Annotated in this window: 58 protein-coding genes and 1 pseudogene (2 of these 59 running past the window's edge); 47 read left to right on the plus strand and 12 right to left on the minus strand. The window is 73.8% G+C overall.

Annotated features, from left to right (window positions below; all coding sequences use genetic code 11):
• On the plus strand, positions 1–634 hold the 3' portion of the coding sequence (locus LBW97_RS13540) for a phosphoglyceromutase (RefSeq protein ID WP_224499894.1). It extends 134 nt beyond the left edge of the window; only the last 634 of its 768 coding nucleotides appear in the window; its start codon lies off the left edge, out of view; the stop codon is at positions 632–634.
• A 123-nt stretch (positions 635–757) separates the two neighbouring features.
• On the opposite strand, the gene phoU is transcribed toward LBW97_RS13540, so the two are convergent.
• Positions 758–1,420, minus strand: coding sequence for a phosphate signaling complex protein PhoU (gene phoU / locus LBW97_RS13545; protein WP_224499895.1), 663 nt, complete (start codon positions 1,418–1,420; stop codon positions 758–760).
• A 168-nt stretch (positions 1,421–1,588) separates the two neighbouring features.
• Between phoU and LBW97_RS13550 the strand changes: the two genes are divergently transcribed.
• Positions 1,589–2,809 carry a cell wall metabolism sensor histidine kinase WalK gene (locus LBW97_RS13550; protein WP_224499896.1) on the plus strand — a complete coding sequence of 407 codons (1,221 nt, stop codon included), beginning with the start codon at positions 1,589–1,591 and terminating at the stop codon, positions 2,807–2,809.
• Entirely contained in the window at positions 2,806–3,492 is a 687-nt protein-coding gene (locus LBW97_RS13555) for a response regulator transcription factor (protein ID WP_224499897.1), read from the plus strand. Before LBW97_RS13550 ends, LBW97_RS13555 begins: the two co-directional genes overlap by 4 nt.
• Positions 3,493–3,504: 12 nt before the next feature.
• Here LBW97_RS13555 and LBW97_RS13560 read toward each other — a convergent pair whose 3' ends face one another.
• Positions 3,505–3,705, minus strand: coding sequence for a DUF3072 domain-containing protein (locus tag LBW97_RS13560; RefSeq protein ID WP_224499898.1), 201 nt, complete (start codon positions 3,703–3,705; stop codon positions 3,505–3,507).
• Positions 3,706–3,715: 10 nt separating this feature from the next.
• Entirely contained in the window at positions 3,716–3,943 is a 228-nt protein-coding gene (locus LBW97_RS13565) for a hypothetical protein (RefSeq protein ID WP_224499899.1), read from the minus strand.
• Between the two features lie 81 nt (positions 3,944–4,024).
• Here LBW97_RS13565 and LBW97_RS13570 point away from each other — a divergent pair, with 81 nt between their 5' ends.
• Positions 4,025–5,092, plus strand: coding sequence for a helix-turn-helix domain-containing protein (locus LBW97_RS13570; protein ID WP_224499900.1), 1,068 nt, complete (start codon positions 4,025–4,027; stop codon positions 5,090–5,092).
• Here LBW97_RS13570 and LBW97_RS13575 read toward each other — a convergent pair.
• On the minus strand, positions 4,985–5,812 hold the full coding sequence (locus tag LBW97_RS13575) for a hypothetical protein (RefSeq protein WP_224499901.1): 828 nt from the start codon (positions 5,810–5,812) through the stop codon (positions 4,985–4,987). The two genes, LBW97_RS13570 and LBW97_RS13575, sit on opposite strands and share 108 nt — an antisense overlap.
• An 84-nt stretch (positions 5,813–5,896) precedes the next feature.
• On the opposite strand from LBW97_RS13575, the gene LBW97_RS13580 reads away from it, so the two are divergent.
• Positions 5,897–6,841, plus strand: coding sequence for a hypothetical protein (locus LBW97_RS13580; RefSeq protein ID WP_224499902.1), 945 nt, complete (start codon positions 5,897–5,899; stop codon positions 6,839–6,841).
• Entirely contained in the window at positions 6,841–7,644 is an 804-nt protein-coding gene (locus LBW97_RS13585) for a hypothetical protein (RefSeq protein ID WP_224499903.1), read from the plus strand. The genes LBW97_RS13580 and LBW97_RS13585 overlap by 1 nt, the downstream gene beginning before the upstream one ends.
• A gap of 9 nt (positions 7,645–7,653) precedes the next feature.
• Here LBW97_RS13585 and LBW97_RS13590 read toward each other — a convergent pair whose 3' ends face one another.
• Positions 7,654–8,220: a type 1 glutamine amidotransferase domain-containing protein gene (locus tag LBW97_RS13590; RefSeq protein WP_224499904.1), complete on the minus strand. Its 567-nt coding sequence runs from the start codon at positions 8,218–8,220 to the stop codon at positions 7,654–7,656.
• Between the two features lie 157 nt (positions 8,221–8,377).
• Here LBW97_RS13590 and proC point away from each other — a divergent pair, with 157 nt between their 5' ends.
• The 5 genes from proC to LBW97_RS13615 all read left to right on the plus strand — a co-directional run bounded on the left by proC (position 8,378) and on the right by LBW97_RS13615 (position 12,210).
• A complete protein-coding gene (proC, locus tag LBW97_RS13595; protein WP_224499905.1) occupies positions 8,378–9,196 on the plus strand; it encodes a pyrroline-5-carboxylate reductase in 819 nt (272 codons plus the stop codon).
• Between the two features lie 423 nt (positions 9,197–9,619).
• Positions 9,620–9,835 carry a helix-turn-helix domain-containing protein gene (locus LBW97_RS20630; protein ID WP_374490029.1) on the plus strand — a complete coding sequence of 72 codons (216 nt, stop codon included), beginning with the start codon at positions 9,620–9,622 and terminating at the stop codon, positions 9,833–9,835.
• A gap of 258 nt (positions 9,836–10,093) precedes the next feature.
• Positions 10,094–10,192, plus strand: coding sequence for a 30S ribosomal protein bS22 (locus LBW97_RS13605; protein WP_012854759.1), 99 nt, complete (start codon positions 10,094–10,096; stop codon positions 10,190–10,192).
• Positions 10,193–10,202: 10 nt separating this feature from the next.
• Complete coding sequence (locus LBW97_RS13610; RefSeq protein ID WP_224499907.1) at positions 10,203–11,309, plus strand: NAD-dependent epimerase/dehydratase family protein; 1,107 nt, start codon at positions 10,203–10,205, stop codon at positions 11,307–11,309.
• Entirely contained in the window at positions 11,302–12,210 is a 909-nt protein-coding gene (locus LBW97_RS13615; RefSeq protein WP_224499908.1) for a lysophospholipid acyltransferase family protein, read from the plus strand. Before LBW97_RS13610 ends, LBW97_RS13615 begins: the two co-directional genes overlap by 8 nt.
• Before the next feature lie 90 nt (positions 12,211–12,300).
• Here LBW97_RS13615 and LBW97_RS13620 read toward each other — a convergent pair whose 3' ends face one another.
• From LBW97_RS13620 to LBW97_RS13630, 3 genes are all read right to left on the minus strand, one after another.
• A complete protein-coding gene (locus LBW97_RS13620) occupies positions 12,301–13,215 on the minus strand; it encodes an HAD family phosphatase (RefSeq protein ID WP_224499909.1) in 915 nt (304 codons plus the stop codon).
• An 84-nt stretch (positions 13,216–13,299) separates the two neighbouring features.
• The gene (locus LBW97_RS20250) at positions 13,300–14,442 is read right to left on the minus strand and encodes a DUF5667 domain-containing protein (protein WP_308010472.1); all 1,143 of its coding nucleotides are present in this window, start codon (positions 14,440–14,442) and stop codon (positions 13,300–13,302) included.
• 106 nt (positions 14,443–14,548) lie between these two features.
• Entirely contained in the window at positions 14,549–15,388 is an 840-nt protein-coding gene (locus tag LBW97_RS13630; RefSeq protein WP_224499910.1) for a sigma-70 family RNA polymerase sigma factor, read from the minus strand.
• A 199-nt stretch (positions 15,389–15,587) separates the two neighbouring features.
• Between LBW97_RS13630 and LBW97_RS13635 the strand changes: the two genes are divergently transcribed.
• From LBW97_RS13635 to LBW97_RS13705, 15 genes are all read left to right on the plus strand, one after another.
• Entirely contained in the window at positions 15,588–17,159 is a 1,572-nt protein-coding gene (locus LBW97_RS13635) for an AMP-binding protein (RefSeq protein ID WP_224499911.1), read from the plus strand.
• Positions 17,152–17,394, plus strand: coding sequence for a glutaredoxin family protein (locus LBW97_RS13640; protein WP_224499912.1), 243 nt, complete (start codon positions 17,152–17,154; stop codon positions 17,392–17,394). Before LBW97_RS13635 ends, LBW97_RS13640 begins: the two co-directional genes overlap by 8 nt.
• A gap of 246 nt (positions 17,395–17,640) precedes the next feature.
• A complete protein-coding gene (locus tag LBW97_RS13645; protein ID WP_224499913.1) occupies positions 17,641–18,303 on the plus strand; it encodes a redox-sensing transcriptional repressor Rex in 663 nt (220 codons plus the stop codon).
• Positions 18,300–19,661, plus strand: a complete 1,362-nt coding sequence (locus LBW97_RS13650) for a glutamyl-tRNA reductase (RefSeq protein ID WP_224499914.1) — start codon at positions 18,300–18,302, stop codon at positions 19,659–19,661. The genes LBW97_RS13645 and LBW97_RS13650 overlap by 4 nt, the downstream gene beginning before the upstream one ends.
• Positions 19,658–20,644, plus strand: coding sequence for a hydroxymethylbilane synthase (hemC, locus tag LBW97_RS13655; protein ID WP_224499915.1), 987 nt, complete (start codon positions 19,658–19,660; stop codon positions 20,642–20,644). Before LBW97_RS13650 ends, hemC begins: the two co-directional genes overlap by 4 nt.
• 109 nt (positions 20,645–20,753) lie before the next feature.
• Positions 20,754–22,298 (plus strand): uroporphyrinogen-III synthase, encoded by a 1,545-nt coding sequence (locus LBW97_RS13660; protein ID WP_224499916.1) that lies wholly within the window; start codon positions 20,754–20,756, stop codon positions 22,296–22,298.
• Positions 22,295–23,308 carry a porphobilinogen synthase gene (gene hemB / locus LBW97_RS13665; protein ID WP_224499917.1) on the plus strand — a complete coding sequence of 338 codons (1,014 nt, stop codon included), beginning with the start codon at positions 22,295–22,297 and terminating at the stop codon, positions 23,306–23,308. The genes LBW97_RS13660 and hemB overlap by 4 nt, the downstream gene beginning before the upstream one ends.
• 4 nt (positions 23,309–23,312) lie before the next feature.
• A complete protein-coding gene (locus LBW97_RS13670; RefSeq protein ID WP_224499918.1) occupies positions 23,313–23,783 on the plus strand; it encodes a hypothetical protein in 471 nt (156 codons plus the stop codon).
• The gene (gene hemL, locus LBW97_RS13675) at positions 23,780–25,153 is read left to right on the plus strand and encodes a glutamate-1-semialdehyde 2,1-aminomutase (RefSeq protein ID WP_224499919.1); all 1,374 of its coding nucleotides are present in this window, start codon (positions 23,780–23,782) and stop codon (positions 25,151–25,153) included. Before LBW97_RS13670 ends, hemL begins: the two co-directional genes overlap by 4 nt.
• Complete coding sequence (locus LBW97_RS13680; protein ID WP_224499920.1) at positions 25,150–25,785, plus strand: histidine phosphatase family protein; 636 nt, start codon at positions 25,150–25,152, stop codon at positions 25,783–25,785. The genes hemL and LBW97_RS13680 overlap by 4 nt, the downstream gene beginning before the upstream one ends.
• Entirely contained in the window at positions 25,782–26,357 is a 576-nt protein-coding gene (locus LBW97_RS13685; protein ID WP_224499921.1) for a TlpA disulfide reductase family protein, read from the plus strand. Before LBW97_RS13680 ends, LBW97_RS13685 begins: the two co-directional genes overlap by 4 nt.
• Position 26,358: 1 nt before the next feature.
• Positions 26,359–27,183, plus strand: a complete 825-nt coding sequence (locus tag LBW97_RS13690; RefSeq protein WP_224499922.1) for a cytochrome c biogenesis CcdA family protein — start codon at positions 26,359–26,361, stop codon at positions 27,181–27,183.
• Entirely contained in the window at positions 27,180–28,805 is a 1,626-nt protein-coding gene (locus LBW97_RS13695; protein ID WP_224499923.1) for a cytochrome c biogenesis protein ResB, read from the plus strand. Before LBW97_RS13690 ends, LBW97_RS13695 begins: the two co-directional genes overlap by 4 nt.
• The gene (gene ccsB / locus LBW97_RS13700; RefSeq protein ID WP_224499924.1) at positions 28,798–29,760 is read left to right on the plus strand and encodes a c-type cytochrome biogenesis protein CcsB; all 963 of its coding nucleotides are present in this window, start codon (positions 28,798–28,800) and stop codon (positions 29,758–29,760) included. Before LBW97_RS13695 ends, ccsB begins: the two co-directional genes overlap by 8 nt.
• Before the next feature lie 190 nt (positions 29,761–29,950).
• Positions 29,951–30,244: a hypothetical protein gene (locus LBW97_RS13705; RefSeq protein ID WP_224499925.1), complete on the plus strand. Its 294-nt coding sequence runs from the start codon at positions 29,951–29,953 to the stop codon at positions 30,242–30,244.
• Positions 30,245–30,248: 4 nt separating this feature from the next.
• Here LBW97_RS13705 and LBW97_RS13710 read toward each other — a convergent pair whose 3' ends face one another.
• Entirely contained in the window at positions 30,249–30,467 is a 219-nt protein-coding gene (locus LBW97_RS13710; RefSeq protein ID WP_224499926.1) for a hypothetical protein, read from the minus strand.
• A 108-nt stretch (positions 30,468–30,575) separates the two neighbouring features.
• On the opposite strand from LBW97_RS13710, the gene LBW97_RS13715 reads away from it, so the two are divergent.
• Together LBW97_RS13715 and LBW97_RS13720 are read left to right on the plus strand one after the other, a co-directional pair.
• Positions 30,576–31,004 carry an Lrp/AsnC family transcriptional regulator gene (locus tag LBW97_RS13715; RefSeq protein ID WP_224499927.1) on the plus strand — a complete coding sequence of 143 codons (429 nt, stop codon included), beginning with the start codon at positions 30,576–30,578 and terminating at the stop codon, positions 31,002–31,004.
• Positions 30,997–31,302, plus strand: a complete 306-nt coding sequence (locus LBW97_RS13720; RefSeq protein WP_224499928.1) for a DUF4229 domain-containing protein — start codon at positions 30,997–30,999, stop codon at positions 31,300–31,302. Before LBW97_RS13715 ends, LBW97_RS13720 begins: the two co-directional genes overlap by 8 nt.
• A gap of 18 nt (positions 31,303–31,320) precedes the next feature.
• Here LBW97_RS13720 and LBW97_RS13725 read toward each other — a convergent pair whose 3' ends face one another.
• Positions 31,321–32,190, minus strand: a complete 870-nt coding sequence (locus LBW97_RS13725) for a 1,4-dihydroxy-2-naphthoate polyprenyltransferase (protein ID WP_224499929.1) — start codon at positions 32,188–32,190, stop codon at positions 31,321–31,323.
• Positions 32,190–33,323: an o-succinylbenzoate--CoA ligase gene (menE, locus tag LBW97_RS13730; protein WP_224499930.1), complete on the minus strand. Its 1,134-nt coding sequence runs from the start codon at positions 33,321–33,323 to the stop codon at positions 32,190–32,192. The genes LBW97_RS13725 and menE overlap by 1 nt, the downstream gene beginning before the upstream one ends.
• Before the next feature lie 41 nt (positions 33,324–33,364).
• Between menE and LBW97_RS13735 the strand changes: the two genes are divergently transcribed.
• The 3 genes from LBW97_RS13735 (at position 33,365) to LBW97_RS13745 (ending at position 36,265) form a co-directional block, all read left to right on the plus strand.
• Positions 33,365–34,333, plus strand: coding sequence for an o-succinylbenzoate synthase (locus LBW97_RS13735; RefSeq protein WP_224499931.1), 969 nt, complete (start codon positions 33,365–33,367; stop codon positions 34,331–34,333).
• Positions 34,330–36,003 carry a 2-succinyl-5-enolpyruvyl-6-hydroxy-3-cyclohexene-1-carboxylic-acid synthase gene (gene menD / locus LBW97_RS13740; RefSeq protein WP_224499932.1) on the plus strand — a complete coding sequence of 558 codons (1,674 nt, stop codon included), beginning with the start codon at positions 34,330–34,332 and terminating at the stop codon, positions 36,001–36,003. The genes LBW97_RS13735 and menD overlap by 4 nt, the downstream gene beginning before the upstream one ends.
• Positions 36,004–36,115: 112 nt before the next feature.
• On the plus strand, positions 36,116–36,265 hold the full coding sequence (locus tag LBW97_RS13745) for a hypothetical protein (RefSeq protein ID WP_224499933.1): 150 nt from the start codon (positions 36,116–36,118) through the stop codon (positions 36,263–36,265).
• A 13-nt stretch (positions 36,266–36,278) separates the two neighbouring features.
• Here the strand turns inward: LBW97_RS13745 and LBW97_RS13750 are convergent, their stop codons facing one another.
• On the minus strand, positions 36,279–37,538 hold the full coding sequence (locus tag LBW97_RS13750) for an isochorismate synthase MenF (protein ID WP_224499934.1): 1,260 nt from the start codon (positions 37,536–37,538) through the stop codon (positions 36,279–36,281).
• Between the two features lie 35 nt (positions 37,539–37,573).
• Between LBW97_RS13750 and LBW97_RS13755 the strand changes: the two genes are divergently transcribed.
• From LBW97_RS13755 to nuoN, 16 genes and pseudogenes are all read left to right on the plus strand, one after another.
• Positions 37,574–38,293 (plus strand): demethylmenaquinone methyltransferase, encoded by a 720-nt coding sequence (locus LBW97_RS13755; RefSeq protein ID WP_224499935.1) that lies wholly within the window; start codon positions 37,574–37,576, stop codon positions 38,291–38,293.
• Positions 38,294–38,447: 154 nt separating this feature from the next.
• Positions 38,448–39,734 (plus strand): geranylgeranyl reductase family protein, encoded by a 1,287-nt coding sequence (locus tag LBW97_RS13760; protein WP_224499936.1) that lies wholly within the window; start codon positions 38,448–38,450, stop codon positions 39,732–39,734.
• A 101-nt stretch (positions 39,735–39,835) separates the two neighbouring features.
• A complete protein-coding gene (locus tag LBW97_RS13765; RefSeq protein ID WP_224499937.1) occupies positions 39,836–40,198 on the plus strand; it encodes an NADH-quinone oxidoreductase subunit A in 363 nt (120 codons plus the stop codon).
• A gap of 13 nt (positions 40,199–40,211) precedes the next feature.
• Positions 40,212–40,763: pseudogene (locus LBW97_RS13770) on the plus strand (NADH-quinone oxidoreductase subunit B family protein); the annotation flags it as partial.
• Between the two features lie 113 nt (positions 40,764–40,876).
• Entirely contained in the window at positions 40,877–41,629 is a 753-nt protein-coding gene (locus tag LBW97_RS13775; protein WP_224499938.1) for an NADH-quinone oxidoreductase subunit C, read from the plus strand.
• Positions 41,626–42,948, plus strand: a complete 1,323-nt coding sequence (locus LBW97_RS13780; RefSeq protein ID WP_224499939.1) for an NADH-quinone oxidoreductase subunit D — start codon at positions 41,626–41,628, stop codon at positions 42,946–42,948. Before LBW97_RS13775 ends, LBW97_RS13780 begins: the two co-directional genes overlap by 4 nt.
• On the plus strand, positions 42,945–43,952 hold the full coding sequence (gene nuoE, locus LBW97_RS13785; protein WP_224499940.1) for an NADH-quinone oxidoreductase subunit NuoE: 1,008 nt from the start codon (positions 42,945–42,947) through the stop codon (positions 43,950–43,952). The genes LBW97_RS13780 and nuoE overlap by 4 nt, the downstream gene beginning before the upstream one ends.
• Position 43,953: 1 nt before the next feature.
• A complete protein-coding gene (gene nuoF, locus LBW97_RS13790; RefSeq protein ID WP_224499941.1) occupies positions 43,954–45,282 on the plus strand; it encodes an NADH-quinone oxidoreductase subunit NuoF in 1,329 nt (442 codons plus the stop codon).
• Entirely contained in the window at positions 45,279–47,813 is a 2,535-nt protein-coding gene (locus LBW97_RS13795; RefSeq protein ID WP_224499942.1) for an NADH-quinone oxidoreductase subunit G, read from the plus strand. Before nuoF ends, LBW97_RS13795 begins: the two co-directional genes overlap by 4 nt.
• Positions 47,810–49,291: an NADH-quinone oxidoreductase subunit NuoH gene (gene nuoH / locus LBW97_RS13800; RefSeq protein ID WP_224499943.1), complete on the plus strand. Its 1,482-nt coding sequence runs from the start codon at positions 47,810–47,812 to the stop codon at positions 49,289–49,291. Before LBW97_RS13795 ends, nuoH begins: the two co-directional genes overlap by 4 nt.
• Complete coding sequence (gene nuoI, locus LBW97_RS13805) at positions 49,284–49,847, plus strand: NADH-quinone oxidoreductase subunit NuoI (RefSeq protein WP_224499944.1); 564 nt, start codon at positions 49,284–49,286, stop codon at positions 49,845–49,847. Before nuoH ends, nuoI begins: the two co-directional genes overlap by 8 nt.
• Positions 49,844–50,653 carry an NADH-quinone oxidoreductase subunit J gene (locus LBW97_RS13810; protein ID WP_224499945.1) on the plus strand — a complete coding sequence of 270 codons (810 nt, stop codon included), beginning with the start codon at positions 49,844–49,846 and terminating at the stop codon, positions 50,651–50,653. Before nuoI ends, LBW97_RS13810 begins: the two co-directional genes overlap by 4 nt.
• Positions 50,650–50,949 carry an NADH-quinone oxidoreductase subunit NuoK gene (gene nuoK, locus LBW97_RS13815; protein ID WP_113811278.1) on the plus strand — a complete coding sequence of 100 codons (300 nt, stop codon included), beginning with the start codon at positions 50,650–50,652 and terminating at the stop codon, positions 50,947–50,949. The genes LBW97_RS13810 and nuoK overlap by 4 nt, the downstream gene beginning before the upstream one ends.
• A gap of 21 nt (positions 50,950–50,970) precedes the next feature.
• The gene (nuoL, locus tag LBW97_RS13820) at positions 50,971–52,875 is read left to right on the plus strand and encodes an NADH-quinone oxidoreductase subunit L (protein ID WP_224499946.1); all 1,905 of its coding nucleotides are present in this window, start codon (positions 50,971–50,973) and stop codon (positions 52,873–52,875) included.
• Positions 52,876–52,921: 46 nt separating this feature from the next.
• Positions 52,922–54,529, plus strand: a complete 1,608-nt coding sequence (locus tag LBW97_RS13825) for an NADH-quinone oxidoreductase subunit M (RefSeq protein WP_224499947.1) — start codon at positions 52,922–52,924, stop codon at positions 54,527–54,529.
• Positions 54,526–56,027, plus strand: the 5' portion of a protein-coding gene (nuoN, locus tag LBW97_RS13830; RefSeq protein WP_224499948.1) for an NADH-quinone oxidoreductase subunit NuoN. 43 nt of this gene lie beyond the right edge of the window; the window shows 1,502 of its 1,545 coding nt (coding positions 1–1,502); the start codon lies at positions 54,526–54,528; the stop codon falls past the right edge of the window. Before LBW97_RS13825 ends, nuoN begins: the two co-directional genes overlap by 4 nt.

The raw sequence follows: 56,027 nt of genomic DNA on the forward strand, positions 1-56,027 counted from the left end.
TGGGGGCGAGCTGCTGGTCGAGAACGACCTGCTGCCCGACGTGCTGCACACCTCGCTGATGAAGCGCGCGATCACCACCGCCGAGCTGGCGCTGGCCGCGGCCGACCGGCAGTGGATCCCGGTGAAGCGCTCGTGGCGGCTCAACGAGCGGCACTACGGCGCGCTGCAGGGCAAGGACAAGGCGGCCACCCTCGCCGAGTACGGCGAGGAACAGTTCATGACGTGGCGCCGGTCCTACGACACCCCGCCGCCGCCGATCGCCGCCGGCGACGAGTTCTCCCAGGACGCCGACGTGCGCTACGCGTTCCTCCCGCCGGAGGCGCGGCCGGCCACCGAGTGCCTCAAGGACGTCGTCGTCCGGATGCTGCCGTACTGGTACGACGCGATCGTGCCGGACCTCCGCGCGGGGAAGACCGTGCTCGTCGCGGCGCACGGCAACAGCTTGCGCGCCCTGGTGAAGCACCTCGACGGCATGGGCGACGACGAGGTCGTCGGGCTCAACATCCCGACGGGTGTGCCGCTGCGCTACGACCTCGACGCCGACCTGCGCCCGACGAACCCCGGCGGCCAGTACCTGGACCCCGCGGCCGCCGCAGCCGCCATCGAAGCCGTGAAGAACCAGGGCAAGAAGTAGGAGAAGGACCTCGTCGCCCCCCACGCCTCGCTGACGCTCGGCGCGGGCCCCTGCGACGAGGCCGAGCGGCTCAGCGCAGCAGGGGACGGCTCCTGGCCGCGGTGTCGTCCGGAGGACGACGGATCACTGGGTGGTGACCTCGGTGACGTACCGCTCGCCGGTGACCAGGTAGCGGACCCGGCGGGCGACGCTCACCGCGTGGTCGGCGAAGCGCTCGTAGTACCGGCCGAGCAGGGTGATGTCGATCGCCGACTCGATGCCGTGCGGCCACTCGTCGCTGAGCAGCTGCCGGAACAGGCCGCTGTGGATGCGGTCCATGGCGTCGTCGTCGGTCTCGAGCTCCTCCGCCGCCGCGACGTCGCTCTTGGCGATCACGGTGGCGGTCTTGGTGATCAGCAGCTCCGCCACGTTGCCGGCCTCGAGGAACGAGGGGCGCACCTCCTGCGGCACCGCGTGGTCGGGGAACCGCATGCGGGCCACCTTCGCGATGTGCGCAGCGAGGTCTCCCATGCGCTCCAGGTCGCTCACGATGCGCATCGCGGTCGTGATCGTGCGGAGGTCGCCGGCGACCGGTTGCTGGCGCGCGAGCAGGGTGAAGGTCCGCTGCTCGATGCTCTCGCGGGTCGCGTCGATCGCCTCGTCGCCGGCGATGACCCGGTCGGCGAGTTCGACGTCGGCGTCGAGGAGCGCGGTGGTTGCGGTGCTCATCTGCGAGCCGACCGCGTTCGCCATCCCCACCAGGCAGGCGTTGATGTCGTCGAGTTCCTCGTGGTAGCTGTCGCGCACGGTCGTCCCTCTCGTCGGTGTTCTCGGACGACGCTAGGCGGGGCCGGGAGCCGCTCGGTCGCCGTCAGGTGAACGACTGCCCACCCTCCGGTGAACTCTGACCCGTCCGGGCGGTGAACCCTGGCGGGAGGGCGCCCCCCGAGCCGTTCCGCACCTAGCATTCGGCTCGTGAGCCCGCTGGTCGCCCTGGTGGTCGGCCTCCTCCTCGGTGGGGTGGTGGCCGCCACCGTCATCATCCGCTCCCGACCCGACCTGGGCCGGGTCTCCGACGACGATCCGAGGACGTCGCTGCCCGAGGCGGCGCTCACCCGGCGGCTGGTCGACCTCATCGACCCCGCGATCGTCTTCGTGGACACCGACGACGCCGTCCTGCTGGCCAACCCGTCCGCGCGGGCGCTGGGCATCGTGCGCGGCGACCGGCTGCTCGTCCCGGAGCTGCTGACGCTCTCGCACGACGTGCGACGCACCGGCAGTCATCGGGCCGACGTCCGCCTGCCCGGTGACCTGGTCGGCGCCGGGCCGCGGCTGGTGGGCGTGCACGGCGTGCGCCTGGACAGCGGCACGGTGGCCCGGCCGGGCCCGGTCGCCCTGCTGCTCCAGGACGTGACCGAGGCGCGGCGGGTCGAGGCGGTGCGGCGGGACTTCGTCGCCAACGTCGGCCACGAGCTGAAGACGCCGGTGGGGGCGCTGGCGCTCCTCGCCGAGGCGATCGAGGGGGCGTCCGACGACCCGGAGGCGGTGCAGCGCTTCGCCGGGCGGATCGCCGTGGAGGCCGACCGTCTGGCCCGGGTGGTGCGCGAGCTGATCGACCTCTCGCGGCTCCAGGGCGGGGAGCCGCTGCCCGAGCTGCGACCGGTGGAGGTCGACCGGGTGCTCGCCGAAGCGGTGGACCGGACCCGGACCGCGGCCCGCGCCAAGAAGCTCGACATCGTGGTGGGCGGGCAGCCGGAGCTGGTGGTCCGCGGCGTGGAGAGCCAGCTGGCCACCGCCGTCACCAACCTGCTCGCCAACGCCGTGGCCTACAGCGCGGGGGAGAGCCGGATCGCCGTCGCCGCCCGGGCACGCTCGGGATTCGCGGAGATCACCGTGACCGACAGCGGCATCGGGATCCCACGGGCCGATCGGCACCGCGTCTTCGAACGCTTCTACCGTGTGGACCAGTCGCGGGCCAGCAGCACCGGCGGCACCGGTCTGGGCCTCGCCATCGTCAAGCACGTCGCCAGCAACCACGGCGGCTCGGTGAGCGTGTGGAGCGAGGAGGGGCTCGGCTCCACCTTCACGCTGCGCATCCCGCTCGCCGGCCCCGCCGACCACCCGGCCGTCGGCCCGGCCCCCCTCCCCATGCCGCAGACCCCCACTCCTCAGACACTGGAGAACGAGCGTTCATGACCCGAGTGCTGGTCGTCGAGGACGAGGAGTCCTTCTCCGACGCGCTGTCGTACATGCTGGGCCGCGAGGGCTTCGACCCGGTCGTGGCCTCCACCGGTCCCGATGCCCTGGCGGAGTACGACCGCGGCGGGGCCGACATCGTCCTGCTGGACCTCATGCTGCCGGGCCTCTCGGGCACCGAGGTGTGCCGGGCGCTGCGTTCCCGCGGGAACGTGCCGATCATCATGCTGACCGCCAAGGACAGCGAGATCGACAAGGTCGTGGGCCTGGAGCTCGGCGCCGACGACTACGTGACCAAGCCGTACTCCGCGCGCGAGCTGGTCGCGCGGATCCGGGCCGTGCTGCGCCGACGGGGGGAGACCGTCGAGCCCGCGCCGTCCGACGGCGTGCTGACCGCCGGCCCGGTGCGGATGGACGTGGAACGGCACGTCGTCGCCGTCGACGGCGAGCAGGTGGCGCTGCCGCTCAAGGAGTTCGACCTGCTCGAGTTCCTGATGCGCAACGCCGGGCGGGTGCTCACCCGGTCGCAGCTGATCGACCGGGTCTGGGGCTCGGACTACGTGGGCGACACCAAGACCCTCGACGTCCACGTCAAGCGGCTGCGGGCCAAGCTCGAGCCCGACCCCGCCAACCCGACCTACCTGCTGACGGTGCGGGGCCTGGGCTACAAGCTCGAGGCGTAAGCGCCCGGAGCGTCAGTTCTTCAGGTCGTCGATCTTCTGCGAGGCCTCGGCCTTGGTGAGGGAGTCGGGGTCGACGTCCTCGTCGGACTGGCGGGACAGCGTCTCCAGGTAGCTCTTCTGGGGGCCGGTGGCCGGCTCCTCCCCGGTCACCCAGTCGGCCGGGTCCTTCTCCGGCGAGGCGGCCGGCGCGGTGTTCTCGTTCGATTCGCTCATGTGTTCGAGCCTAGGCCGGGACGGACTGCTCCGCACGGCGAGCCACAGCGCCGACCGCAGCGGCCCGGGCGGCTTGCGTCGCGGTCCAGCGACGGCCGGTGCGGTAGACGTGCACGGTGCCGCAGGAGGGGCAGTCCACGTGCAGCGCGATGTGCGTCGGGTGGTTCGTGACCGCGGTGATGCGCCGGTCGGAGACCAGCTCGTCGGTGCGGGTGACGGGGCAGGTGATCAGCAACATGGGAGAAGCCTGGCGTGACCCCCGACACCGAACGAGTGGCAGAAGTGACCACTAGCGTCGTTTTCCTGCCATGATGCGGTCATGGCTCTCCCGGACCGGCCGCTGGTCGTCACCGTGCTCGTCGCCGACCGGCTCGTCGCCCCGTTCGGCCTCGGCGTCTGCAACGAGGTCTTCGGCTACGAGCGCACGCGGCTCGGGCTGCCGCGCTTCGACTTCGCGATCGCGGCGGAGCACCCCGGCGTCTGCCGGACCGACACGGGCATCGGGATCCTCGTCGAGCACGACCTCGAGCGCGTGGACCGGTCCGACATCCTGCTGATCACCGCCTGGGAGGACTTCGACGCGCAGCCCTCGCCCCAGCTGCTCGACGCCGTCCGCCGCGCGCACGCCCGCGGCGCGCTGCTCGTCAGCCACTGCACCGGCGTCTTCGTCCTGGCCGCGGCCGGCCTGCTGGACGGCCGGCGGGTGACCACCCACTGGAAGTGGACCGGCGAGCTGGCCGCCCGCTTCCCGCAGCTCGAGGTCGACCCCTCGGTCCTCTACGTGGACAACGGGCAGATCATCACCGGGGCCGGAACGGCGGCCGGCGTCGACGCGCTGCTGCACCTGGTGCGGCGTGAGTGGGGCGCGAACGCGGCGAACTCGCTGGCGCGGGAGATGGTGGTGCCGCCGCACCGCGACGGTGGCCAGGCGCAGTTCATCGACGCCCCCGTCGCCGCGTGCGAGGACGACCGGCTGGGCGCGGTCCTCGAATGGACGCAGAAGCACCTGGCCGACGAGATCAGCGTCGAGGTGCTCGCTCGGCGCGCGCTGATGAGCCCGCGCAGCTTCGCCCGGCGGTTCAAGGCCACCACCGGGACGACGCCGCACGCGTGGCTGCTCGCCCAGCGGCTCGCGGCGGCCGAGCAGCTGCTGGAGAACAGCGACGCCTCCATCGAGGAGATCGCCCGGCTGGTCGGCTTCGGCACCGCGGCGGGCCTGCGGGAGCAGTTCGCCCGGCGCCGCGGCGTCTCCCCGCGGGCCTACCGGCAGACCTTCCGGTCAGGCGCCAGGACGACGCCGGTGCAGCTCGACGGGCACCGGACGGGGGCTGGCCGGATGGGGAGCGATCAGGCCCTGGTCGAGGCGGAGATGGGTCAGCCGGCGTAGCTCGGCGTAGGCCGGGCCGCCGAGCAGCGCGGTGAGCTCCGCGGCGTAGGTGTCGACCAGCGGCTCGGGGGCGACGTGCGCGGTCGGTGACCCGGTGCACCACCAGTGCAGGTCGTGCCCGCCCGGGCCCCAGCCGCGGCGGTCGAACTCGCCGATGCTCGAGACCAGCACCCGGGTGCCGTCCGGCCGGTCGACGTGCTCCTGCTCGCGGCGCACCGGCAGCTGCCAGCAGACGTCGGGCTTGGTCGTCAGCGGGTGCACGCCGGTGCGCAGCGCCATCGCGTGCAGGGCGCAGCCGGTGCCGCCCGCGAATCCGGGCCGGTTCAGGAACACGCAGGCGCCGTCCACCCGGCGGGTCCGCAGTGACCGGACGCCGTCGTCCTCGTCGGGGGCCACCCCGTCCTCAGCCCGATCCTCCTCGGTCCAGGCCCCTCGGCCCACGGGGGCGAGCTGCCAGTCCTCGTCGCCGAGATCGGCGACCGCCGCAGTGACGCGGTCGAGGTCGTCCTCGTCGGTGAAGAAGGCGCCGTGGCTGCAGCAGCCGTCGTCCGGTCGCCCCTCGTCCACGCCGGCGCAGCCGCGGCCGAACACGCAGGTCCACGCCGACGTGAGCCAGGTCAGGTCGGCCCGGACGACGTGCTCCGGGTCGGCCGGGTCGGGGAACTCCACCCACTCCCGGGGGAAGTCCAGCCCGACCTCTTCCGGGGGTTCGTCGTCCACCGGGTCAGCGTAGAAGGGCCCCTCCGCCGCACGCCGCGCTCTGCTCGGTGCGAGCGCAGGGAGGAGGCCAGGCAGACTGTGGCCATGCGACTCGGTGTGCTGGACGTCGGTTCGAACACGGTGCACCTCCTCGTCGTGGACGCCCACCGCGGCGCGCACCCCACGCCCATGCACGACGCCAAGTCCGTGCTGCGGCTGGCCGAGCACGTCGGCCCGGACGATCTGCTGTCCAAGGCGGGGGAGAAGGCGCTGCTCACCGCGGTCGAGGAGGCCTGCGCGCAGGCGGAGGAGCAGGGCTGCGACGAGTTCATGGCGCTGGTGACCTCTGCCATCCGCGAGGCGGGCAACGGCCTCGAGGTGCTGGAGCGGGTCCGGGAGCGCACCGGCGTGGAGATGCAGGTGCTCAGCGGTGAGGACGAGGCGCGGCTGACCTTCCTCGCAGTCCGGCGCTGGTTCGGCTGGAGCGCCGGGCGGCTGCTGGTCCTCGACATCGGCGGCGGCTCCCTGGAGCTGGCGGCCGGGATCGACGAGGACCCCGAGGTGGCGCTCTCGCTGCCCCTGGGGGCGGGCCGGATGACCCGTCGCTTCCTCCCGTCCGCCCGGGAGGGTGGTCGGCCGGACCTCGCCGCGCTCGAGGAGCTCCGCGCCTACGCCGACGAGCTGCTGGCGCCCGCGGCGGAGAAGATCGCCGCTCTCGGCCGGCCGGACCTGGTCGTGGCCACGAGCAAGACGTTCCGCACCCTCGCCCGCCTCGCCGGAGCCGCCCCGTCGTCGGCCGGACTGCGCGCGTCGCGGCAGCTCACCGCCGTCGGACTCGGCCAGGTGGTCGGGTTCGTGTCCCGCATCGAGTCCGCCGCACTGGCCGAATTGCCGGGCGTCTCGCCGGACCGCGCGCACCAGGTTCCCGCTGGAGCTGTTGTCGCTGCCGCAACTCTGCGTGCGCTGGACGTACCGTGCGTGCGGATCGGTCCATGGGCGTTGCGCGAGGGTGTCATCCTCCGCAGGCTGGACTCGTTGGGAGGGGCGTGATGGCCGAACCGGACTGGAACCCGGACACAGGCGGGCGGTCTCTCGCCGAGATCCTGCGCGAGGCCGGTGTCGAGTCCGCGGCCCGGCAGCAGGCACGGCGGCGTCGTCTCGACGACGACGACACCGGCATCCGGCAGCGGCGGGCCAGCGACGCCGCGGCCGCCGAGCGCGCGGGGTTCAGCCGACGGCGCGAGGACGCCGAGCCGAAGCCGGCGCAGGCACGGCCGTCCCGCCCGGCACCCCATGTGACGGCCGGCCCGTCGACCGCCGCGATCCCCGGGCTGCGGCCCGACCGCAAGCCCGGCGTCCCGCAGCCGTCGGCCCCGGTACCGCCGCTGCGCCGCGCGGCGGAGGCCGCCGGCGCCCAGCGCACCGCGCCACGCACCGGGGGGCGGACCACCGAGCGCGAGGAGCGCCGGGGGAGCAGCCGGGCTCCGGCGCGCGAGAGTCACCCGCACACCGGCCCGATCCCGGTCGTCCGCGCCGACGACCTGCCCGACACCGACCTCGACGCCACGCCGCAGGAGAGCGCACTCGCCTGGCTGCGCTTCGGTGGCGAACTGCTGATCGCGCTGGCGGCCGGCGTCGGCATCTACTTCGCGGCGACCGTGCTGTGGGAGATGGTGCCGCGGCTGGCGATGTTCCTGGCGCCGCTCGCGGTCACCGGCCTCGTGGCCGGTGTCAACCTCTGGCGGAACCGTCAGGGCGCCGAGCCGGTCGGTGCCCGGTTGCTCGCGGTGCTGGTCTTCGCCGGCACCCTGCTCACCATCGCCCCGGCCGCCAACCTGCTCGGCGCCTCCTGACCTCTCGGGTCAGGCGTCGGTCGTCTCCTCCTCGCGCGCGCCGGCGAACTCCTCGACGATCGCCGCGCCGAACGCGTCCAGGTCGTCGGGGTTGCGGCTGGTGATCAGGTTGCCGTCCACGACGACCTCCTCGTCCACCCAGTTCGCGCCCGCGTTGCGCAGGTCGGTCTGCAGCGAGGGCCACGAGGTCATCCGGCGGCCACGGACGACGTCGGCCTCGATGAGCACCCAGGGCGCGTGGCAGATCGCGGCCACCGGCTTGCCGGCGTCGAAGAAGGCCTTGACGAAGGTGACCGCGTCGGCGTCGGCGCGCACGAAGTCCCCGTTGATGACGCCGCCGGGCAGGACCAGCGCCGCGTAGTCGTCGGGGTCGGCCGACCCGAGGTCGGTGTGCACCGTGCGCTTCTCGCCCTTGTCGATGTGCTCGTAGGCGGTGATCGTCCCGGTGCTGAACGAGATCAGCTCCGGTTCCGCGCCGGCCTCCTCCAGTGCCTGCCAGGGGTGGTCCAGCTCGACCTGCTCCACGCCGTCGGTGGCCAGCACGGCCACCCTCATCCCGCTCAGTTCTCCTGCCATGGGGGCGGCGCTACCCGGCCGCCCGAGTGCACACACCCGGGCGCACTACGGTTTCGGGAGCCAGGAACCGCCGCACGCCCGAGAGCTGGGAGCACGTCATGCCCTGGGGAGACCCCACCGCCGTCCGCACGCAGCCGCCCGTTCCCGGGGCCTCCCGGTGACCGCCCCTGGCCGGCGCGGGCTGGCGATCATCGGCGGCGGGAAGATGGGGGAGGCCCTGCTGTCCGGGCTGGTCCGCCGCGGCGGACCGGACGGGATCGTCGTCTGCGAGCGCAGCGAGGAGCGGGCGCGCGAGCTCGCCGATCGCTACGGCGTGGGCACCGTCGACCTCGCGGGGGCCGCGGGGCGTGCCCGGGTGCTGCTGCTCGCGGTCAAGCCGCAGGACATCGACGGGCTGCTCGGCCTGATCGCCGAGCACGTCGACACCGGGCACCTCGTGGTCTCCATCGCCGCGGGCGTGCCCACGGCGCGCATCGAGGCGGCGCTCCCCGAGGGCGTCCCGGTGGTGCGGGTCATGCCCAACACCCCGGCGCTGGTCGACGAGGGCATGAGCGTGCTCTCGCCGGGAGCGCACGCGGGGGAGGCGGACCTGGACGAGGCGGAGGCGCTGCTGGCGGCCGTGGGCCGGGTGCGCCGCGTGCCGGAGGCCCAGCAGGACGCCGCCACCGCGCTGTCGGGCAGTGGCCCGGCCTACTTCTTCTTCCTGGTCGAGGCCATGGTGGACGCCGGCATCCTGCTCGGGCTGCCGCGCGCGCTGGCCGCGGACCTGATCGTGCAGACCGCCCTGGGCGCGGCCGTGATGATGCGCGACTCCGGGGAGCACCCGGTGCAGCTGCGGGAGGCGGTCACCAGTCCCGGGGGGACGACGATCGCCGCGATCCGCGAGCTGGAGCGGCACGGGGTCCGTGCGGCACTGATCGCCGCCATCGAGGCCGCGCACGCCCGCTCGGTGGAGCTGGGAGTCGACAAGTCGTGACGTCGACTCGTCGACCGTCACCCAGCGGAGCGGGGCGAACACAGTAGCTCCTGTCCGGGCGAATTTCACGAACGCTGCGTGATCGGCTCTTCACCGTGTCGCTGGACGCGCCGGAACGCCTGTGTCGCGTGTTGCAGTCGTGTAGTTCTGCCGAGGACGGACCGGTCCGCCTGTTCGTTTCATCCATCGCTTCTGTCACGCCCGTCCCCTTACGCTCAGTACCAGCGCATGCGTGTTCAGTTGCCGGTGGGGAAGCCGGCGCCACGACGTGAGCTAGGTACCGGAGACGAAGACATGACCATGCCCCAGCGCCACGCTGCAGCCACCGTCGTCCGCCCGGGGATGCCCGTCCCGCGCCCGATGGGCCGCCCCATGCAGGCCTCCGCCGTCGCCCGCCCGGTGCCGGCCGCCCACCCCGCCGCGATGCCGATCGGCCGCCCCTCGGTGCCGGCCCCCCGCGCCGCCGTCACGTTCCTGACCGTTGCCGAGGTCGCCTCGATGATGCGGGTCTCCAAGATGACCGTGTACCGCCTCGTGCACGCCGGTGAGCTCTCCGCCGTCCGCGTCGGCCGCTCGTTCCGCGTGCCGGAGCGCGCCGTGCAGGACTACCTGCGCGACGCCTACACCGACATCGCCTGAGAGAAGGAAACGGCGACAACGACGTCGCCGGAATGCAGTGCTCTGCAGTGCTCTGCAGTGTCACGCCGAGTGGGCCCGGAGGGTCCGCGCAGGCGTGGCGAAACGGCTCCGAGCCCCTCGGGGGCGGCACCTGGCCGCGGTGTCGCCCGGAGGGCGACAGTGTCGTAGCGCGGCCTCGGGTACGCTCGGTCGCCGAGCGACGCCGGAGACATCCGGCGGTCGCGCTCAGCTGTTCACTGTCGACGTCGGGAGCACCACGTGGGTTCGGTCATCAAGAAGCGGCGCAAGCGGATGGCGAAGAAGAAGCACCGCAAGCTGCTGAAGAAGACGCGCGTTCAGCGTCGCAACAAGAAGTGAGCTGACGCTCGTGCCGCCCGCGGTCGTCCTCGTCACCGGTGTGAGCCGGTGGCTGGGTGGTGCGCTGGCGGCCGAGCTCGCAGCAGACCCGGCGATCGAGCGGGTCATCGGTGTGGACACCGTCCCGCCGTCCCCGGCGATGCTCCGCCGGCTGGGTCGCACCGAGTTCGTGCGGGCCGACATCCGCAACCCGCTGATCGGCAAGGTCATCGCGGCGGCGTCGGTCGACACCGTGGTGCACATGAACATCAGCTCCACGCCCGCCGGCTCCGGTGGGCGGGTGCCGATGAAGGAACTCAACGTCATCGGCACGATGCAGCTGCTCGCGGCTTGCCAGCGCGCGCCGTCGGTGCGCCGGTTCGTCCTGAAGTCCACGAGCGCGGTCTACGGCGCCTCGTCGCGGGATCCCGCCGTCTTCACCGAGTCGATGCAGGCCCGCCAGGTGCCCTCGGGCGGTTTCGCCAAGGACAGCGTCGACATCGAGGGCTACGTCCGCTCGTTCGGCCGCCGCCGTCCCGACGTCGACGTCGCGGTCCTGCGGTTCACCAACTTCATCGGTCCGCGGATCGACTCGCTGCTCACCGGATTCCTCCGGATGCCGCTGGTGCCGACCGCGCTCGGCTACGACGCGCGCGTCCAGCTGCTGCACGAGGACGACGCGCTCGCCGTGCTCACCCGCGCCACCACCGGGCCCTTCGCCGGCACGGTCAACGTCGGTGGCGAGGGGACCCTGCTGCTCTCGCAGGCCATCCGGCGCCTGGGCCGCGTCGAGGTACCGCTGCCGTCGCCGAGCCTGGGATCGATCGGCCGGCTCTCCCGTCGCTTCGGGTTCGTGGACTACTCCCCGGAGCAGATGCGCTTCCTGAACTTCGGCCGGGTCGTGGACACCACGAGGCTCCGCACCGAGTTCGGCTACACGCCGCGGTACTCGACGGCCGCCGCACTCGCCGACTACGCGCGTACCGTCCCACCGGTGATCGACCCGAAGACGGTCCGTTCGGTGTCCGGCGGCCTCACCTCGCTGCTGCACCGGGCGGGCGACACCGCTGCCGCTGTGGAGCGACGACTGCGTCCGGCCCCGCCGCTGCCGGGGCTGCGGGCGGTGCGCGATGCCTGAGGCCCGCGTGATCCCGCTGCGTCCGGACGACGACGAGCCCTTCGTCCCGCTGCCGGCGCCGCCCGCCTGGGACGACCAGGTCGCCGGCGGGCTGGACTTCCTGGAGCGCCGGCTCACCGGGGAGTACGAGACCGACGAGTTCGGCTTCGACCCCGACCTGGCCGACCACGTGCTGCTGCCGATCCTGCGGCCGCTCTTCCAGAAGTGGTTCCGGGTGGAGACCTTCGGCCTGGAGAACGTGCCGGCCGACAGCGGGGCGCTGGTCGTGGCCAACCACTCGGGCACGATCCCGATCGACGCGCTGATGACCACGGTCGCCCTGCACGACGAGCACCCGGCCTCCCGCCGGTTCCGTCTCCTCGGCGCCGACCTGGTCTTCGACATCCCGCTGGTGGGTGCTATGGCCCGCAAGCTGGGCGCCACCCTCGCCTGCAACGAGGACGCCGAGCGGCTGCTCACCGAGGGCGAGCTGGTCGGGGTCTTCCCCGAGGGCTTCAAGGGCATCGGCAAGCCGTTCCGCGACCGCTACACCCTCCAGCGCTTCGGGCGCGGTGGCTTCGTCTCGGCGGCGCTGCGCACCGGCGCGCCGATCATCCCGTGCGCCATCGTCGGCGCCGAGGAGATCTACCCGATGATCGGGAACGCGAAGACCGCGGCCCGGCTGCTGGGGGTGCCGTACTTCCCGATCACGCCGACGTTCCCGCTCCTCGGTCCGCTCGGGCTGGTGCCGCTGCCCTCGAAGTGGCTGATCGCCTTCGGCGAGCCGATCGAGACGGCGTCCTACGGGCCGGCGGCGGCCGAGGACCCGATGCTGGTCTTCAACCTGACCGACCAGGTGCGCGAGACGATCCAGCACTCGCTGTACCAGCTGCTGCTCCGCCGCAGGTCCGTCTTCAGTTAAAGGACCCTCGTCCCCCCACGCCTCGCTCCGCTCGGCGCGGGCCTCTGACGAGGGCCGTTCCATCCCGTCACCGGGGGCCGTTCCAGCGCTTCACCAGGGGAGCTTGTCGCGCCTCCGCAGGGCGATGGCGCCGCCGACCAGGCCTCCGGAGAGCGCGGCGGCAGCCACGGTGGGCACGCCGATCTTCGCGGCCTTGCGTCCGGTGCGGAAGTCACGGATCGTCCAGCCGCGCGCCTTCGCGGCGGCCCGGAGCTCGGTGTCGGGGTTGACCGCGACGGCGGTGCCGCAGAGCGACAGCATCGGCAGGTCGTTGGACGAGTCGCTGTAGGCCGTGCAGCGGGAGAGGTCCAGCCCCTCGCGCTCGGCGAGGGCGAGCACCGCCTCGGCCTTGGCGGGGCCGTGCATCATCTCGCCGACGAGCCGGCCGGTGTAGCGGCCGTCGACGACCTCGGAGACGGTGCCGAGGGCACCGGTGAGCCCGAGTCGCTGGGCGATGATCGAGGCCAGCTCGACCGGCGTGGCGGTCACCAGCCAGACCCGCTGGCCGGCGTCGAGGTGCTTCTGCGCCAGGATCCGCGTGCCCGACCAGATGCGGTCGGCCATGAGCTCGTCGTAGATCTCCTCGCCGGCCTGCGTGATCTCGGCGACCTCGCGGCCGGCGACGAAGGCCAGCGCGTTCTCCCGGATGGAGAGCATGTCGTCGGGGCTGCCCTCAGTGCCGCCGACGCGGAACTTCAGCTGCTGCCAGATGAAGCCGGCCATGTCGCGGGTGGAGAAGTACTTGCGGGCGGCCAGTCCACGGGCGAACCAGAAGAGCGAGGCGCCCATCATCATCGTGTTGTCGACGTCGAAGAACGCGGCACCCGTGAGGTCGGGCTCCCGCACGGGCGGCGCGGCCACCTCTGCGGCCGCCGCGGACGCGGCTCCGGCGACGTGCGCGCGGGTGTCCTCGTCGGCCTCGACGACCGGTCGTCCTCCGCGGCCTCGCACCGTCCATCGCGGCACAACGACCTCCTGCACTCGTCTGGCGGCGTCCGATCCCGACTCCTGCGACCCTAGCCGTACCGCCGGGTCACAACAGGAGCGGAGTCAGCAGTTCCCGATGGTCGCCAGGGGCGGCAGGCAGATCCGGATGGGGCCGGGCAGCGGAACGGCGACGGCCGGAGGTGGCGTGGGCCGGCCGGTCGCACCGTTCGGAGCCCCGGGAAGGGGCAGCTCCGGCACCGGCAGCGGGCCGCCGGGCGGCGGCGTCACGGTGGTGGGCAGCCCGCCCGGGCCCGGAGCGGGGACCGCGCCGGTCGGTCCGGCCTCGGTGCCGGGAGCTCCCGGCACGGGCGCCGGCGGGACCGGTGCGGTCGGGACGGCGGACGGAGCGGACGGTCCGGTCGCGACAGGGGGCGGTGCGGGGAGCTCGTCGGTGCCGGCCGGCGGCTCCTCGGCGGCGCAGAGACCGGGCACCGGGCCCAGGTCGTCCTCACCGACCGTGACCGGGCCCTCGGGGCAGCGCAGCGCGGTCGACAGCCCCGCGGTGCGCGTGGTCAGCGCGCGGAGCAGGTCCACCGACTCGGCCAGGGCGGGGGCGGCGTCCGCGGGCACGTCCGGGCCGACGCTGGTGAGGCCGGAGGACTGCTGCTCGGCCCAGTCGCCGAGGTGACCGAGGACGACGGCATCGCGGGCCGAGACCGCGCGGGAGGTGAGCAGCGCGGCGCCCTCGGTGGTCTGCCGGTCCATGGTGCGCAGGGTCTGCTCCACCAGTTCCGCGTCACCGGTCACCGTGCGCAGCTCGTCCAGGCGGGTGCTGGCCAATTCGAGCAGCGTCTGGCCGCGGCTCTCGCCGGCGAGCGCCAGCTGGGTCTGCTCCGTGCCGCGCTTGAGGTCGTAGAGGGCGTCGCCCGGCTGCGCACCGGCGGCGACGGCCACCAGCGCGGCCAGTCCGGTGACGCCGACGGCGGCGCCGGCGAGCCCGGCGGTCAGCCGTCCGCGCCAGCGCGACGGCGGCCGGTCGTCCGCCCGAGCGGCGAGCAGGCGCGAGACGAGGGGACGGGGCGCGGGCTCCGGAGTGCGGACGGCGGCCATCGCGACCAGCCGTGCCCGGGCGCGGGCCCGGTACTGCGGGTCGGGCCCGTCGTCGAGCCCGGCGGAGAGCGCCTGCAGGCGCGCGACGACCGCGGCCTCGCGGTCGTCCGCGGAGACCGGGCCGGAGGCCGACGTGCCGTCGTCGTGCCGGATCACCTGCGGCCTCCTGTCCTGTCCGTCCGGGTCCCGCCACCACTGGCGGACCGCTCCAGGAGGACAACGACCGGCGGGGCTCCGCGGTTACGCCGGAGCCCGACGTAATTCACCGCAGGCCCTCGGGCAGCAGCCCCGCCAGCCGCCGGACCGCCCGGTGCTGGAGCGCCTTGATGGCGCCGTCCTTCTTCCCCATGATCTCGGCAGTCTCGGACACGGACAGACCGTGCAGGAAGCGCAGCACGATGCACTCCTGCTGCTCGCTCCCCAGCTGTTGCACGCACGCCAGCAGTTGCTGGTTCGTGAGGTACTGCAGGACGGCGTCCTCGGGTCCGTCGGTGACCCGGTCGGCGTCCCGCATGTCGGCGGTGCTCACCTCGAGGCGGAACCGGCTGCTCTTCACCTGGTCGCGGATGATGTTGCGCGCGATCGTGACCAGCCAGGCGCCGACGTCGCGGCCCTGGAACGACAGCGAGTCGATGCGGCGCAGCGCCCGCACGAACGTCTCGCTCGTGACGTCCTCGGCCGTCGCCCGGTCCCCGACCCGGTGGTAGGCGTACCGGTGGACGAGGGTCACGTAGTGGTCGTAGAGCCGGCCGAACGCCTCGGCGTCGCCGGCCTGGGCGGCCCGGACCCAGCCCCAGACGTCGGCGGTGGCCGCCTCGGCCTCCACCGCGGCGATCTCGTCCGCGACCTCCGCCGGCAGCTCGGAGGTCGCCGGCACCTCCACCGGCACGCCGTCGGACGTCTCGGGGAGCTCGGCGTCGACGGCCGGCGCGGCGGTCTCGGAGAGCTCCGCGTCGTCGGCCGTCACCGGAACGCCGTCGGGCTCGTTGACTGGGTGCTCGTCGGCCAGGACCTCCGCACTCGGGCGCGGAAAGGGCGTCGGGCGGGGCCGCCGCGGCGCGGGGAGACCGGCCGACCGCTCGGCGTCCAGGGGATGGGGCATGCGGGCGTTCGACCTCCTCGTCGGCCCGCCGTGCCTGGACCGTCTCGTCGCCCCGAACGCCCCGGGAGGGCGTGCGTGGGCTGCGGCGCAAGCCCCATGGTGACAACATCGCCCGTGCTCGTCCACGCCAGGCTTGCCGGACGCCCCTCTCGAGCGTCCGCCGGTGCCCGGTAGCCGCTCCCCGACGACAGGAGAACCCGTGTCCGACGCAGGCATCTCGCTGGCCGCCCTGGTCCGCGCCGCCGCGCTCCGCGACCCCGGCGCCCCGGCCGTGGTGGCCGGGGACGAGCGGCTGACCTGGGGCGAGCTGGACGCCGCCGCCGACCGCGTCGCCGCCGGGTACGCAGCGCGGGGCCTGACCGCCGGAGCCCGGGTCGCCGTCCAGCTGCCCAACGGGCTGCCCTGGCTGCGCGCGGTGCTCGGCGCACTGCGCGCCGGGCTCACCGTCGTCCCGGTGAACACCGCCTACACCGATCCGGAGCTGGAGCACGTGCTCACCGACTCCGGGGCGCAGCTGCTGGTCACCTCCGCCGCCCGGGACTCGCTGGCGGGCGTCCAGGTGTGCCCGGGGCCGCCGGAGGGCGAGGGCCCCGCCGACCCGGTCGCGGACGACCCCTCGGCGCTGGCCTTCCTCTGCTACACGAGCGGAACGACCGGCCGCCCGCGCGGAGCGATGCTCACCGCGGGCGCGCTGCGCGCCAACCAGGAGCAGTGCCTGGCGATGAGCCCGCCTCCGGTGCGCAGCGACGACCGCGTGCTGCTGGTGCTGCCGCTGTTCCACGTCTACGGGCTCAACGCCGGCTTCGGGCTGGTCGCCGCCACCGGCGCCTGCGCGGTCCTCGAGGAGACCTTCGATCCCCAGGCGTCCCTGGCGCTGATGGCCGGTGAGCAGATCACCGCGGTCCCCGGAGCGCCGCCGATGTACCAGGCCTGGCTCGCCGTGGCCGACGCCACGGGCAGCGACGCCGACCTGCGTCGCGCCTTCGCCGCGGTCCGGGTCGCCTCCGCGGGCGCCGCGCCGCTGCCCGAGGACGTCTGGCGGGCCATGCGCGACCGTGCCGCGGTGACCGTCTGGGAGGGCTACGGGCTCACCGAGGCCGCGCCGGTCGTGGCGAGCACCCTGGCCACCGGACGCGCCAAGCCGGCCTGCATCGGCGGAGCGGTCCCGGGACTGGAGCTCGTGCTGCGCGACACGGCCTCGATCGGCGCGGTCACCGTCGACCTCCCCGACGAGGAGAGCGGAACCGGCGAGGACGACGGCGGCGACTCCGACGAGGGGCCGGGCGAGATCTGGGTGCGCGGCCCGAACCTGTTCTCCGGCTACTGGCCCGACGGCGTCGACGGCCCGGACGCCGACGGATGGCTCGGGACCGGCGACCTCGCCTACCGCGACGCCGACGGCGACCTGCACCTGGTCGACCGGCGCAGCGACCTGATCCTGGTGAGCGGCTTCAACGTCTACCCGGCCGAGGTGGAGCGGGTGCTCGACCAGCACCCCGCCCTCGTGGAGAGCGCCGTGATCGGGGTGCCCGATCCCCGGACGGGTGCGGCCGTGCGCGCGGTCGTCGTCCTCGTGCCCGGGCAGACGCTCACCGTGGAGGAGCTGCAGACCTTCGCGGGGCAGTCGCTGGCCCGCTACAAGGTGCCGACGTCGGTGCACTTCCTGTCCTCGCTGCCGCACTCGCTCACCGGCAAGGTCAGCCGGGCCCGGCTGCGCGAGCTGGGACTGACCGGCGCGGACGTGGACGACGCGGTGCCGGCCGGTGGCTGAGCCGCGGCTGCAGCTCCTCGGCCGGGCGGGCTGCCACCTCTGCCTGACCGCGGCCGAGCAGCTGGCCCCGATCGCCGCCGCCGCGGGGCTGGCGGTGCACGACGTCGACGTGGACACCGATCCGGAGCTGCAGGCCGAGTACGGCGACCGGGTGCCGGTGCTGCTGCTCGACGGCCGCGAGCACGCGTACTTCACCCTCGACGTCCCCCGCCTCCGGAGGGACCTGGGTCTGTAGCGGGCCCTGCAGGGGGTCCGTTCCCCCCGTCCGGGTGGCCGCTGACCTGCGGTTACGGTGGTCTCCACCACAACCGTCCGCATTCGGCCTGGTCAGGCGGCCGTCGCCCCCTCGGCGACTTTGTTCCTGCGTTCACAAGCGGCTACCGTGGCGGACGCGAGCGCAGCTGCTGCTCGCGTCCCGATGTCGTAGACCCGCACCCGGCGCCCGCCGGGGGTTCCGGGTGCGACCGCTGTGGAGAGCCCCGTGATCCAGCCACGGCCCCGGACGATCCCGGAGGCCACCGTCGCTCGTCTCGCCGTGTACCTGCGGGTGCTGAGCGGTCTCGCCGACGGTGGCCGGACCACGGTCTCATCCGGTGAACTCGCCTCCGCAGCCGGTGTCAACCCGGCCGGGCTGCGCAAGGACCTCTCGCACCTCGGCTCGTGCGGCGTCCGCGGGGTCGGCTACGAGGTCAGCGCGCTCCGCGAGCGGATCGCCCACGTGCTCGGCGCCGAGCAGTCGCGCGCCTGCGTGCTCGTCGGCATCGGCAACCTGGGCACCGCGCTGGCCGACTACGCGGGCTTCGGCAGTCGGGGATTCCGCTTCGTCGGCCTCTTCGACGCCTCCCCGGCCCAGGTGGGCCGGGAGATCGGCGGCCTGACGGTGCAGCCCATCAGCGAGCTGGAGTCCACCGTGACGGCGACCGACGCGGCCATCGGCGTCATCGCGACACCGGCCGACGTCGCCCAGTCGGTCTGCGACCGGCTGGCCGCGGCCGGGGTGAGGAGCATCTTGAACTTCGCCCCCGTGACCCTCACGCCTCCTCCGGGCGTCGACGTGCGCCCGGTCGACCTCTCCGTGGAGCTGCAGGTGCTGGCCTTCCTCGGCCAGCAGCGCACCGCCCGCGCGGCGGAGGTGACCGCGTGAGCCTGCTCGCGGTGGGCGTCAGCCACCAGACCGCTCCGGTCGCGCTGCTCGAGCAGTTCGCGATCGGCCCCGACGAGCGGGTGAAGTTCCTGCACGAGCTCGTCGGCAGCGACCACGTCAGCGAGGCCCTCGTGCTGGCCACGTGCAACCGCATCGAGGTGTTCGCCGAGGTCGACCGCTTCCACGGCGGCGTCACCGACGTCGGCCGGGTGCTCGCCCGCCAGGCGGGCGCCTCGGTGGAGGAGCTCTCCCCGTACGTGACCGTCCACTACGAGGACCAGGCCGTCGAGCACCTCTTCACGGTGGCCGCGGGCCTGGACTCGATGGTCGTCGGCGAGACCCAGGTGCTCGGTCAGCTGCGCGCCGCCTACGCCCTGGCCCGCGACGAGGGCACGGTCGGCCGCGAACTGCACCCGGTGGCCCAGCGGGCGCTGCGCGTGGGCAAGCGCGTGCACTCCGAGACCGGCATCGACAAGGCCGGCGCCTCACTGGTGTCGGTCGCCCTCGACCGCGCCGAGGACCGGATCGGCAGCCTCGTCGGGCGCCCGGTGCTCGTCGTCGGCGCCGGCTCGATGGGTGCGCTGGCCGCCACCACGCTGGCCCGCCGCGGCGCCGACGTCGTCGTCAGCAGCCGGACCGAGGCCTCCGCCGCCCGGCTCGCCGAGACCATCGGTGGCCGCGCGGCCCCGCTGGACCGGATGGCCGAGGAGCTGGCCGCCGCCGACGTGCTGCTCACCTGCACCGGCGCCACCGGGCTCGTCGTCGGCACCGACCTGGTGGCCACCGCGATGTCGTCCAGGAGCGGGATCGGTCGCGAGGACCGCCCGCTGGTCGTCGTGGACCTGGCACTGCCCCGGGACGTCGACCCCGCCGTGGCCGCGCTGCCCGGCGTGCACGTGGTCGACCTCGCGCTGCTGCAGGGCGAGCGGGGCGTCGACGGCGACGGTCCCGTGGCGCTCGACGACATCAACAGCGCCCGCGCCATGATCGAGGCCGAGACCGCGCTGCTGCGGGCCGAGCGCCGTGCAGCGGAGGTCGCCCCGACCGTCTCCGCGCTGCGCTCGCAGGCCGCCGAGGTGGTCGACGCGGAGCTGCTGCGCCTGGCCGGCCGGCTGCCCGACCTCGACGCCCGCGCCCGGTCCGAGATCACCCGGACCGTCCGCCGGGTGGTCGACAAGCTGCTGCACGAGCCGACCGTGCGGGTGAAGGAACTGGCCGCCACCCCCGGCGGCACCGACTACGCGGGCGCGCTGCGGGCGCTGTTCGGCCTGGGCATCGACGCCGACGTGACGCCGGGCGCCGGACGCCTGGCCGACGCCGTGACCGCCGACCCCGAGCGGCCCGGTGACGCGGCATGACCGCCACCGAGCTGCAGGGAGTGCCGTCCGCGAGCGCGGTCCGCGGTGTGCCGTTGCGGCTGGGCACGCGCGCCAGCCAGCTCGCCCGGACCCAGTCGCAGACCGTCGCCGACGCCATCACCGCGGCCACCGGTGTGCCGGTGGAGCTGGTCCTGATCAGCACCGAGGGCGACCGCTCCTCGGCCGCGATCGCCCAGCTCGGCGGCACCGGCGTCTTCGTCGCCGCGATCCGGCATGCCCTGCTGTCCGGCGAGGTGGATCTCGCCGTGCACAGCTACAAGGACCTGCCCACGGCGCCCGAGCCGGGGCTGATCCTCGCCGCGGTGCCCGCCCGCGAGGACCCGCGCGACGCGCTGGTGGCCCGGGACGGGCTCACGCTCGGCGAGCTGCCGGCCGGATCCCGCATCGGCACCGGCGCCCCGCGCCGGGTCGCCCAGCTGCGGGCGCTCGGACTGGGACTGGAGATCGTGCCGATCCGCGGCAACGTCGACACCAGGCTCGGCCGCGTCTCCGGCGCCGGCGACGGCCCGGGCGACCTCGACGCCGTCGTCCTGGCCCGCGCCGGGCTCAGCCGGATCGGCCGCCTCGCGCAGATCACCGAGACCCTCGACCCCCTCCAGGTGCTGCCCGCCCCCGCGCAGGGTGCGCTCGCCGTGGAGTGCCGGACCAGCGACGCCCGCACGCGGGAGCTGCTCGGCCGGCTCGAGGACGCCACGACGCGTGCCTGCGTCGTGGCCGAGCGCGCCACCCTGGCCGCGCTCGAGGCCGGCTGCAGCGCGCCGGTGGCCGCCTACGCCGAGGTCGCCGAGGGGGAGCAGGGCCTCGAGCTCTTCCTCCGTGCCTCGGTGACCGCGATCGACGGCAGCGACGGCGTCCGCGGCTCGCTGACCGGCCCGCTGGCCGACGCCGCCGCACTCGGCCGCGCGCTGGCCGCAGACCTGCTCGACCGCGGCGCGACCGAGCTCATGGCGGTGAGCGGATGACCGCCGCCGCAGCGCTCGGCCCCGTGCCGCCCACCCAGACCCCCGCAACGGCCCGCACCCGGGCCATGACAGACGCCCGAGCAATTCGGGCCAGGATCAGGAGCACGCGATGACGCGCTTCCGCAAGACCACAGGCCAGTCGGGCCGGGTCGTGTTCGTCGGAGCCGGACCCGGTGACCCCGGCATGCTCACCGCCCGCGCGACCGCAGCGCTGGCGGAGGCTGCCGTGGTGCTCGTCGACCCCGACGTGGCAGCGCCCCTCCAGGACGCCGTCCGCGAGGCGAACCCGGACACCGAGCTCACGCCGGTCTCCGGCGAGCCCGCCGACATCGCCAAGGGCGCCGTCGCCGCCGCGAAGAACGGCTCGGTCGTCGTCCGGCTGGTCGTCGGTGACCCCTACACCTCCGACGAGGTGATCAAGGAGGTCCTCTCGGTCGCCCGGACCTCGATCCCCTTCGACGTCGTGCCCGGCGTCGCGCCGTCGACCGCGGTCCCGGCCTTCGCCGGTGTCGCCATGGGCAGCACCAGCGTGAGCGCCGACCTGCGCAGCGGCGTCGACCTCACCGCCCTGGCCGGCGCCACCGCGGCGACCGGCGGGACGCTGGTCCTGCAGGGCACGGCCGAGGAGCTCCCGGACGCCGCCGCGCGGCTGATCGAGGGCGGCCTGTCCGGCAGCACGCCGGTCGTCGTCACCCTCGGCGGCTCGGGCACCGGCCAGAAGAGCGTCGTCGCCAAGCTCGCCGCCGTGGCGGAGAAGACCGCCGGCCTCGACCCGCTCAGCGGAGCCGTCGTCGCCACGATCGGCTCGGTCGTCGACAAGCGCGCCCGCATGTCCTGGTGGGAGAGCCGGCCGCTGTTCGGCTGGCGGGTCCTGGTGCCGCGCACCAAGGACCAGGCCGGCGACATGAGCGACCGGCTGCGCGCCTACGGCGCCGTGCCGGTCGAGGTGCCGACGATCGCCGTCGAGCCGCCCCGCAGCCCCGCGCAGATGGACCGCGCCATCAAGGGCCTGGTCACCGGCCGCTACGGCTGGATCGTCTTCACCTCGGTGAACGCGGTGCGCGCCGTCCGCGAGAAGTTCGTCGAGCTCGGCCTGGACGCCCGCGCCTTCGCCGGTGTCAAGGTCGCCTGCGTCGGCGAGCAGACCGCCCAGGCGGTCCGCGACTTCGGCATCGTGCCCGAGCTGGTGCCCTCCGGCGAGCAGTCCAGCAACGGCCTGCTGGCCGACTTCCCGGAGTACGACGACGTCCTCGACCCGATCAACCGGGTGCTGCTGCCCCGGGCCGACATCGCGACCGAGACCCTCGCCGCCGGCCTGGTCGAGCGCGGCTGGGAGATCGACGACGTCACCGCCTACCGCACCGTCCGGGCGGCCCCGCCGGCCGCGACGGTCCGCGAGGCGATCAAGGGCGGCGGGTTCGACGCGGTGTGCTTCACCTCGTCCAGCACCGTCCGCAACCTGGTCGGCATCGCCGGCAAGCCGCACGCCAAGACCGTCGTCGCGGTGATCGGCCCCGCCACCGCCGCCAGCGCCCAGGAGTTCGGCCTGCGGGTGGACGTCCAGCCGGAGACGGCGGCCGTCGCGCCGCTGGTCGACGCGCTGGCGGAGTACGCGCTGTCGCTGCGCGAGGCGGCGGAGGACGAGGGCAAGTGAGTGCCGACGGCGCTGGGGCGGGCGGGGCGAGTCGTGGCTTCGCGCGCGGGCGCCGGCTGCGGTCGACGCCCGCGCTCCGGCGGCTGACCGCGCAGACCCGGGTGGCTCCGGCCGACCTGGTGCTGCCGGTCTTCGTCAAGGAGGGCATCGACTCGCCGGTCCCGATCGGCTCGATGCCCGGCGTCGTCCAGCACTCGCACGGCTCGCTCCGGAAGGCGGCCGCCGAGGCGGCCGAGGCCGGGATCGGCGGGCTGATGCTCTTCGGCATCCCGTCGGAGAAGGACCCCGTGGGGTCCCAGGCCGACGCCGCCGACGGCGTGGTGAACAAGGCGCTGCAGAACCTGCGGGCCGACCTGGGTGACGAGCTCGTGCTCATGGCCGACCTGTGCCTGTGCGAGTACACCGACCACGGGCACTGCGGGATCGTCACGCCGGCCGGCGTGGTCGACAACGACCCGACGCTGGACCGGTACGCCGCGGTGGCCATCGCGCAGGCCCGGGCAGGCGCCCACCTGGTCGCCCCCAGCGGGATGATGGACGGCCAGGTCGCCGCCATCCGCGCGGGCCTGGACAGCGCCGCCTTCACCGAGGTGCCGATCCTGGCCTACGCCGCCAAGTACGCGTCGGGCTTCTACGGCCCGTTCCGCGAGGCGGCCGAGGGTGCTCCGCAGTTCGGTGACCGGTCGACGTACCAGATGGACCCGCCCAACGCCGACGAGGCGCTGCGCGAGGTGGCGCAGGACCTCGCCGAGGGTGCCGACGCCGTCATGGTCAAGCCGGCGTTGCCCTACCTCGACATCGTCCGCCAGGTCGCCGACGCGGTGCAGGTGCCGGTGAGCGCGTACCAGGTCAGCGGCGAGTACGCGATGGTCGAGGCGGCCGCCGCCAACGGCTGGATCGATCGCGAGCGCGCCATCCTGGAGACCCTCACCGCCATCCGGCGGGCCGGGGCCGGCCAGGTGCTCACCTACTGGGCCGTCGAGGCCGCCCGGCTGCTCGCCCGCGGCTGACCCGATGACCGCGCCGGGGGAGGGCTACGTCGAGCGGGGTGGCTCCTGGCGTCCGGCGTGGGTCGCCGGCGGGTTCGCGGCGCTGTGCGTCGTCCTCGAGCTGGTGCTCCCCGGGCCGGACCTGCCGTTGTTCGCCTGGGCCGCGCTGGCCGTGGTGGTCGTCATCTCGACCTCCGGCAGTCTGGCCGGGCGCCGGCTCTTCACGGTGCGCGTCGAGGGGGCCGGCGACGGGAGCACGCTGAGCGTCGGCCGCGAGCGGGTGGCGCTGACCGAGGTCGACGCCGACCACCTGCGGGCGCTCGAGTCGGGGGTCGACGCGGGCGCCCCGGTGCTCGGCGGCGCCTGGTCGATCCCGAAGGGGAGCACCGGGTTGCCGCTGAAGCTGGCGGACGGGCGGACCGTGCTCGTTCCCACACGGGACCCGGACGCCCTGCGGGCAGCGTTGCTCACCGCGAAGGGGACACTGGAACCGTGACCTCGCCGGACAGCTCGCCCTTCCCCTACGAGGCGCCGGTGTCGGCCGGCCTCTTCGCCCGTGGCCAGGAGATCACCCCCGGCGGCGTGAACTCCCCGGTCCGCGCGTTCCAGGCCGTCGGCGGCACGCCGCGGTTCATGGTGGAGGCCTCCGGCCCCTGGATCACCGACGCCGACGGCCGCCGGTACGTGGACCTGGTCAGCTCCTGGGGGCCGATGCTCCTGGGCCACGCGCACCCCGCCGTCGTCGACGCCGTCGCCTCAGCCGCCCGCCGCGGGCTGTCCTTCGGTGCCCCCACGGAGGGCGAGCTGGAGCTGGCCGAGGAGATCCGCGCCCGGGTCGCCCCGGTCGAGCGGGTACGGCTGGTCAACTCCGGCACCGAGGCGGTGCTGTCCGCCGTCCGGCTGGCGCGCGGCGCCACCGGCCGGCCGCTCCTGGTGAAGTTCGCCGGCAACTACCACGGCCACGTCGACGCGCTGCTCGCCTCCGCGGGCTCCGGCGTCGCCACCCTGGGCCTGCCCGACACCCCCGGCGTGACCACCGGTGCGGCCGCCGACACGATCGTGCTGCCCTACAACGACGTCGCCGCGGTCGAGGCGGTCTTCGCCGAGAAGGGCTCGCAGATCGCCGCGGTCATCAGCGAGGCGGCCGCCGGCAACATGGGCGTCGTCCCCCCGCTGGAGGGCTTCAACGCCGAACTGCGCCGGATCACCGCCGCGCACGGCGCGCTGCTGATCCTGGACGAGGTCATGACCGGCTTCCGCGTCTCCCGGTCCGGTTGGTACGGCCTGGACCCGGTCGAGGCCGACCTCATGACCTTCGGCAAGGTCATGGGCGGCGGGCTGCCCGCCGCCGCCTTCGGTGGTCGCGCGGACCTGATGGCGCACCTCGCGCCGAGCGGGCCGGTCTACCAGGCCGGCACGCTGTCCGGGAACCCGGTCGCGGTGGCCGCCGGGCTGGCCACGCTGCGGAACTGCACCGACGAGGTCTACGCGCACTGCGACGAGGTCTCGGCCGTGCTCCGCGGGGCCGCCTCCGCCGCGCTCTTCGCCGCCGGCGTGCCGCACCGCGTGCAGACGGCCGGCAACATGTTCTCGATCTTCTTCGTGCCCGATGAGCGCCAGGTGCGGAACTACGACGACGCGAGGACCCAGGACGTCGCCCGCTACACCGCCTTCTTCCACGCGCTGCTCGCGCGCGGCGTCTACCTGCCGCCGTCGGCGTTCGAGTCGTGGTTCGTCAACGCGCAGCTCGGCGGCGAGGCCCTCGACCGCGTGCTCGAGGCGCTGCCCGCGGCCGCCCGGGCCGCCGCCGCGGTCTCCGGCGACGGGCAGCCGGCCGACCAGGACCTCTCCGAGGTGAGCTCGTGAGCGAGCAGACCACCGTGCACCTGCTCCGCCACGGCGAGGTGCACAACCCCGGCGGGGTCCTCTACGGCCGGCTGCCCGGCTTCCGGCTCTCCACCGCCGGTGAGGGGATGGCCGAGCGCGCCGCCGCCTGGTTCGCCGGTCACGACGTCACCCATGTCGTGTCCAGCCCGCTGGAGCGGGCGCAGCAGACCGCCCGGCCGCTGGCCGAGGCCACCGGCCTGGAGGTGACGCTCGACGAGCGGACCATCGAGGCCGGGAACGCGTTCGAGGGCATGGCCGTCGCCGGCGGCGCCGGGGTGTTCCGCGCCCCGCGCAACTGGTGGAAGCTGCGCAACCCCTTCCAGCCGTCGTGGGGCGAGCCCTACGTGGAGATCGCCGCGCGGATGATCGCCGCGGTCGAGGCCGCCCGTGACGCCGCCCGCGGGCACGAGGCCGTGCTGGTCAGCCACCAGCTGCCGATCTGGACGACCCGGCTGCACCTCGAGGGCCGGCGGTACCTGCACGACCCGCGGCGCCGGGAGTGCGCGCTGGCAAGCGTCACGTCGATCACCTACGACGGCGACCGGCTGCGCGGCATCTCCTACGCCGAGCCCGCCGGCGCCACCGATCCGGATGCGGTGCCAGGGGCATGAGGAGAGCCGCACTCGCCCTGCTGGCCGGGGTCCTGCTCACCGGCTGCTCCACCGGAGCCGACGCCGTCGACGTCAACAACGGTGGGCAGTTCCGCTACGTCGCGGGCACCCCGCGCGGGGAGGTGATCCCCCCCGAGGAGCGGGCCTCGGCCCCGGAGTTCTCCGGCACGCTGCTGGGCGGCGGGGAGTTCGTCTCCACCGAGCTCGACGGCGACGTCGCCGTGCTCAACTTCTGGGGCTCCTGGTGCCCGCCCTGCCGGGTGGAGACGCCGGAGTTCCAGGAGGTCTACGCCGACGTCCGCGACGAGGGCGTGGAGTTCGTGGGCATCAACGTGAAGGAGACCAGCGACCAGTTCGCGGTCGCCTTCGTCGAGAAGTTCGGCATCGAGTTCCCGTCGGTCTACGACCCCCGCGGCGAGGTGGCCCTCGCTTTCCGGGACTACCCGGCGACCGCGATCCCGTCGACCATCGTGCTCGACCGCGAGGGGCGGGTCGCCGCCGTCTACACCGCGGAGGTGTCGCAGGAGGACCTGCGCAGCACCCTGGACCTCGTGCTGGCGGAAGGGGCCTGACGTGGGGGAGACCTTCGCCGGCCTGGTCACCGACGGCCCGCTGCTCGTCGCGGCTGCCGTCGCCGCGCTGGTCGGACTGATCAGCTTCGCCTCGCCCTGCGTGCTGCCGCTGGTGCCCGGCTACCTCTCCTACGTCGCCGGCCTGGTCGGGGCAGGGGCCCGGGAGACCGCGCCGGCTGCCCCCGCCGGTGCCATGGCCGGGGCCACCGCGACGGCGGTCCGGGTCGACGAGCGCTCGCCGCGCGGGCGCATGGTGCTCGGCTCGGTGCTCTTCGTCCTCGGGTTCACCGCTGTCTTCGTGGCGATCAGCACCGCGTTCGGCGGACTGGGGCGGCTGCTGCTCGTGCACAACGAGACCATCACCCGGGTCATGGGCGTGGTCACGGTCCTCGTCGGCCTGGGCTTCCTCGGCTGGCTGCCGCTCCTCCAGCGCACCAAGCGGCTGAGCATGCGGCCCTCCGTCGGCCTGGCCGGTGCACCCCTGCTCGGCGTCGTCTTCGGCCTGGGGTGGACGCCGTGCCTCGGCCCGACGCTGGCCGCCGTGCAGAACCTCGCCTTCGCCGAGGCGACCGCCGGCCGCGGCGCGATCCTCGGCCTCGCCTACTGCCTGGGGCTCGGGGTGCCGTTCGTGCTGGTCGCGCTGGGCGCCCGCTGGGCCGTGGGCGCGACGACGTTCCTCCGGCGGCACGCGCAGGCGGTCACCCGGTTCGGCGGCGCCGTGCTCGTCGTCGTCGGCCTGCTCCTGGTCACCGGCGCGTGGACCGAGATGATGGAGTGGCTGCGCTCGTGGCTGGCCTCGGCCGGGTTCCTGGAGACGTCGCTGTGAGCACCGCGGCCCCCGCGCGGCCGGCGACCCCGCCCTCGCCGCAGTCGAAGCCCTCGGCCGGTCGCCGGGTCGGCGGGTTCCTGCTGCGGTCGTGGCGCCGGCTCACCGCGATGCGCACCGCGATCATCCTGCTGTTCCTGCTGGCGCTGGCGGCGGTCCCCGGCTCGCTGCTGCCCCAGCGCTCGCTGTCTCAGACCAACGTCAACGGCTACTTCGCCGACCACCCGGACCTCGCGCCGGTGCTGGACGACCTGTACCTGTTCGACGTCTTCAGCTCGCCGTGGTTCGCCGCGATCTACCTGCTGCTGTTCATCTCCCTCATCGGATGCGTGCTGCCCCGCGCCGCCGAGCACTTCCGGTCGCTCCGCACCCCACCGCCGGCGGCGCCGCGGAACCTGCTGCGGCTGCCCGACTCCGGCCGGCTGGAGAGCCCGCTGGAGCCCGCTGCCGCCCTCGACGCGATCGAGGAGGAGCTGCGGGTTCGCCGCTTCCGCGTCGTCCGCCGCGACGGCGTGCGCGGCCCCGAGGTGTCGGCGGAGAAGGGCTACCTCAAGGAGACCGGGAACCTGCTGTTCCACCTCTCGCTGCTCGCGCTCCTGCTGGGGCTCGCCGGCGGGAAGATGTGGGGCTACGAGGGCAGCATCCTGGTCACCGAGGGGCAGGGCTTCTGCAACTCGTTCCAGCAGTACGACACCTACTCGCAGGGCCCGCTGGTCGATTCCGGCGACCTCAGCTCCATGTGCGTCGACCTGGACCAGTTCCGGGCCGAGTACGAGGAGAACCTCACCGCCTCGTCGTTCACCGCCGACATCCGCTACGGCGATCCGCAGGGCGAGGAGCGGAAGACGACGATCGGCGTCAACGAGCCGCTGCGCATCGACGGCGACCGCGTCTACGTCACCGGCCACGGCTTCAGCCCGACGTTCTCCGTGGAGCTGCCCGACGGCACCGCCTTCACCGACGTCTCGGCGCCGTTCCTCCCCACCGACCAGCGGACGCTGGCCAGCGAGGGCGCACTGAAGCTTCCCGACCTCGGTGCCGGCCAGGACGACCAGCTCGCCCTGGAGGGCTTCTTCGCCCCCACCGGGCTGATGCAGGGCGGCGTGCTCACCTCGGTCGACCCGCGTCCGCTCGCCCCGCAGGTCGCGGTCATCGCCTACCGCGGCTACCTCGGCCTGGACTCGGGCCTGCCGCAGTCGGTGTACTCGCTGGACCAGAGCCAGATCGAGCGCGGCCGGCTCACCGAGGTCGGGGCGGCGAACCTGTCAGTGGGGGAGTCGCTGGAGCTGCCCGACGGCACCCGCGTCACCTTCAGCGGCTACAAGGAGTTCGCTGCGCTGCAGTACTCGCACGACCCCGGCCAGCTGTGGGTGCTGGCGGCGTCGATCGCGCTGCTCGGCGGGCTCCTCGGCCTGCTCCTGCTGCGCCGGGAACGGGTCTTCGCCCGTGCCGAGCCGCTCCCAGGGAGGGGCGGTACCGTCCTGACGCTGGCCTCGCTCACCCGCGGTGGCGGCGAGAGCGGATCGCGGTTCACCGCGCTGTCCGACGAACTCCAGGGAGCGCTCACCGAGGCCGCGTCCCGCACCGCACCGTCCGACCCGGAGGTCTCCCCGCGTGACTGACTCCTCGCTCGCCGAGCTGTCGAACACCCTCTTCTCCGTGAGCGTCGCGCTCTACTCGCTGGCCCTGGTCGCCTTCTGCGCGGAGCTGGCCTTCGGCCGCCGCCGGGAGCGGGCCCAGGAGTCCGTGGGCGCCGCCGCGGGTGGCGGTGGTGGCGTCGCGCTGGCCGACCGTCCGGCTGCCCCGGAGGTTCCGGCGGAGACCGCCCGTGGCAACCGTTGGGGCCTCGTGGCCCTCGGCGTGACGGTGCTGGGAGCGCTCACGCACGCGGGTGTCCTGCTCACCCGGGGCCTGGCCGCCGACCGGCTGCCCTGGGGCAACATGTACGAGTTCGCGACCGCGGTCGTGCTCGTCGCCGTGGTCGCCTTCGTCGCGTTCGCCGTGCGGTCGCCGGGCCTGCGGCACATCGGCGTCTTCATGATGGCCCCGGTGATCCTCAGCCTCGTCGCGATCGGGCTGGGCCTCTACACCGAGGCCGCCCCGGTCGTCGCGGCCCTGCGGTCCTACTGGCTGGCCATCCACGTGACCGCCGCCATCCTGGGCTTCGGCATCTTCATGGTCAGCGGCATCGCCAGCGTCCTGTACCTGGTGCGGTCGCGGCCGGGCGCCGAGTCGGGCACCGGCTTCGTCTCCCGGCTGCCCTCGGCCGCCGCGCTCGACCGCCTGGCGCACCGCACGGCGGTCTTCGGCTTCCCGATCTGGACCTTCGCGGTCATCGCCGGCGCCATCTGGGCCGAAGCCGCCTGGGGCCGGTTCTGGGGATGGGACCCGAAGGAGACCTGGTCCTTCGTGGCCTGGGTCGTCTACGCGGCCTACCTGCACGCCCGCACGACGGCAGGCTGGCGCGGGCGCCCGGCGGCGTGGGTCAACGTCGTCGGCCTGGCCGTCATGATCTTCAACCTGACGTTCGTCAACATGGTCTCCACCGGGCTGCACAGCTACGCCGGTCTGGACTGACCTCCGCTCGTCCGGGCTGGTGCCGCGGCACCCCGTCCGGGCGAGGAGCGCGCCACCCCGTCCGGGCGAAAAGCGCGCCACCCCATCCGGGCGAAAAGCGCGCCAGGGACCGGTCACCATGTCCGACGTCCGTGCTTCCATGCCCCCATGGAGTGCGCGAAGCGTGGACGGATCGCCGCGGTGGTGCGGCATGGGTAGGCACACCGCGGCCGACGGCGCCTCGGCGGACCCGCTCGTGGCGGCCGCTCTCGCGCAGCGCCCGGCAGCGGGCACGGGTGCGCACCACGGCATCGATCAGGCGTCGTCCGGCGAGGGCGGTCTCGGCTGGCCGACCGCGCCCGAGTCACCCGAACCCGGCGACGGCGGGCTGGGCTGGCCCGGCGGGGGATCCGGGAACGGGACCGAGGACTCGGCCGCCGTGCCCGAGGACGACGCCCGACCGCGCCGCGGCTGGCGACGGATCTTCGGGGCGTCGGCCGCCTGAACCGCTAGGCGGGGGAGCCGTCGTCCCTGCGGACCTGACGGCCCAGTTCGCGGAGGAACTCCGGATCGTCGTCCGGTGCGAGCGGACGCGCACGGCCCTGCGGCGGGCGCGGAGCCCGTCGCGGGCGGCCGGAGCCGCGGCTCGGGTCACCCGAGTTCGCTGCGGCACGGACCACCACCAGCAGCACGACCACCGCTGCCACGAGCACAACCAGGAACACCACGGTCCCACCCCCTCGTCGAACTCCAGCGTACGTGCGCCGGGGATACTGGGGGGCGACGATCGGGCGCAGCCCGCTCGCGACGCGAGGACGGAGAGCTCCATCGACGCCGTGGACCGGCAGCTGATCGACCTGCTGCGCGCCAACGGCCGCGCCAGCTACGCCGAGCTCGCCCGCCAGGTGGGCCTCTCCTCGCCGGCGGTGCACGAGCGGGTGGGCAAGCTGGAGACGGCCGGCGTCATCACCGGCTACCGCGCCGACGTCGACCCGGGCTCCGTGGGCCTCGACGTCACGGCGCTGATCGGTGTCATCGAGAGCGACTCGGTGGACGACACCGGCCTGGAGGCCGCGATGCGCGAGGTCCCGGGCATCGAGGACTGCTGGCGCGTCGCCGGGAGCGAGGGCTACGTGCTCAAGGTGCGAGTGACCGACATCCCGGCACTCGAGGCCACCGTCAACGCGTTGAACCGGATCAGAGGGGTGGCACGCACCCGGACGACGGTCGTCCTGTCGACCAAGTGGGAGGGCCGTCATGGCTGAGCAGAACAACCCGACGAATCCTGGGGCGCCCGCCGCCCGGCCCAAGGTGCTGCCCTGGCTGCTGATCTACGTGTTCGGGCGCTTCGGCATCGCCGCGCTGCTGGTGCTGATCCTCTGGCAGGTCGGTCTCGGCAGCTTCCCCGGGCTGCTCTTCGGCCTGCTGCTGTCGATGCCGGTGTCGTACCTGCTGCTGCGCCCCTCGCGCGACCGGCTGACCGAGGCGCTCGTCGCCCGGTCCGACGAGAAGCGGGCGGCCAAGGAGGACCTGCGCGACCGGCTCAGCGGCGGCGAGCGCTGACCCTCGGCCGAGGCGGGTTCAGCTGAGCGCCAGCCCGGCGCCCAGCAGGACGCCGGTGGCCAGCGTGACCTTGCCGGTCGCCCCCAGCGCCGCGATGAGCTGCGGCCCGCGCCCGCCGCTCAGCACGGTCCGCGACGGCGGCACGGCCAGCGGCGCGGCCAGCAGGCCGAGCAGCGCCCAGGGCCGCTCGATGCCGACGGCCGCGATCACCGCGAAGGCGACGACGAAGAGGCCGACGAACAGGTACCGGGTCGCCCGGTCGCCGAGCAGCACGGCGAGCGTGCGCTTGCCGACCTCGGCGTCGCCGGCCAGGTCGCGCAGGTTGTTGACGACCAGGATCGCCACGATCAGCAGCCCGATCGGCACGGACACCGCCCAGGCCAGGCCCTCGACGCTCCGCGTCTGCACGTAGGTCGTACCCACGACGGCGACCGGCCCGAAGAAGACGAAGACGAACACCTCGCCCAGCGCCCGGTAGCCGTAGGGCAGCGGGCCGCCGGTGTACGTCCAGGCCGCGGCGATGCACACCGCGCCGACGAGAACCAGCCACCAGCTCGACAGCGCCGCCAGCCCGAGCCCGGAGACGCCGGCGACGCCGAAGGAGAGCAGCGCCGCGACGAGCACCTGCGAAGCCGGTGCCGCGCCGGAGCCGACCAGCCGCATGGGGCCGACGCGGTCGGCGTCGGTGCCGCGCTTGCCGTCGGAGTAGTCGTTGGCGTAGTTCACGCCCACCTGCAGCGCGAGGGCCACCAGCAGCGCGAGCAGTGCCGGGCCGAGCCGGAACCCGTCGAGCGCGACGGCGGCGCCGGTGCCCACGAGGACGGGGGCGAGCGCCGCGGGGAGCGTGCGGGGGCGGGCGCCGGCCAGCCACTGGGCGGGGGTGGCCATCAGACCTCCGGGGTGCGGGCCGCGACGGCGCGGCGGTCGGGCTTGCCGGTGTGCAGGGTGGGAACGGCCTCGACCAGGTGCAGCTCCCGGAGGGCCGCCGCCGCGCCGAGCCGGTCGGCCGTCCAGGCGCGCAGCTCGGTCAGCTCCGGCGTGCTCCCGGTCGCCGGGACGACGGCGGCGACGACCCGCTGCCCCCATTCCGGATCGGTCCGCCCGAAGACGACGGCGTCGGCGACGGCCGGGTGCTCGCGCAGCACGGCCTCGACCGCGGCGGGGGCGACGTTCACCCCGCCGGAGATGACGACGTCGTCCAGCCTGCCGTGCACGGTGAGCCGGCCGTCCTCGAGCGTGCCGGCGTCCCGGGTGCGGAACCAGCCGTCGGCGAATGCCGCCGCAGTGCCCTCGGGGTCGCCGCGGTAGCCGTGCGCGAGCGTCGGCCCGGCCAGCTCCACGCCTCCACCGCCGGGTCCTGCGGGCCCGTCCGCGATCTGGACCCGCACGCCGTCGAGCGGCCGCCCGTCGTAGACGCAGCCGCCCGCGGTCTCGGTCATCCCGTACGTGGTGACGACGGCGACCCCCTCGGCCCGGGCGCGGTCGAGGACCGCCGGGTCGGTCGCCGCGCCGCCGACCAGGATCGCGTCGAAGGCGCGCAGCGCGTCGGGCTCGGTGTCCAGCCAGCGGCGGAGCTGGGTGGGGACCATCGAGGTGTAGCGGCGGTCGCCGTCCGGCATGCGGGCGACGGCCTCGGTGAGCGTGCCGGTGAGCCGGGTCGGCGTGCGCCCGGCGAGCAGCGCCCGGCAGATCACCTGGAGGCCGGCGATGGCGGAGACGGGCAGGGCCAGCAGCCAGCTGCCGGGGCCGCCGATCCGGTCGAGGGTGGCCGACCCCGAGGCGCGCAGCGCATCGGCGGAGAGCAGCACGCCGCGGCCGCCACCGGTGGAGCCGGAGGTGACGACGACGAGGTCGGTGCCCGGCTCCAGCGGCTCGTCGGAGCGGAGCACCGCGCGGGCGGCGTCGACGACTGCCGGAGGGCCGGCGGGGAGGACCGCCAGCGGGCGCTCGCCGTCCAGGGCGGCGCGGACGTCGTCGTCGGAGAGCTCGGCGGCCGGCACCAGGTTCAGCCGCTTCCCCACGAGGGGCAAGCCTACGGCGCTGCCGAACTACGCTGATCACCGTGACCGCCCTCGCTACCGCCGCGTCGGCGGCGGGGATCACCGAGCTGGCGGTGTACGAGGTGCCGCTGCGCACCCGCTTCCGCGGCATCGACGTCCGCGACGGCGTGCTCGTGCGCGGCCCGGCGGGCTGGGGTGAGTTCTCCCCGTTCTGGGACTACGACGCCGCCGAGAGCCGCCGCTGGTGGGCCGCCGCGGTCGAGGCCGCCGTCGACGGCTGGCCCGCGCCGCTGCGCGACTCGGTGCCGGTGAACGTGACGGTGCCGGCGGTCGACGCCGGCCGCGCGCACGCGATCGTCGCCGCCTCGGGCTGCCGCACCGCCAAGGTGAAGGTGGCCGAGCCCGGGCAGACCGCTGCCGACGACCTGGCCCGGGTCGAGGCGGTGCGCGACGCGCTCGGGCGCGCCGGTGCGATCCGGGTGGACGCCAACGCCGCCTGGGACGTCGACACCGCGGTCGAGCGGATCCGGTCGCTGGACGCCGCGGTCGGCCTGGAGTACGTCGAGCAGCCGTGCGCGACCCTGGACGAGCTGGCCGCGCTGCGCCGCCGGATCGACGTGCGGATCGCCGTCGACGAGGGGGTACGGCGCTCGGCCGACCCGCTGCGGGTGGACCTGCGCGAGGCCGGCGACGTCGTCGTCCTCAAGGTGCAGCCGCTGGGCGGGGTGCGGGCCGCGCTGCGGGTGGCCGAGGCGCACGGTCTGCCGTGCGTCGTCTCCTCGGCGCTGGAGAGCTCGGTGGGGATCGCCGCCGGGGTGGCGCTGGCCGCCGCCCTGCCCGAACTGCCCTTCGCCTGCGGGCTGGCCACCGTTGCGCTGTTCACCGGCGACGTGACGTCGTCCCCGCTCCTGCCGGTCGACGGCGCCCTGCCGGTGACCCGCCCCGAGCCCGACCGGCTGGCCGTCCTGGCTGCCGCTGACGGCACCGCCGCCCGCTGGCGGGCCCGGATCGACGAGGTGCTCGCCGCGTGAACCCCTCCACCGCCTTCGCGCGGGTGCTGGTCGACGAACTGGTCCGCGGAGGCGTGACCGACGCCGTCCTGGCGCCCGGCTCCCGCTCGGCCCCCGTCGCGCTGGCCCTCGCGGCCGCCGAGCGCGACGGCCGGCTGCGGCTGCACGTGCGCATCGACGAGCGGACGGCGTCCTTCCTGGCGCTCGGGCTGGCCAAGGCGTCCGGGCGGCCGGTGCCGGTGCTGACGACCTCGGGGACGGCGACCGCGCACCTGCACGCCGCCGTGCTCGAGGCGCACGAGAGCGGAGTGCCGCTGCTGGCGCTCACCGCCGACCGGCCGCCGGAGCTGCGGGCCACCGGGGCGAACCAGACGATCGAGCAGGCCGGGCTCTACGGCGGCGCGGTGCGCTGGGCGGTCGACGTCGGAGTGCCGGAGGCCGGCCGCGAGGAGGCGCAGAACCGCTACTGGCGCTCGCTGGTGTCCAAGGCGCTGGCCAGCGCCTCGGGCGCGCTCTCCGGGGATCCCGGGCCGGTGCACCTGAACCTGGCCCTGCGCGAGCCACTGATGCCCGACGACGACGGTGCGGACCTGGCCACGCCCTTCACCGGCCGGGCGGACGGCGCCCCCTGGACCGCGGCGCAACGTGCACCCGGCTACGCGGCCACGGCGCACCGGCTGCCGCCGCGGACACTGGTCGTGGCCGGCGACGGCGCGGCGCAGGTCGTCGTGGACGGTCTCGACGAGGCATTCCCCTGGCCGGTCGTCGGGGAGCCCAGCAGCGGCGCCTGGGGGCGGGCGGTCCGCGGCGGCGTGCTGCTGCTCGGTGCCCGCGACTGGCTGGCCGACCACCGCCCGGAGCACGTGCTGGTGCTCGGCCGCCCGACGCTCTCCCGGCCGGTCAACGCGCTGCTGGCCGATCCGGCGGTCACCGTCGAGACGGTCAGCGCCTCGCCCCGCTGGGCCGACGCGGTGCGCTCCAGCACCCGGGTCTCACCGCTGTTCGTCCATGCCGAGGGCGAGGTCGACGCGGAGTGGGCGGAGTCCTGGCACGCCGCCGCCGGGCGGGTGGGAGCCGCCGTCGACGCGGCGCTCGACGCCTCGCCCGTGCTCACCGCCGCCCGGCTGGCCCGCGAGGTCGTCGCCGCGCTGCCGTCCGGTGCCCTGTTCGTGCTCGGGTCCTCCACGCCGGTGCGCGACGTCGACCGTCTGGCCGTGCCGCGGGCCGACGTGACCGTGCTCGCCAACCGCGGCGTCGCCGGCATCGACGGCACGATCTCCACCGCCGTCGGGGCGGCGCTGGTGCACGGCGGCCCGGCGTTCGCGCTGATGGGCGATCTGACGTTCCTGCACGACCTCACCGGCATGCTGCTCGGCGAGGGGGAGCGGCGGCCCGACCTGACCGTCGTCGTCCCGGACAACGACGGCGGGGGGATCTTCGCCCAGCTCGAGCCGGGGCAGGACCGCTACGCCGCCGACTACCGGCGGGTATTCGGCACCCCGCACGGCCGCGACCTGGTAGCCGTGGCGGAGTCGCTCGGCTGGGCGGCGTCGCGGGCGTCGTCGTCGGCGGAGCTCACCGACGCGCTCGCGCTGGGCGGCCCCCGGGTCGTCGTCGTCCGGACCGACCAGCGTGCCGAGGCATCGCTGGCGGGCGAGCTGCGCGCCGCGGCGGTGCGGGCGCTCGGCTGAGGCGTCCTGCGGATCTCTTGCGGTTACCGAGCGGGTGCCCTGCGGTTCGCCGTGCAGAGTCCTTCTTGCACGGGGGACGCGCCCCGGCGGGAGCGGTGAGAGGAGTTCGACGATGACCCGGAACGTGCTGGCCTCGTTCCGCCTGATGGCGGGAACGGTGGCGCTCGCGGCTGGGATCGCCGGATTCGCTCTGGGGGACACCGCACCCGCCGGGGCCACCCCGCCCGTGCACACCCCGATCGTGCTGGCCGACGCCGGCTGATCCGCGCGGGGCGTCAGCCCTCGAGAGCGGCCTGGAACGCGGCGAACTTCGACTGCGTCTCGGCGAGCTCCGCGGCCGGGTCGGAGCCCGCGACGATGCCGCAGCCGGCGAACAGCCGCGCTCCGTCGTCGCCCACGAGCTCCGCACAGCGCAGCGCCAGCCCGAACTCGCCGTCGCCGGTCGCGTCCAGCCAGCCCACGGGGCCTGCGTAGCGGCCGCGGTCCATGCCCTCCAGCTCACCGATCAGCGCTGCGGCGTCGGGAGTGGGCGTGCCGCAGACGGCGGCGGTCGGGTGCACGGCGCCCACCAGCTCCAGCAGCCCCGCTCCGGCGGCGCGGCCGCGCTCGGCCTGCCGGCCCACGACGTCGGTGGCCAGGTGCCGCACGTTCGCCAGCGTGAGCAGCTGCGGCTCGATCGGGGAGTCGAGGGTCTCACAGTACGGCTCCAGGGCGCGCACGAGGGAGTCGACGGCGAGCGCGTGCTCGGCGCGGTCCTTGGGCGAGGCCAGCAGCTCGCGGGCCAGGCGCTCGTCCTCGGCGCCCGCGCCGCGCGGAGCGGTGCCGGCCAGCACGCGTGCGGACAGCCGCCGGCCGGTGCGGCGCAGCAGCAGCTCCGGGGTGGCGCCGAGCAGCCCGTCGACGGCGAAGGTCCAGCAGTCGGGGAAGCGCGCGGCCAGCCGCAGCAGCATCCGTCGCGGCTCGAGCGGGACGTCGGAGGAGACGAAGAGATCGCGGGCGAGCACGACCTTGGCCAGCTCACCGGCGTCGATCCGCTGGACGGCTTCGGCGACGGCGGCGCACCAGCTGGCCGGGTCCAGCGCGCCGTCGGCGTACCGGAGGCGGAGCGGCGGGGCGTCGGGCAGGGGGAGGGGAGCGGGGAGCGTCGGAGCGGTGCCGACGGCAGTGATCCAGCCGACGCCGTCGCGCCGTCCGACCACGACCTCGGGAACGACGAAGACCGACGTCCCGGCAGTCGGGTCGAAGGCGATGCTGCCGAAGAGGACCGGGCCCGAGCCGGGGATGCCGAGCTCGTCGTCGACGTCGAGACCGGTGGTGAACTCGTCCCACCAGGCGGCCGCCTGCGCCAGTGCGGAGGGGCCGCTGACCTCGAGCCGGGCGGCTTCACCCCAGCCGACCAGGCCCTCGCCGCGGCGCACCCAGGAGAGCCCCCCGGAGGCCGGGAGGAGGTCGAGCAGGTCGCCGACGGCGTCGGACCGGACCGTGGTGACGGTGCGCGACGCCGCTGCCGGAGAGGTCGGGGCGGCCACGGTCACGAGCCCAGAGTAGGAGGCCTTGTAGCGTCGATGCCGTGGTAGACCGGCGAGAGACCCAGCACACCGCCGGCTCGCGGGCCGATCTGGACAAGAAGCCGGCCGAGGTCGCGGCCATGTTCGACCGGGTCGCGAAGCGCTACGACGTCACCAACACGGTGCTCTCCGGCGGCCTGGACGCCTCCTGGCGGCGGGCCACCCGGGAGGCGCTGGGCGCCTGTCCGGGCCAGACGGTGCTCGACGTCGCGGCCGGTACCGCGGTCTCCACGGTCGAGCTGACCGCCGGCGGCGTGACGGCGATCGCCTGCGACTTCTCCCAGGGGATGCTGCGCGCAGGTGCGGCCCGTCCGGTGCCCAAGGTCGCCGGTGATGCCATGGCGCTGCCGCTGGCCGACGAGAGCGTCGACGGCGTCGTCATCTCCTTCGGCCTGCGGAACGTCGCCGATACCGACGCCGCGCTGCGGGAGTTCCACCGCGTCACCAAGCCCGGTGGCACGCTGGTGGTCTGCGAGTTCTCCAGCCCGACCTGGTCGCCGTTCCGCACGGTCTACACCGAGTACCTGATGAAGGCGCTGCCCCGGATCGCCCGCGCGGTGAGCAGCAACCCGGAGGCCTACGTCTACCTCGCCGAGTCGATCCGCGCCTGGCCCGACCAGCCGGCGCTCGCCTCGCGGCTGCAGGAAGCCGGCTGGGCCGACGTCGCCTGGTCCAACCTCACCGGCGGCATCGTCGCGCTGCACCGTGGCCGCAAGCTCTGACCATCCGGCACGCCGTGAGCCGGACGGATCGACACTCCTCGGCCAGGGGTGTTGTCAGCTAGATCACACCGGGGCCTAGACTCGGGACCGAGCACTTTGTGAACCTTTTCACAAGGTGCCGCCGGGCTCGACGACGGAACCGGGGGTGGCAGCGATGGCGCACGCAGCCGAGCACGACTCCGCCCGAAATCACTCTGCCGACGTCGTCGTGGTCGGCGCTGGGCCCGCCGGGTCGAGCGCTGCCTGGCACCTGGCGCGCAGTGGCGTGGACGTCGCCGTGCTGGAGAAGGCCGAGTTCCCCCGCGAGAAGGTCTGCGGCGACGGGCTGACCCCGCGCGGGGTCAAGGCGCTGCTCGACATGGACGTCGACACCACTGCCCCGGGCTGGGTGCGCCGCCGCGGGCTGCGGGTGCACGGCGGTGGCCGGGTCGCCGAGGTCGACTGGCCGCGGCTGGACTCCTGGCCCGACCACGGCCTGGTGCGCACCCGCAAGGAGATGGACGCGCTGCTGGCCGACCACGCGGTCGCCGCGGGCGCCCGGCTGGTCACCAGCACCACGGTCACCGAGCCGCTGCTGGACGACGACGGCCGCGTGACCGGCGTCCGCGCGGAGCTGGGGGAGGACCGGGAGCCGGTCACCTGGCGCGCTCCGCTGGTCATCTCGGCCGAGGGGCTCTCCGGTCGGCTGGCCAAGAGCCTCGGTCTGCTGCGCCGCACCGACCGGCCGCTCGGCGTCGCACTGCGCCGGTACGTGCGCAGCCGCCGCACCCACGACGACTACCTCGACATCGCCTTCGACCTGACCGTCCAGGGGCCGAGTCGGGACTCCATGCCCGGGTACGGCTGGATCTTCGGGATGGGCGACGGCACGGCCAACGTCGGCTACGGGCTGCTCGACACCCGTCGCGGCACCGGCGCCGACCGCAAGATGATCCTGCGCCGCTGGCTCGACCTCTTCCCCGACGAGGACGGCCTCCGCGAGTCCGACGCCGTCACCCCGCTGCGCGGCGCCGGGCTGCCGATGGCGCTGAGCCGGGGCCCGGCCTGCACCCGCGGGCTGCTGCTGGCCGGAGACAGCGCCGGGACCGTCAACCCGTGCAACGGCGAGGGCATCAGCTACGCCCTGGAGAGCGGGCGGATGGCGGCCGAGGCCGCGATCGAGGCCCTGGTGGCTCCGACGGCCGATGCGCGGGAGGCGGCGCTCCAGCGGTACCCCGAGCGGCTGCGCGACGACGTCGGCCGCCACCACCGCCTCGGCATGGGCTTCCTGGCGCTGCTGGCCCGGCCGGGCGTCGTCAACCTCGCCATGGCCCGGGGGCTGCGCCGTCCCAGGCTCGTCGACGGCGCGCTGCGGCTGATGGGCAACCTGACCGACGGGCGGGACGGCGACGCGGTGGACCGCGCGCTGGCCGTCCTCCTCCGACTCACCCCGGCGGCCTGAGCCATGGCGGCGGGGTGCGGGGTCACGAATCGATACGGCAGGGACTCTCCGTGTCCTCATCGTGACCCGGACGTGACCGAACTCACCCTAGGGTGCTGCTGATGCTCTCGACCTACGTCCCGATCGTCGGGCTCTTCGTCCTGGCTGCCGCGTTCGCGGTGTTCTCGGTCGCGGCGGCGCCCTACATCGGTCCGCGCCGCTACAACCGGGCCAAGCTCGAGCCCTACGAGTGCGGCATCGAGCCGGTCGACCAGCCGCTCACCGGCGGGCGCTTCCCGGTCAAGTACTACCTGACGGCGATGTTGTTCATCGTCTTCGACATCGAGATCGTCTTCCTCTACCCGTGGGCCGTGCACAACGAGGCGCTCGGCGTCTTCGGCCTGGTCGAGATGACGGTCTTCATCGCCACCGTGTTCATCGCCTACGCGTACGTGTGGCGCCGCGGCGGGCTCGAGTGGGACTGACGGGAGTCTGACGATGGGTCTCGAGGAGAAGCTGCCCAGCGGCGTGCTGTTGACCAGCGTGGAGAAGCTGGTCAACTGGACGCGGAAGTCCTCGCTCTGGCCGGCCACGTTCGGGCTGGCCTGCTGCGCGATCGAGATGATGGCCTCGGGCGCCGGCCGGTACGACCTGGCCCGCTTCGGCATGGAGGTCTTCCGGGCCTCGCCGCGCCAGGCCGACCTCATGATCGTCGCCGGCCGGGTGAGCCAGAAGATGGCACCGGTCCTGCGGCAGATCTACGACCAGATGCCCGAGCCGCGCTGGGTGCTCGCGATGGGCGTCTGCGCCAGCTCCGGCGGCATGTTCAACAACTACGCCGTCGTCCAGGGCGTCGACCACATCGTCCCGGTGGACATGTACCTGCCCGGCTGCCCGCCGCGGCCGGAGATGCTGATGGACGCGATCCTCAAGCTGCACCACAAGATCCAGCACGAGCCCCTCGGCGCCAAGCGCGAGAAGCAGCTCGAGCGGCAGCGGCAGGAGGGCACCGCCAAGGACCTGATGGTCGAGATGCCCTCGACGGTGCGCGCGAACAAGGACCTCCGCCGGGCCTACGAGGAGGCGGCCGCGCAGGGCCGCACCGGCCAGTTCGCCGCCGAGCAGCGCGGCGGCAACGCCGTCCTCCTGCCGGAGGAGCGCCGATGAGCAACGACGGCGGATCGAACGTCGTCCCCGGCCGCGAGGAGGCCGGCTACGACGACGCGACAGCGTCCGGCGGCGGCTTCCGGAAGGGCGCGTTCGGCGTCAGCGGCAGCGGTGACACCTCCGGGTTCGGCGGGCTGGTCCGCGTCGAGCCCGGTGGCGCGGTCGCGCTGCACTCCACCGAGCGCCCCTACGGCGGATGGTTCGACGAGGTCACCGACGCGCTGATCGAGGCCGTCGGGCAGGCCACCTACGACGCCGCCGTCCAGCGGGTCCTGGTCGACCGCGGCGAGATCACCTACTTCGTCGCCCGCGAGCACCTGCTCGCCCTCGTGCAGGCGCTGCGCGACGACGAGGCGCTGCGCTTCGAGCTGCTGTCCAGCCTGTCGGCCGTCGACTACCTGGACAGCGGCGGCCCCGCCGTCGACCCGGGGCGGCCGCGGCTGCACGTCGTCTACCACCTGACGTCGATGACCTACCGCCGCCGCATCCGGCTCGAGGTCGCCGTCACCGCCGAGGACCCGCACGTCCCCTCGGTCACGACGACCTACCCGACGGCGGACTGGCACGAGCGGGAGACCTTCGACATGTTCGGGATCGTCTTCGACGGCCACCCGGGCCTCACGCGGATCCTCATGCCGGACGACTGGGACGGCTTCCCGCAGCGCAAGGACTACCCCCTCGGCGGGATCCCGGTCGAGTACCACGACGCGACCATCCCTCCGCCCGACACGAGGAGGGCGTACCGATGACGACCACTCAGGACCCCTACGCCGGCTCCCGGGAGACCACCGAGGGGCGGGTCTACACCGTCACCGGCGGGGACTGGGACGCCACGCTCGGCGCCGATCCGCACGAGAACGAGCGGCTCGTCGTCAACATGGGCCCGCAGCACCCGTCGACCCACGGCGTCCTGCGGCTCGTCCTCGACCTCGAGGGCGAGACGGTGACCAAGGCCCGGGTGGTCATCGGCTACCTGCACACCGGCATCGAGAAGAACACCGAGTACCGCAACTGGGTGCAGGGCACGACCTTCGTGACCCGCATGGACTACCTGGCCCCGCTGTTCAACGAGGCCGGCTACTGCATGGCGGTCGAGAAGCTGCTCGGCATCGAGATCCCGCAGCGCGCCGCCACGATCCGCGTGCTGGTCATGGAGCTCAACCGGATCGCCTCGCACCTGGTCGCCCTGGCCACCTTCGGCATGGAGATGGGTGCCCTCACCGGCATGACCAACGGCTTCCGCGAGCGGGAGATGGTCCTCGACCTGCTCGAGGAGATCACCGGCCTGCGGATGAACCACGCCTACATCCGCCCCGGCGGCCTGGCCCAGGACCTCCCCGAGGGGTCCGTCGAGCACATCCGCGAGTTCCTGAAGGAGATGCCGAAGCGGGTGGCCGACTTCCACCGGCTGCTCACCGGCCAGCCGATCTGGCAGCGCCGGCTCAAGGACGTCGGGTACCTCGACGTGACCGGCTGCCTCGCCCTCGGCATCACGGGCCCGATCCTCCGGGCCGCCGGGCTGCCCTGGGACCTGCGCAAGGTCGAGCCCTACCTCGGCTACGAGACCTACGACTTCGAGGTGCCGACCGCCGACACCAGCGACGCCTGGGGTCGCTACCTGGTGCGGATGTCCGAGGTGAACGAGTCGCTGAAGATCATCGAGCAGGCGCTGGACCGGCTCGAGCCCGGCCCGGTGATGGTGGAGGACCGCAAGATCGCCTGGCCGGCGCAGCTCTCCCTCGGCCCCGACGGCATGGGTAACTCCCACGAGCACGTCGCGCACATCATGGGCCAGTCGATGGAGGCCCTGATCCACCACTTCAAGCTGGTCACCGAGGGCTTCCGGGTGCCGGCCGGTCAGGTCTACGTGCCGATCGAGTCGCCCCGCGGCGAGCTCGGCTACCACGTGGTCAGCGACGGGAGCACCCGTCCGTGGCGGGTCCACGTGCGCGACCCCAGCTTCGTGAACCTGCAGGCCACGGCGGCGATGAGCGAGGGCGGCATGATCGCCGACGTCATCGCGGCCATCGCATCGATCGACCCCGTCATGGGAGGAGTCGACAGGTGAGTGCACTTCCCGGCTCGATCGAGGGCGCGCTGACCACGGGGCTGGACGACAGCCCCGTGCTGCCCGCCCCGGCCGACCTGCCGCCGCTGACCGAGCAGACCCGGCTCGAGGCGCGGGAGATCATCGCCCGCTACCCGGTGCCCCGGTCGGCGCTGCTGCCGATGCTGCACCTGGTGCAGAGCTACCAGGGCTACGTCAGCCCCGAGGGCGTCGCGCTCTGCGCCGAGGAGCTCGGTCTCACCAAGGCCGAGGTCGGCGCGGTCGCGACGTTCTACACGATGTACAAGCGCCGTCCGACCGGCCGGCACATCGTGAGCGTCTGCACGAACACGCTGTGCTCCGTGCTCGGCGGTCAGCGGATCATGGACGCGCTCTCCGCCGACCTCGGCGTCCACCACGACGAGACGGCGGCCGACGGGTCGATCACCCTCGAGCACGCCGAGTGCCTGGCCGCGTGCGACTACGCGCCGGTGGTCACCGTCGACTACGAGTTCTACGACCAGCAGGACGTCGAGAGCGCCCGCGAACTGGTGGCGGCCCTGCGCCGCGGCGAGAAGCCGCACCCCACCCGCGGCGCTCCGCTGACCGACTTCCGCGGCGTCTCCCGGCAGCTCGCCGGCTTCAACCAGTACGAGGACCCGCGCGCGGCCGTCGACGCCCCGGGCAACTACGAGCCCACGCTCATCGGCCTGCGGCTTGCCGAGGAGCGCGGCGAGTCCGCGCCCGCCATGACGACGGGTCCGGAGGACCAGCCGGCCGATGCCGGCGAGCCGCGGGACACCGTCCGGCCCTCCGGGGACACCGGCGAGACCCCGGGCAAGGAGGCCGCCGACGCCCGCGTCGCCGCCGCGGACACCCCCGCGGAGAAGGCCGGCGCGGCCGGCTCCCACCCCGACGCACCCGAACCGTCCGGCCGGTCGCTCGCCGACTCCGACGACGGCACCGACACGCCCGCGGGCTCCGAGCCGGGAACGTCCGGCCAGGGTCCGCAGAGGGAGGCCTGACATGCCGCTGAGCCCCGTCCTCACCTACCGCTGGGGCGCCGACCAGTCGTGGCGGCTGTCGACCTACGAGTCGATGGACGGCTACGCCGCCCTGCGCACCGCGCTGTCGATGGCCCCCGACGAGCTGGTCACGATGGTCAAGGACTCGGGACTGCGCGGCCGCGGTGGCGCCGGCTTCCCGACCGGCATGAAGTGGAGCTTCATCCCGCAGCCCAAGCCGGGGGAGGAGCCCACCGGCCCGGCGGCGCTGCCGAAGTACCTCGTGGTCAACGCCGACGAGGGGGAGCCCGGCACCTGCAAGGACCTCCCGCTGATGATGGCCGATCCGCACTCGCTGATCGAGGGCGTGATCATCTCCGCGTACGCGATCCGCTCGAAGTTCGCCGCCATCTACGTGCGCGGCGAGGCCGTGCACGCCCACCGCCGGCTGATGGCCGCGGTCGAGGAGGCCTACGCCGCCGGCTACCTCGGCACCGACATCCTCGGCACGGGCTACGACCTGGAGCTGGTCGTGCACGCCGGCGCCGGCGCCTACATCTGCGGCGAGGAGACGGCGCTGCTGGAGTCGCTGGAGGGCTACCGGGGTCAGCCGCGGCTCAAGCCGCCGTTCCCCGCCGTCGCCGGCCTCTACGGCTCGCCCACGGTCATCAACAACGTCGAGACGCTGGCCAGCGTGCCGTTCGTCGTCCGCGGCGGGCCTGCGTGGTTCAAGGCCATGGGCCCGGAGAAGTCGCCCGGCCCGAAGATCTACTCGATCTCCGGCCGCGTCGTCCGCCCGGGCCAGTACGAGGCCCCCATGGGGACGACGATGCGCGAGCTGCTGGAGATGGCCGGCGGCGTGCGGCCCGGGCACGAGCTGAAGTTCTGGACGCCGGGTGGATCGTCGACGCCGTACTTCACCGCCGAGCACCTCGACGTCCCGCTGGACTTCGACTCGGTCGCGGCGGCCGGCTCGATGCTCGGCACCACCGCGCTGATGGTGTTCGACGAGACCGACTCGATCGTCGAGGCGACCCTGCGGTTCACCCAGTTCTACGCGCACGAGAGCTGCGGCAAGTGCACTCCGTGCCGCGAGGGCACCTACTGGCTGGTCCAGGTGCTGCAGCGCATCGTCGACGGGCAGGGCACCGCGCAGGACCTCGACCTGCTGGTCGACACCTGCGACAACATCCTCGGCCGGTCGTTCTGCGCCCTCGGTGACGGCGCCACCAGCTGCATCTCCAGCTCGCTGAAGTACTTCAAGGACGACTACGTCGCCCTGCTGCCGCCCGAGGAGCAGGCCCGCCTGGGTCGCAGCCTCCGACTCGAGCCCGTGGGAGCTGCGTCGTGACACTGACCAACCCGACGCCGGCGCCGGCCGTGCCCCCGGGCACCCCCGGGCCGCACACCCCGGCCGACGCCGTCCACTGCACGATCGACGGCTTCGACGTCGCCGTGCCCAAGGGGACGCTGATCATCCGGGCGGCCGAGCAGATCGGCGTCCAGATCCCGCGGTTCTGCGACCACCCGCTGCTCGAGCCGGTCGGCGCCTGCCGGCAGTGCCTGGTCGAGGTGGAGGGCCAGCGCAAGCCGGTGGCCTCCTGCACGATGCCGGTCACCGACGGGATGGCGGTGCGCACGCAGCTCTCCAGCCCGGTCGCGGACAAGGCGCAGCAGGGCACGATGGAGCTGCTGCTGATCAACCACCCGCTCGACTGCCCGGTGTGCGACAAGGGCGGCGAGTGCCCCCTGCAGAACCAGGCGATGAGCAACGGGCGCACCGAGAGCCGGTTCACCGACGAGAAGCGCACCTATCCCAAGCCGCTGCCGATCAGCACCGAGATCCTGCTGGACCGCGAGCGCTGCGTGCTCTGCGCCCGGTGCACCCGCTTCTCCGAGCAGGTGGCCGGCGACCCGTTCATCGAGTTGTTCGAGCGCGGCGCGCTGCAGCAGGTGGCGATCTACGAGGACGAGCCCTTCGAGTCCTACTTCTCCGGCAACACCACCCAGATCTGCCCGGTCGGCGCGCTCACCAGCGCCCAGTACCGGTTCCGCGCCCGGCCGTTCGACCTGCGCAGCGAGCCCAGCGTCTGCGAGCACTGCGCGTCGGGCTGCTCGATGCGCACCGACTACCGCCGCGGCAAGGTCACCCGGCGGCTGGCCGGCGAGGACCCGGCGGTCAACGAGGAGTGGACCTGCGACAAGGGCCGCTACGCCTTCCGCTACGCCACCTCCAACGAGCGGATCACCGGCCCGCTGGTGCGGGGCGCCGACGGCGAGCTGCACCCGGCCTCCTGGCCCGAGGCGTGGGCGGCGGCGGCCGCCGGGCTCCGCCAGGCACGGGACGACGGCGGCGTCGGGGTGCTCCCCGGTGGCCGGCTGACGATGGAGGACGCCTACGCCTGGGCCACCTTCGCCCGCGTCGCCCTGGGCACCAACGACGTCGACGCCCGGGCGCGAGCGCACTCCGCCGAGGAGCTGGCGTTCCTCGCCGCGACCGTGGCCGGGACCGGCCCCGCCACCGGCGCGGTCACCTACGACGACCTGAACACCGCCCCCGCGGTGCTGCTCGCCGGCCTGGAGCCGGAGGAGGAGTCGCCGATCCTCTTCCTGCGGCTGCGCCGGGCGGTGCGCACCGGGTCGCTGTCGGTCTTCGACCTCGCCCCGTTCGCGACCCGGGCGGCGGAGAAGCTGAAGGCCACCGTGCTCGCCACGCTGCCCGGCGCGGAGGCCCGCTCGCTGCGGGCGCTCGCCGACGGCAGCTGGGGCGGTCCCGCGGTCGAGGCGCTCCGGCAGCCCGGAGCCGTGCTGCTGGCCGGCGAGCGGCTGGCCGAGGTGCCCGGTGCGTTCACCGCGCTCCTCGAACTGGCCCGCGCCACCGGTGCGCGAGTCGCCTGGGTGCCGCGGCGCGCGGGCGAGCGGGGCGCGGTCGAGGCCGGCGCCCTGCCGAACCTGCTGCCCGGCGGCCGCCTGGTCACCGACGCGACGGCCCGCGCCGAGGTCGCCGGCGTCTGGGGCGTCGACCCCGCATCGGTGCCGGATGCTCCCGGCCGCGACCTCACCGGCATCCTCACCGCCGCCCGCAGCGGCCGGCTCCCCGGGCTCCTCGTCGGTGGCGTCGACCCCGCCGATCTGCCCGACCCGGCGCTGGCGATCGCGGCACTGGACGCGGCCGCCTTCGTCGTCAGCCTGGAGATGTTCCCCAGCGAGGTGACCGAGCGCGCGGACGTCGTCCTGCCCGTGGCGGCGGCGTCGGAGAAGGCCGGCGCCTACCTGGACTGGGAGGGCCGGCTGCGGCCGTTCGACGCCACGCTGCACGACACCGGGCGGCTGAGCGACGGGCGGGTGCTGCACGGTCTCTGTGACGCCATGGCCGAGCTGACCGGTGGTGACGTGGACCTCCGGCTCCCGACCCCCGCGGCGGCGCGCGCGGCGCTGGCCGCGCTGGGCAGCAGGAGGTCCGGGACGGCGGACGACCGCCCCGACGTCCCGGCGCCCGCGGCACCCGTCCTGCGTGACGACGAGGCGCTGCTCGCCTCCTGGCGGCAGCTGCTGGACGTCGGCACCCTGCAGCGCGACGAGCCAGAGCTCGCCGGGACCGCCCGCCGCCCCCTCGCCCGCGTCGGGGCGCAGACCGCGGAGCGCCTCGGACTGGTCGACGGCGACCGGATCACCGTCAGCGGCGCCACCGGATCGATCAGCCTGCCGGTGCTGATCACGGCCATGCCCGAACAGGTGGTGTGGCTGCCGATGCGGTCGCCCGGCAGCGAGCTCCGGACCGATCTGGGCACCGGGCCCGGCGGCATCGTGCGGCTGGCCCGCACCACCGCCCCCGTCTCCGCCGACCCCGTCTCCGCCGACCTCGCGGGAGGCGCGCGATGAACCTGTGGGCCGCGCCGGACCAGCCGACGCTGGAGGACTTCGGGAACGACGTCTGGTGGATCGTGCTGATCAAGGTCGTCGGCATCTTCGGCGTCCTGGTACTGATGACGCTGTTCGCGATCGTCTTCGAGCGCAAGGTCGTCGCCCGCATGCAGCAGCGGATCGGCCCCAACCGGGTCGGCCCCCGCGGCTACCTGCAGAGCCTCGCCGACGGCCTGAAGCTGGCGTTCAAGGAAGACATCATGCCGGCGCTGGCGGACAAGCCGGTCTACTTCCTGGCGCCGATCATCGCCGCGATCCCGGCGTTCCTGGCCTTCTCGGTCATCCCGCTGGGCCCGACGGTCAGCATCTTCGGCGAGCGCACCCCGCTCCAGCTCACCGACGCCCCCATCGGCGTGCTGGTCGTCCTCGCCTGCTCCGCCATGGGCGTCTACGGGATCGTGCTGGCCGGCTGGGCGTCCGGCTCGACCTATCCGCTGCTGGGCAGCCTGCGCAGCGCCGCCCAGATGGTCAGCTACGAGATCGCCATGGGCCTGTCGATCGTCGCGGTCTTCCTCTACGCCGGATCGATGTCCACCTCGGAGATCGTCGCCGCGCAGGCCGACGGCAACCGGCTGGACTTCTTCGGCTTCGAGTTCACCGGCCCCAGCTGGTTCGCCGTGCTGCTGCCGGTCTCCTTCGTCATCTACGTCATCGCCGTCGTCGGGGAGACCAACCGGGCCCCGTTCGACCTGCCCGAGGCGGAGAGCGAGCTGGTCGGCGGCTTCCACACCGAGTACTCGTCGCTGAAGTTCGCGCTGTTCTTCCTGGCCGAGTACATCAACATGGTCACCGTCTCCGCGCTGGCCGCGACGCTCTTCCTCGGTGGCTGGCGAGCGCCCTGGCCGATCTCGATCTGGGACGGCGCGAACACCGGCTGGTGGCCGCTGCTCTGGTTCTTCCTCAAGGTCGTCGCCGCGCTGTTCGTCTTCATCTGGCTGCGCGGCACGCTGCCCCGGCTGCGCTACGACCAGTTCATGCGCTTCGGGTGGAAGGTGCTGGTGCCGACGGCGCTGGTCTGGATCCTCGTCGTCGCCACCATGCGCACCGTCTCCCGCGAGGCCGACCTCTCCACCGGTCAGGTGGCGCTCTTCGTGGGCGTCCCGGTGGCGGTCCTGGTGCTGGTCGGGTTGCTGCTGGCCAGCCGGTCGGCGAACAGCGACACCCGGGTGATGGCCGAGCAGGCCTCGGCCGGCGCGGTGCACGCCAACGACCCCGAGCCGGAGGTGCTCCCGCCGGCCGGGGCGCGCCGCCGGCCGACCGGTGGTCCCAGCCGCGCCGAGGGCGGTTTCCCGGTGCCACCGATGGACCTGAAGGTGCCGCCCTCGCCCCGGCTCCGCCGGGAGGGCTCCGGAGCCGGGACGACCGAACCCGGCACAGGCGTGGTCGGCACCGGCCGCCGCGGTACCGCCACGATCGAGGAGGACGGCGATGTCTGAGATCGAGCGCGCACCCGCGAAGGAGGCGAAGCCCGCGCTGCGCGATGCGGTGACCCCCGCGCCGGCCCAGGGCTTCGGCGTCACCTTCGCGCAGATCTTCCGCACGGTGACCACCGAGCAGTACCCGTTCGAGCCCAAGGTGACCAAGCCGCGCTACCACGGGCGGCACGTGCTGAACCGGCATCCCGACGGGCTGGAGAAGTGCGTCGGCTGCGAGCTGTGCGCCTGGGCCTGCCCGGCGGACGCGATCTACGTCGAGGGCGGCGACAACACCGAGGACGCCCGCTTCTCCCCGGGTGAGCGGTACGGCGCGGTCTACCAGATCAACTATCTGCGCTGCATCTTCTGCGGGCTGTGCATCGAGGCCTGCCCGACCCGCTCGCTGACCATGAGCAACGACTTCGAGCTGGCCGACGACGACCGCCGCAGCCTGATCTACACCAAGGAACAGCTCATGGCCCCGCTGCTGCCCGGCATGGAGGCGCCCCCGCACGCCATGCGCCTGGGCGAGGACGAGAAGGACTACTACCTGCGGGCGCCGGAGGCCCGGTCGTGAATCCCGACGTCGTCATCGGCACCGGCGAGGCCGTCGTCTTCTGGATCCTCGGCCCGGTCGCGCTGGCCGGTGCGCTGGGCATGGTGCTCAGCCGCAACGCCGTGCACTCCGCGCTCTGGCTGGTCAACACGATGCTGGCGCTGGGCGTCTTCTACGTCGTCCAGTCCGCGCCGTTCCTGGGCGCGGTGCAGATCATCGTCTACACCGGCGCGATCATGATCCTCTTCCTCTTCGTGCTCATGCTGGTCGGGCGCGACTCCTCGGACTCGGTCGTGGAGACACTGCGCGGCCAGCGGATCGCGGCGGCGCTGCTGGGCATCGGCTTCGCCGGTCTGGTCGGGGCCGGCATCGCCCGCGCCACGGAGGACCTGCCGGTCGCCGGCCTCGGCGATGCCCAGGCCGAGGGCAACATCCCGGCGATCGCCGAGGTGCTCTTCACCGACTACCTGCTCGCCTTCGAGGTCACCAGCGCGCTGCTCATCACCGCGGCCGTCGGCGCCATGGTGCTCGCGCACATCGAGCGCGAGCCGGGCAGCCGGCAGAGCCAGAAGGACCTCTCCCGGGCGCGGTTCCTCACCGGCGACCGGCCGCAGACCTACCCCGGCCCCGGTGTCTACGCCCGGGCCAACTCGGTCGCCGCGCCCGCGCTGCTGCCCGACGGCCGGACGCTCGCGGAGACGGTGGCCACCGGCGTCGAACCCCAGGAGGTCCAGCAGATGCCCCGTCCCACCGGCCGCGAGCAGCTGGGCAGCCCGGACGCCGCGCTGGGAACGCTGGACCCGACGGAGAGCGGGGAGCAGCGGTGACCATCAGCTACTACCTGGTGCTGGCCGCGATCCTCTTCACGATCGGCGCCGTCGGGGTCCTGGTCCGGCGCAACGCCATCGTCGTCTTCATGTGCATCGAGCTGATGCTCAACTCGGTGAACCTGACGCTGGTCACCTTCGCGCGGTCCACCGGCACCATCGACGGCCAGATCATGGCGTTCTTCGTCATGGTCGTCGCCGCGGCCGAGGTGGTCATCGGCCTGGCCATCATCATGTCGATCTACCGGACCCGTCGGTCCGCCTCGGTCGACGACGCCAACCTGCTGAAGTACTGACGGGGACGGGGTTTCGCGGACATGGGCACCGTGCCTGCCGAAGGGTTGCTCGCCGCCTCCTGGCTGCTGATCGCGCTGCCGCTCGCCGGCGCCGCCGTCCTGCTGCTGGGCGGGCGCCGCACCGACCGCTGGGGTCACCTGCTGGGGACGGCGACGGTCGTCACCGCCTTCGTCCTCGCCGTCGCCTGCACGGTGCAGCTCGCCGGGCTGGAGGTACGCGCGGCCGACGTCGAGCTGTTCACGTTCATCTCCGCGGGCGACCTCGACGTGACCGCCGGGCTGCTCTACGACCCGCTGTCGGCGGTCTTCGCGCTGCTGATCACCGGCGTCGGCTCGCTGATCCACGTCTACTCGATCGGCTACATGGCGCACGACCCCGCGCGCCGCCGGTTCTTCGCCTACCTGAACCTCTTCGTCGCCGCGATGCTGCTGCTGGTCCTCGGCAACAGCTACGTCGCGCTCTACGTCGGCTGGGAGGGCGTGGGTCTGGCGTCCTACCTGCTGATCGCCTTCTGGTACACCCGCCCGGCCGCGGCCACCGCGGCGAAGAAGGCGTTCATCATGAACCGGGTCGGCGACGTCGGCCTGGCCATCGCCATCTTCATCATGTTCGCCCAGCTCGGGACGACCTCCTACGCCGGCGTGCACGGCGGGGTCGCCACCCTCGCCGGCGGCACGGTCACCGCGATGGGCCTCCTGCTGCTGCTCGGTGCCTGCGGCAAGTCCGGACAGTTCCCGCTGCAGGCGTGGCTGCCCGACGCGATGGAGGGGCCGACGCCGGTCTCCGCCCTCATCCACGCCGCGACGATGGTGACCGCCGGCGTCTACCTCATCGCCCGCTCGGCGCCGGTCTACGACGAGACGCCGACCGCACGCGCCGTCGTCCTGGCCGTCGGCGCGGTCACCCTGCTCATCGGGGCCATCGCCGGCTGCGCCTACGACGACATCAAGAAGGTGCTGGCCTACTCCACGGTCAGCCAGATCGGCTACATGTTCCTGGCCGTCGGCCTCGGGCCCGCCGGCTACGTCGCGGGCCTGGCCCACCTGCTCGCGCACGGATTCTTCAAGGCCGGGCTCTTCCTCGGCGCCGGCTCGGTCATGCATGCCATGAACGACTCAGTGGACATGCGCCGGTTCGGCGGGCTGGCCAAGAAGCTGCCGGTCACCTTCGTGACCTTCGGGCTGGGCTACCTCGCGCTGATCGGCTTCCCGTTCCTGTCCGGGTACTTCACCAAGGACGCGATCATCGAGGCCGCGCTGGACCGCGGTGACGGTTGGGGCTGGATCCTCGGCGGGGTCGCCGTGCTGGGTGCGGGGCTGACGGCGTTCTACATGACCCGGCTGATGCTGATGACCTTCTTCGGCACCCCGCGGTGGGAGGACGGCGTCCACCCGCACGAGTCGCCGACGACGATGACGGCCCCGATGGTTGTGCTGGCCGTCGGCTCGGTCTTCTCCGGTGCGCTCCTGGTGTCGGTGTTCCCGCTGTCGGGCTGGCTGGAGCCGGTGTTCGGCGAGCCGGAGGAGGCGGCGCACGTCGTCGCCCCGGCGGTGGTCGGCGTGGTCGTGACCGCGGTGATGGCGCTGGGCGTGCTCGCCGCCTGGCTGTTCGTCGGACGCCGCGAGGTCCCGGTCACCGCGCCGGTGCGGGTCTCGCCGGTGACCCGGGCCGCCCGCAACGCGCTCTACGCCGACACCATCAACGAGTCGCTGTTCATGCGCCCTGGGCAGTGGCTCACCCGCGCGCTGGTCTGGTTCGACAACCGCGGCGTCGACGGCGCGGTCAACGGCCTGGCCGCCGGACTCGGCGGCTCGTCGTCGCGTCTGGGCCGCGCGCAGAACGGCTTCGTGCGCAGCTACGCCCTCGGCATGCTCGGCGGCGCCGTAATGATCGCCGGAGCGCTGCTGGCGGTGACGGCCGGATGAGCGCCTCCCTGTTCCTCCCGAACCCCGAGACGGTGGTGGCCCGAGCGTGAGCGCGTCCCTGTACCTGGTGGCGATGATCGGAGTGCCCGCCGTCGGCGCCGCCGTCGTCGCCGCGCTCCCGCGCGAGCGGTCCCTGCTCGCCAAGCAGGTGACGCTCGGGGTCAGCCTCGTCGTCCTGCTGCTGGCGGTCCTGGCCACGGTCGCGTTCGACGTCGACGGCGACCGGTTCCAGCTGACGTCGTCGATCTCCTGGATCCCCGACTTCGGCGCGGAGTTCGCCCTGGGCGTCGACGGCATCGCGCTGGTCATGCTGCTGCTGATCGGCGTGCTGGTGCCGCTGGTCGTGGGCGCCTCCTGGCACGAGGCCGACGCCGGCCCCCGGCCGCCGCGGGTCTTCTTCGCCTGGCTGCTGCTGCTCGAGGCGATGATGGTCGGCGTCTTCGCCGCCACCGATGTGCTGCTGTTCTACGTCTTCTTCGAGGCGATGCTCGTCCCGATGTACTTCCTGATCGGCAGCTTCGGCGGGCCGCGCCGGCAGTACGCCGCGGTCAAGTTCTTCCTGTACAGCCTGGTCGGCGGCCTGATCATGCTCGCCGCCGTCATCGGGCTCTACGTGGTGAGCACCAGCCAGCTGGGCGAGGGCACCTTCGCCTTCGACGCGCTGCGCCAGCTCGACATCGACCCCGACGTGCAGAAGCTGCTCTTCCTCGGCTTCTTCATCGCCTTCGCCATCAAGGCCCCGCTGGTGCCGTTCCACACCTGGCTCCCCGACTCCGGCGCCGAGGCCCCGATCGGTGGGGCGGTCCTGCTGGTCGGCGTCCTGGACAAGGTCGGCACGTTCGGCTTCCTGCGCTACTGCCTGCCGCTGTTCCCCGATGCCTCTCGGTTCTTCGCGCCGCTGGTCCTCGTGCTCGCGGTGGTCGGGATCATCTACGCCGCGCTGCTGGCGATGGGGCAGAGCGACATGAAGCGGCTGGTGTCGTACACGTCGATCTCGCACTTCGGGTTCATCGCCCTGGGCATCTTCGCGTTCACCACCGAGGCCGGCACCGGCGCGGTGCTCTACATGGTGAACCACGGCATCGCGACCGGTCTGCTCTTCGTCGTCGTGGGCATGCTCATCGCGCGCGGCGGCTCCCGGGAGATCGGCGACTACGGCGGCGTCGCGAAGCACGCGCCGAAGCTCGCGGGAGCCTTCCTCGTCGCGGGCCTCGCATCGCTCGCCCTGCCGGGCACCAACAGCTTCGTCAGCGAGTTCCTGGTGCTGATCGGCTCGTTCGACGCGCGCCCGGTCTTCACGATCGTCGCGACCGCGGGCATCATCCTGGCCGCCCTCTACATCCTGTTGATGTACCAGCGCACCATGCACGGCCCGCCCCGCGGCGTGCTCCTCGTCGAGGGCGAGGACGAACCCGCGGTATCGCCGCCCACCCGCGGCGGGGGAGCCACCGCGCTCGCTGCGGCCCCCGCCCCCGCGCGGGCCGCCCTGCGGGTCCGCGACCTCGACCGCCGCGAGCTCGCCGTCGTCGCTCCGCTGATCGCACTGATCATCGGGCTGGGCGTGTACCCGCAGCCGCTGCTGGACCTGATCGAGCCCGCCGTGAGCGCCACCATCAGCGACGTCGGCGCCGACTCCGGAGGAACGGACCGATGATCGAGGTACCCGACCTCTCCTTCGCTGCCCTCGCCCCGCTGCTGCTGGTCCTCGGGGCCGCCTGCCTCGGGGTGCTGGTCGAGGCGTTCGCCCCGCGCGACGTCCGCCACCCGGTGCAGGTCACCATCGCCCTCGTCGGCACGGTGGGCGCGCTGGCGGCCACGCTGCTCCTGACCGTGGACTTCGAGCGGACCGTGACCGCGGGGGGCGCGCTCGCCGTCGACGGCCCCGCGCTGTTCCTCCAGGCCACCATCGCCGGCCTGGGCGCGCTGTCCATCCTGTTGTTCGCCGAGCGGTCGCTGGACCCGGCGCGGTCGGCGTTCGTGGTCAGCGCGGCGGTGCCCGCGGGCAGCCCGCGCGACCGCGAGCTCCTGACCACCCCGCGGGTGCAGACCGAGGTCTACCCGCTGGCCACCTTCGCCATCGGCGGCATGATGCTGTTCGTCGCGGCGAACGACCTGCTCATCATGTTCGTGGCCCTCGAGGTGCTCAGCCTTCCGCTGTACCTGATCAGCGGCATGGCCCGCCGGCGGCGGCTGCTCTCCCAGGAAGCCGCGGTCAAGTACTTCCTGCTGGGTGCCTTCGCCTCGGCGTTCTTCCTCTACGGCCTGGCTCTGGTCTACGGCGCCACGGGCAGCGTCCGGCTCAGCGAGATCCGCGAGGCCGCGTCGGTCGACGGCTCCGGAACCCTGCTGCTCCTCGGCCTGGGGCTGCTCATCGTCGGGCTGCTGTTCAAGGCCAGCGTCGCGCCGTTCCACACCTGGACCCCGGACGTCTACCAGGGCGCCCCGACGCCGGTCACCGCGTTCATGGCCGCCTGCACCAAGGTCGCCGCGTTCGGCGCCATCCTGCGGCTGCTCTACGTCGCCTTCGGCACCGCGGAGTGGACCTGGCGGCCGCTGATCTACGCCGTCGCCATCGTCTCGATGGTGATCGGCGCCGTCCTGGGGCTCACCCAGACCGACCTCAAGCGCATGCTCGCCTACTCCTCGGTCGCGCACGCCGGCTTCCTGCTCACCGGCGTGCTGGGCCTCGGCTCAGGCGGCGAGGGTTCGGGCCTGGCGGCCACGATGTTCTACCTGCTCACCTACGGGCTGACCACGCTCGGTGCGTTCGCCGTCCTCACCCTCGTCCGGGACGGCGACGGCGAGGCGACCCACCTCTCGCAGTGGGCGGGCCTCGGCGCCCGCTCGCCGCTCACGGCCGCCGTGATGGCCTTGTTCCTGCTCGCGCTGGCGGGCATCCCGCTCACCGCCGGCTTCACCGGGAAGTTCGCGGTGTTCCGGGCGGCCATCGAGCAGGGGGCGTGGCCGCTGACCGTGGTCGCGCTGCTGGCCAGCGCGGTGGCCGCCTTCTTCTACCTGCGGGTCATCGTGCTCATGTACTTCTCCGAGCCGGTTCCGGACGGAGCCACGGTCGGCGTGCCCGGGATCCCCACCACGATCGTGCTGGCGGTGACGGCGACCGCGACGCTGGCGCTGGGCATCCTGCCCGGGGC

The sequence above is a fragment of the Blastococcus sp. LR1 genome (assembly GCF_020166105.1).
Lineage (GTDB): Bacteria > Actinomycetota > Actinomycetes > Mycobacteriales > Geodermatophilaceae > Blastococcus.

Coding starts and splice junctions, on each gene's coding strand:
- LBW97_RS13765 (WP_224499937.1), top strand. CDS start 39,836: ATGCTCTCGACCTACGTCCCGATCGTCGGGCTCTTCGTCCTGGCTGCC.
- LBW97_RS13725 (WP_224499929.1), bottom strand. CDS start 32,190: ATGGCCACCCCCGCCCAGTGGCTGGCCGGCGCCCGCCCCCGCACGCTC.
- LBW97_RS13780 (WP_224499939.1), top strand. CDS start 41,626: ATGACGACCACTCAGGACCCCTACGCCGGCTCCCGGGAGACCACCGAG.
- hemC (WP_224499915.1), top strand. CDS start 19,658: ATGACCGCCACCGAGCTGCAGGGAGTGCCGTCCGCGAGCGCGGTCCGC.
- LBW97_RS13660 (WP_224499916.1), top strand. CDS start 20,754: ATGACGCGCTTCCGCAAGACCACAGGCCAGTCGGGCCGGGTCGTGTTC.
- LBW97_RS13720 (WP_224499928.1), top strand. CDS start 30,997: ATGGCTGAGCAGAACAACCCGACGAATCCTGGGGCGCCCGCCGCCCGG.
- LBW97_RS13760 (WP_224499936.1), top strand. CDS start 38,448: ATGGCGCACGCAGCCGAGCACGACTCCGCCCGAAATCACTCTGCCGAC.
- LBW97_RS13630 (WP_224499910.1), bottom strand. CDS start 15,388: ATGCCCCATCCCCTGGACGCCGAGCGGTCGGCCGGTCTCCCCGCGCCG.
- nuoL (WP_224499946.1), top strand. CDS start 50,971: ATGGGCACCGTGCCTGCCGAAGGGTTGCTCGCCGCCTCCTGGCTGCTG.
- nuoI (WP_224499944.1), top strand. CDS start 49,284: ATGTCTGAGATCGAGCGCGCACCCGCGAAGGAGGCGAAGCCCGCGCTG.
- nuoF (WP_224499941.1), top strand. CDS start 43,954: ATGCCGCTGAGCCCCGTCCTCACCTACCGCTGGGGCGCCGACCAGTCG.
- LBW97_RS13585 (WP_224499903.1), top strand. CDS start 6,841: ATGGCCGAACCGGACTGGAACCCGGACACAGGCGGGCGGTCTCTCGCC.
- LBW97_RS13685 (WP_224499921.1), top strand. CDS start 25,782: ATGAGGAGAGCCGCACTCGCCCTGCTGGCCGGGGTCCTGCTCACCGGC.
- LBW97_RS13570 (WP_224499900.1), top strand. CDS start 4,025: ATGGCTCTCCCGGACCGGCCGCTGGTCGTCACCGTGCTCGTCGCCGAC.
- LBW97_RS13590 (WP_224499904.1), bottom strand. CDS start 8,220: ATGGCAGGAGAACTGAGCGGGATGAGGGTGGCCGTGCTGGCCACCGAC.
- LBW97_RS13705 (WP_224499925.1), top strand. CDS start 29,951: ATGGGTAGGCACACCGCGGCCGACGGCGCCTCGGCGGACCCGCTCGTG.
- LBW97_RS13580 (WP_224499902.1), top strand. CDS start 5,897: ATGCGACTCGGTGTGCTGGACGTCGGTTCGAACACGGTGCACCTCCTC.
- LBW97_RS13565 (WP_224499899.1), bottom strand. CDS start 3,943: ATGTTGCTGATCACCTGCCCCGTCACCCGCACCGACGAGCTGGTCTCC.
- LBW97_RS13745 (WP_224499933.1), top strand. CDS start 36,116: ATGACCCGGAACGTGCTGGCCTCGTTCCGCCTGATGGCGGGAACGGTG.
- LBW97_RS13775 (WP_224499938.1), top strand. CDS start 40,877: ATGAGCAACGACGGCGGATCGAACGTCGTCCCCGGCCGCGAGGAGGCC.
- nuoH (WP_224499943.1), top strand. CDS start 47,810: ATGAACCTGTGGGCCGCGCCGGACCAGCCGACGCTGGAGGACTTCGGG.
- LBW97_RS13555 (WP_224499897.1), top strand. CDS start 2,806: ATGACCCGAGTGCTGGTCGTCGAGGACGAGGAGTCCTTCTCCGACGCG.
- LBW97_RS13670 (WP_224499918.1), top strand. CDS start 23,313: ATGACCGCGCCGGGGGAGGGCTACGTCGAGCGGGGTGGCTCCTGGCGT.
- LBW97_RS13560 (WP_224499898.1), bottom strand. CDS start 3,705: ATGAGCGAATCGAACGAGAACACCGCGCCGGCCGCCTCGCCGGAGAAG.
- LBW97_RS13615 (WP_224499908.1), top strand. CDS start 11,302: ATGCCTGAGGCCCGCGTGATCCCGCTGCGTCCGGACGACGACGAGCCC.
- LBW97_RS20630 (WP_374490029.1), top strand. CDS start 9,620: ATGCCGATCGGCCGCCCCTCGGTGCCGGCCCCCCGCGCCGCCGTCACG.